The organism is Streptomyces sp. ISL-87 (assembly GCF_018614095.1).
Classification (GTDB): Bacteria; Actinomycetota; Actinomycetes; order Streptomycetales; family Streptomycetaceae; genus Streptomyces.
Genome location: NZ_JAGGOY010000038.1, coordinates 1 through 56,527, shown reverse-complemented (window position 1 = coordinate 56,527; position 56,527 = coordinate 1). Strand labels below are relative to the sequence as shown.

Genomic DNA, 56,527 nt, shown 5'->3' with positions numbered 1-56,527 from the left:
TGCGGGCGGATATCCCTCAGTTGCCCAGCCTGGGCCATTCCGCGTGCTCCGGCATCCGCTGGCGCCGCGGCGGACGTATGGGCCTGCCGGGGGTTTGCCGGGCGGAATTGCGGTCACACGCGAAGCCATCGGGTGGTTGCCGTTCTGAGCGGTGCGGCAACCACCCGGGCTCGGACGCCGCGCGCGGCCACCCCTCCCCGGGCGGCGTGCGGCAACCGGCCGAATCGCCGCCGCGACCGCCGCAGGCCGCCGCCCGATCCCAACCCCAACCATTACCCTGAGTGACGCTTCGAGATGCGAGCGTCACGTCGGGCTGGTTCGCTGATTCCGCCCGCTCTCCCCAGCGATCCAAGGAGTGATCATGAGCGTTTCAGGCGAGTCCCGCGGCCGGTCCCAGCAGCTTCGCGCGAAGGCCCAGGAGATGAACGAGGCGGCCGAGCGTTCGACCGACCCGGAAGAGCGCAAGCGGCTGCGCGACAAGGCCCGCCGCCTCCAGGAGCAGAGCGAGCAGGAGCGCGGCATGGACGACCGGGGTACGGAACCCATGTAGCGCCGTCCCACCGTGCACAACGGCCGGCGGCCCCGCGAGCTCAGCCTCGCGGGGCCGCCGGCTGTCGGCTGTCGGCTGCCGGCTGTCGGCGCCTCAGGTCAGGGGCCGGGGGCCGGGCGGGGGGCCGTGCCGTCGCCGAAGGGGCGGCCCGGCAGTTCCTCCCGGTGGTGCGGGGTCAGCCAGCCGGACGGGTCCGGTCCGGCCGGCACGATCCCGGTCGGGTTGATACCGCTGTGCACCAGGTAGTAGTGCCGCTTGATGTGGTCGAAGTCCACGGTGTCGCCGAATCCGGGCGTCTGGAAGAGGTCCCGCGCGTATGCCCACAGCACCGGGTCCTCAGTCAGCTTCGAGCGGTTGCACTTGAAGTGCCCGTGGTAGACGGCGTCGAACCGCACCAGGGTGGTGAACAGCCGGATGTCGGCCTCGGTGATGTGGTCCCCCACCAGGTAGCGGCGCTCCGCCAGCCGCGCGGACACCTGGTCCAGCCGCCGGAAGAGCGCGCGGTACGCCTCCTCGTACTCGCTCTGGTTCGTCGCGAAACCGGCCTGGTACACCCCGTTGTTGACGTCCTGGTAGATGTCCGCCATGACCGCGTCGATCTCCGCCCGCCACGGCTCGGGGTAGAGATCGGGCGCGCCCTGCCGGTGCAGGGCGCTCCACTCGGTCGCGAAGTCCAGGGTGATCCGCTGGAAGTCGTTGGTGACCAGCCGGCCACTCGGTACGTCCACGACCGCCGGCACGCTGACCCCGCCGGGGTACTCCTTCGCTCGCGCGTCGTACGCCTCGCTGAGGTAGCGGATGCCGAGTAGGGGGTCGCGGCCTCCGGGATCGAGGGTGAACCGCCAGCTGTTGTCGTCCTGGATCGGATCGGCCACGGCCAGCGACAGCGCGTCCTCCAGACCGAGCAGCCGCCGGGAGACGAGGGCGCGGCTCGCCCAGGGGCAGGCCAGGCTGACGACGAGCCGGTAGCGGCCGGCCTCGACGGGCCAGCCGTCCCTGCCGTCAGCCGTGATGCGGTCCGTGAAGAAGGCGTCGGAGCGGGTGAACGTCTCTCTTCCGTAGCTCGCGTTCCCCATGGCGCAGCTCCCTGATGGTCTGCCGCGGCCCCCGCCGGTGGCCTACTTGCCGCGGCCGGTGACGTAGTCCCGGGCGCGGTCGACCAGGCCGACGCCGGGAGCCAGCAGCCGGTTGGCCGGCGGTGTGGCGGGAGCGCCGGGGTGGGGCCGGGTCGGCGCGAACGTCTTGGCGCGGCGCACCTTGTCACCCAGCTCGTTCAGGGCCTCCGGGGAGCAGGCCTGGCGCAGCCGGGGGAAGAGGTTCTCCTCCTCGTCGCGCACATGGGCGCTGACCTCCGCCTTCAGTACGGCGATCCGGCGGTCGAACTCGGGTCCCGCCGCGTCGAGCCCTTCGAGGTCCTTCAGCATCTTCTCGACCCGGGCGTGGTCGGCGATCTCCTTGTCCGCGATGAGATCGCCGTCCGGGAAGCGCTCCCGGATCGCGGGGTAGAGATGTTCCTCCTCCGCGACCGAATGCCGGACGAGTTCGATCGTCAGCCGCTCGGCCGCCGTCTGCCGCTCGTTCGCCGGGGTGGTGTGTTCGATCACGTCGAACATCTCCTCCACCTCGCGGTGGTCGGCGGTCAGTTCCGCGATGACGTCTCCGCCGTGTCCCATGTCGTTGCTCCGTCCCGGTCCATTTCGATGCCGGCAGGTGCGCCGGCCGGTCGCTCAGCGGGTACCCGGGAAGACGCGGCGCTAACGCGGCTCTCAGGACGCGAGCGGCGCGGTGGGCATTCCGGTGTGCTCGCGCAGGCCTTCGAGGAACTGCTCGATGGCCTCGACCGAGGTGTGGCGGGGCTGCCAGTCGAGCTCGGCGTGTGCTCGGGAGGCATCCATCAGCGGCAGCCGCAGCACCGCGTCGAAGAGGTCGGGGGACGCGGGCACGAGGCGCAGCCGCCACGCCGCGGCGAGGGCCGCCCGTACGGGGGCGGCCGGCAGCCGCACGGGCCGCGCGGCGAAGATACTGGCCAGGGCGGGGCCGTCCAACGGCGGGTCGGCGGCGAGGTTGAAGGCCCCGAGCACCGGGCGGGTGACGGCGGCGAGGTAGGCCGCGGCCGCGTCGTCGGTGTGCAGGGCCTGGAAGCGCAGGCCGGGCAGGTCGGGTACGACGGGGATCAGGCCGGGCCGGACGAGACCACCCGGGAGCAGCCGCCCCGCGAAGATCCGGCGCTGCTCGGAGGCGGACTCCCGCTTGAAGAGGAACGCGGGGCGCATCCGCACCACGCGGATGCCGGGATGGGTGCTCTCGTAGGAGTCGAGGACCCGTTCCAGGTACGCCTTCTCCCGGGTATAGGCGGCCTGGGGCCAGCCGTGCGTGGGCCAGGACTCGTCGACCGTACGGTCCTTGGGGCCGGGTGAGTACGCGCCGACCGAGGAGGCGTAAATGAGGGCCGGTACGCCGGCCGCGGCCACGGCCTCGAACACGCGGATGCTGCCGAGGACGTTGGTCCGCCAGGTCTCGGCGGGGCGGTGGGTGGGCTGGAACTTCCAGGCGAGGTGGATCACGGCGTCGGCGCCGGTGAACAGCGGTACGAGGTCGGCGCCGCCGGGTTCGATGTCCATGGCCTGCCATTGGGCCTTGTGCGGCCGCCAGTCGGGGAGCCTGCGAGCCAGCCCCAGCACCGAGCCCACGGCGGGATCGTCCACCAGGGCCCGGACCACACTGGTGCCCACATTGCCGGTGGCACCGACGACGACCACGCGGAGGCCGTCGCCGCCGGCCCCGCCGGAGGCGGGCGTGGGTGTGGGGGTTGGGGTGCGATGCGTCATCGGGCCGGCTCCCTTCCTTGTGCGCGTTCTCCTTGTGCGGGTTCCCGGTCCATGCCCGGCGGCACGTCGGCGAACGGGCTGCTGTCGAGCTGTTCGAGCAGGTCGGCGGGGTGCCGGTACACGGCGCGGGCTCCGGCCTCTTCGAGGTCGCGGCGTGGGATGCCGCCGCAGAGCAGACCCACACAGGCGACCCCGGCCCGGGTGGCGGCCTTCATGTCCCACACGGTGTCGCCGACGAACACCGCGCCGTGGGCGGGCGCGTCGGCGAGGCCGAGGGCGTGGTGCACCGGGTCGGGTGCCGGCTTGCCCTCGCTCACGTCGTCGGAGCTGGCGGTGGCGGTGATGGCGTCGTCGGCCCCGATGGCCCGGCGGAGCGCTTCCAGCTCGGTGCTGCCGGCCGAGGTGACGAGCACGACCCGCCAGCCCCGGCGGTCGAGCTCGCGCAGCAGGCCGGCGGCGGAGTCGAAGCTGGGCAGCCGGTCGAAGTACGTGCCGTACAGGGTGTCGTGCGCGGCGCTCAGCGTGCCGTCCTCACTGGTGTCCCGGTCGTCACCGAGCAGGTGCGCGAGCAGGTCCTCGCCCGGCAGGCCGATCGCGCGGTGGATGTCATGCATCGGCACGTCGTGGCCGGCCTGCCGGAACGCCTCCCACCACGAGGTGACGTGCAGGTGGTTGGTGTCGGCGAGCGTCCCGTCGACGTCGAACAGCGCGGCGCGGTTCATGAGCGCCCTCCTTCGGCCATGGCCGCACGATCCGCGGCCGTCTCGCGCGCCGCGTCGGCTGAGAGCGGCAGGCCTAACCCGTCACAGGAGGCCCAGGGGGCCCAGGAGGCCCAGGAGGCCCTGACGACGACGATAGGGGCCGGGGGCGCGTCGTGCAGCGCGACGGTTTTGCCTGCCTGTGAGCCGGGTCCGGTCCCCGGCGCAGGTCAGCCCGGCATCCGGGCCGCAAGCCGCCCCGGGCTCGGTGCCGTCAGTCACGGGGCAGGTCATGATCGGCGCCTACCCGCCGGACCGCTCCGCACTCCTCGCCGCGCCGAGCGGGTGAGAACCCACGCGTCGGGGCGGCACGGCGGGCGGGCGGCGGAGCGCGGCGCGAAGAATCTGTGTCTGCGGTCCAGGGAGGCGAGTCAGGCAGGTGCGCAGCGCTGTGGTCGAGATGTTCGCGTGGTGGGCGGGGCTGGTGGGCGTGACGGTGGTGTCGATCACCTCGCCTGGGCCCGTCGAACTGGCCGTGGCCTGCGCTGCCGCGTCGGCCGGCGCCTTCATGGCGTACCGGGTGCGGCGGGCCGCCGACGTACGGCTGAGGGGGACGACGGGAGCGCTACGGGCGCTCGCGCTGCTGCCCCTCGCCGCCGTCCGGGGCTGTGGCGTGCTGGTACGGGTACTCGCCCGGCGCCAGGGCCACCCGGAGCACGGGGCGGGTTCCGCCGGGTGCGGCTGCGCGAGGGCGCCGACCCCGGCTGGGCCGGGGTCGCGCTGAGCTGGTCGGCCGACACGTGCGCCGGCGACCTGCGTGAGGGGGGCGCGGACGTCCTCGTACACGGGCTCTCGGAGGGGGGCGGCGGCCGGCTGGAGCGGCTGCTGACCCGTCCCGGCGACGCGCGGTGAACGCCTGGTCGTCGGCCGCCCTGGTCCTCCTCGCGGGGCCGGCTCCGGCGTGCCTGTGGGCTGCGGCTCGGGGCGGTGCGGTGCGCCGGCAGGGCTGATGGACGTGCTGCCGTTCCTGGCCGCCGGATGGGTGCTGCTGATCGCCCTGTACGGCATGGTGACCAGCCGTAACCTCATTCACACGATCGGCTGCCTCGTGGTCGCCCAGTCGTCCACGTACCTGATGCTGCTCGGGATCGGATACCGGCGCGGCGGCACCGCCCCCGTCTACGGAGACCTCGTGCCCGGCAGCCGCCCTGTGGTCGACCCCGTGGTCCAGGCGCTGACCCTGACCGACATCGTGGTCGCGGCCACGGTCACGGCGCTCCTGCTCGCCCTCACCATCCAGCTGCGCAAGCGTCACGGGACGGTCGACCCGCAGGCGCTCACCGCGCTCCGGGGCTGACGGCGTGGCGGTCCTGGACGCCGAGGCCCTGCTGCCGCTGGCCGTTGCGATCCCGCTGATCGGCGCCGCCCTGCTCGCCGTCGCCGGCCGGTGGCTGCCCCGGCTCGGCTGCGACCTCCTCGCGACCGCCACGGCGCTCGCCGACCTCGCCTGCCTGGTCTGCCTCTGGCCGCAGACCGCCGGGCGTGCGACGGCCCGGCCCGGTGGCTGGCCCGCCGAAATCGGCATCGTGCTGGCCGCCGACCCGGTCGGCGCCGGGCTGGCGCTGCTCGCCTCGGCTCTGGTCATCGCGGTGCTGGTCTACTCCTGGCGGTACTTCGACGAGCCGTCCGGGGAACGGTCGGGCGTGTTCCCGGCCCTGCTGCTGCTCTTCGAGGCCGGGATGGTGGGATTCGCCGTCACCGCGGACCTGTTCAACGCGTTCGTCTTCTTCGAGCTCATGAGCGTCGCCGCGTACTCCCTGACCGGCTACCGCATCGAGGACCCGAGGCCGCTCCAGGGCGCGCTCACGTTCGGGATCGTCAACTCCTTCGCCGCCTACTGCACTCTGCTGGGCATCGGGATGCTGTACGCGCGCACCGGGGAGCTCGGTCTCGCCCGGATCGGGGAACGGCTGGGGCAGCAGCGGCACGCGGACGTGCTGGTCGTCGTCGCGTTCGTGCTCGTCGTCACCGCCCTGCTGGTGAAGGCCGCCGCCGCGCCGTTCCACTTCTGGCTGCCCGACGCCCACGCCGTCGCGCCCACCCCGGTGTGCATGCTGATGTCAGGTGTGATGGTGGAGCTCGGCGTGTACGGGGTGGCGCGCGTCTACTGGACGGTCTTCTCCGGGCCCGGCGGAATCCCCCACACCGCGTTCCGGACCACCTTCGCCGCCGTGGGCGTGGTCACGGCTCTGCTCGGTGCGCTGATGTGCTGGCAGCAGCGGCACCTGAAGCGGATGCTGGCCTTCTCCACCGTGGGCCATGTCGGCCTGTTCCTCGTATGCGTGGCGCTCCTCACCCCCGCGGGCATCGCCGGGGCGGCCGTGTACGCCGCCGGGCACGGCTGCGCGAAGGCGGCGCTGTTCGGACTGACCGGGGTGCTGCTCAACCAGTACGGCTCGGCCGACGAGCACGTACTCCACGGCCGGGCCCGGCGACACCGGGCGGTCGGGGTCCTGTTCGTCCTCGGCGGACTGGCGCTGGCCGGCCTGCCGCCCTCGGGGACTGGGCTGGGCAAGGCGCTCGCCGAGGAGGAGGCTGGGCCGGCCCCGGCGGCCGTGTTCGTGCTGACCTCCGCGGTGACGGGCGGCGCGGTTCTACGGGCGGCGGCGCGGGTCTTCTGGGGGGCGGGGCCGCGGCCGCGCGAGCGCCCGGGCGAGGCGGAGACGACGGGCAAGGGCGAGGAGCCGGAGGCCAGGGCGAGCGGGCGGCGGCTGCCCCGGCCCATGGTCACGGTGCCGGCCGTACTCCTGGGCCTGTGCCTGCTGGTCGGCGCGCTGCCGGCGGTGGCCGAGAGCCTGGCGCACGGCGCGGGGCTCTTCACCGACCGGGCCGGTTACGCGGCGGCCGTGGCGGGTCTGCCGTCGGCCGCTCCGGTGGAGACGGCTCCGGCGGCCTGGACGGCGGAGGGCGTCGGTCTGGGGGCCGCCAGCGTGCTTCTGGCCTGCTTGCTGGCCGGTGCCGCCCTGTTCGGCCGGGCCGGCGAGCGGGTGCGCGCGGCGACCGCCGCCGCCCTCGCACCGGTGCGCCGGCTGCATTCGGGGCTGGTCGGGGATTACCTCGCCTGGCTGGCTGTGGGGGTGGCCGCACTGCTGGTCGCCGTGGCCGTGCAGACGTAGCCGGCCGCCCGGGCGGGGCTACAGCCGCTCTTCTATCCGGATCGCCGCCTCCAGGTCCTCGTGGGCCTTGCCGCGCTCGCCCTCCTGCTGTTCCAGCATGGCGGCGGCGATGGCGTCGAGCTTGCGCTGGATGGCGTGCTCGGCGCGGAGCTCCGAGTTCTTCAGCAGGGCCAGCAGGATTAGTGACACCGCCGTCACCGAATCTCCCACCACGTGCTGCCAGCTCATGGACAGGCCGGCCGAGTGGACCACCCCGACGCCGGATATCAGCAGGACGCACAGCAGGAAGAAGACGGGGGAGCTCGTGAAATTGGAGGCCCGTTCGGCGAACCTCTCGAAGGGGCCGATCCGCCCGTCCGTGGCCTTTTCCCCCGGATGCTGGAACGTCATGGTGGGCGACTGCCCACGTTTGCCCGACGCACACACCCACCACTGGTAACGCACCCAGCACTGATCACGCCAGGCCGAAGTAGCAGCGCGTGGTGGTGCCGGCCGCGGTGGTGTGCGTACGGACGAGGTCGGCCACGGCGTTGACCATCAGCAGGCCGCGGCTGCCCGGGTGCTCGGGGCGGGCGGGACGCCGGCCGGCCAGGGGATCGTCGATGTGCCCGCGGTCCTGCACTTCGCACACCAGCAGCCCGCCGTCGACCCAGATCCGCAGGATTCCGGAGCCGCCGCCGTGGATGATGCTGTTGGCGGTGAGCTCGCCCAGGACCATGGCGAGGTCGTCCTGGCGCCGTGCGGTGAGCCCGGCCGCGGCCGCGTGCCCCGCGGCGAAGGCCCGCGCCGCCGCGAGGTGGTCGGCGGCGAATGCGAACGCGGGCGCGGCCGACGGGCGGGGCAGGGGCTGGTTGCAGGCGGCGAGCGCGTGCGCGGGGGAATACGACCTGCTCGTGCGCGTGGTGCCGCCCTCGATGACCAGGGGGTGCGTGGTGCGGGCGTCGTCCAGCGCCCGGCGGCTGAGGCGCGAGGTGTCGTACGGGCACAGGATGGTGGCCGCGCGGCCGGCGAAGGCCTGGTTGATCAGGGCCTCGTGCTGCACGCAGGCGGGGTACTCGGCCTCGCTGCGACCGGCCCACACCGGCTCGCCGATGATCCGAACGCGCGACCGGGGGTGGGTGTCGGCGTGGGCCAGCAGAACGCCGGGAAGGATGTGCCCGGGGTTGCGGCCGGCGCGGGCCATGTCGATGAGACGCACGCGGCCGACGCGTTCGCCGAGGGCGGCGCGCAGCAGGTCGAGGCGGGGTTCGGGCGCGGCCACGGCCACTGGCTCTCCGGCCGCCAGCCCGTCCTCGATGAACGGTACGGCGCCGGCCAGGTACGCGGCGTCGTCGGCGTAGAAGAGCGCCGGGTGGACGAAGGCGGGGGCGTCGGGCGACGCCTTCATCTCCGTCACGCTCGCCACCTCGCCGCCTTGCTGTCTCGTCACCTTGCCGTCTCGCCGTCTCGCCGTCTCGCCGATCTCTCAGGGCCCGCCGTCCCGCCGGGGTCGATTGTCCCCGCACGGGTCGCTCGCTCCCTCGGGCCTGCCGTCGCCTCCTTCCAGGTTGCGTCCGCTCAGGTGTTGAGGAGACGGTTGAAGAAGGAGCGGTAGCGCTGGAGCGCGAGCCGCAGATCCTCCGTCGCGACTTCCTCGCCCCGGCCCCACTGCCCCTCCAGCTCCTGCTTGTGGGCCGAGAACGTCTGGGCGAGGGACTGCATCACCTCGGCGACCAGCGTGTCCGCGGACCTCACCGCGTCCTGCGGGTCGTCAACGAAACGGCCCTGGATCTCGCCCCATTCCTGGCGGAAGCCCTCCGACTGCTCGCCGGCGAGCAGTGGCTCATCCGGCTCGCCACGGCCTCGCTGCGGCTCGTCCGACGGCTCGTTCGGCGCCTGGTCCGGCGCTTCGGTCCGGGCGTCCTCGGTCCGGGCTTCCTCGGTCCGGGCTTCCTCGCCCGCCTCGTCCGGTACGTCGCCGCGTGCGTCCTCGGCTTCGTCCCAGCCGGCGGTGGCGTCGCCCGGGTACACGGCCGGTTCCCCTTCCTTTTCCTTCTCCGGATGGGCCAGGTTCTCCGTGGTCAGACCGCCCTCACCGGGCCGGTCGGCCGTGTCGTCGCGCTCGCGCATGTCATCGGCCTCCTTGGTCGCTGTTTCCTTGGTCGCTGAGCAGTTCCTCGAACAGGGCGCGGTAGTGCACCATCGCCCCGCGGAGCTCCTCCGTCGTCGCCTGTCCCCCGCTGCTGCGCACGTTGACGTCGTGGGCGGCGCGGTAGTGCTCCAGGGTGCGGCCGTGCTCGACCGACAGGTCCTGGAGCTGCTTGCGGTACCCGTTGGTCGGGTAGCCGCGTTCCCTCATCAGCCGCGACACCAGTTCGTCGGCCTGGGCCACCGATCCTTCCGGGCGGTCCACGAAGCGTTCCTGGACGCCGCGCCACTCGTCGGCGTACTGCGCGCGGCGCGCGGCGGGCAGCGCCTTGATGTCGAGCGTGTCGTGGCGCTGTTCGCGCGCCCGGAGTTCGCGGTCGGCCGCCAGCCGGCCGCCTTCGTCCTCCACCGCCCGGTCGTACTCGGGTCCGAACTGCTCCTGGAGGTGCCGTCGGCGCGAGTACATCCACAGCCCGACCGCGAGGGCGATCAGCACCACCGCGGCAGGGACGATGATGGCGATGAGCGTGCTTGTTGACATGGTGGGCCTCCATCCGGGGCCGCGTGCGTCTCGTCGGTTTTGTTGGCGCGTGCCCACAGTCTCGCGATACAAACCCGGTGTGCCTGGCCGCGCGCCGGTTCGGCTTGAAGCGTCGGCGAACGGGTAGGCAGAATTGAGGGGTCCCCCTCGGGTCTCCCTCAAGGAGCCTCATGTCGACCCACGGCAGCACCAGCGCACTGGCGGGTCTCCCCGAGATCACAGAGCCGCGATCCGTGAGCACCGCCGACGCCCGCACCCTCTCCATGGCTCTGTTCCGGCGTCTGCGGGAGCTGGAGGAGGGCACCGCCGAGTACTCGTACGTGCGCAACACGCTGGTCGAGCTGAACCTGAGTCTGGTCACGTACGCGGTGACGCGCTTTCGCCACTCCAGCGAACCGCGGGAGGACATCGTCCAGGTCGGCACGATCGGCCTGATCAAGGCGATCAACCGGTTCGACCCCGATCGCGGGGTCGAGTTCCTGACCTTCGCCCTGCCGACGGTCCTCGGCGAAATCAAGCGGTACTTCCGCGATACGACCTGGGCCGTCCGCGTGCCCCGCCGGCTTCAGGAGCTGCGGATCGACCTGGCCAAGGCGGGCGATGCCCTGGAGCAGGAACTGGGCCACCGGCCGGGGACGGCGGAACTCGCCGAACGGCTGGACATCACGGAGGACGAGGTCTGCGAGGGCCGGCTGGCGGCCAACGGCTTCGCGAGCCGCTCCCTCGACGCCCCCACCGGTGAGGAGGACGACGGCCAGGGAGCGCCGGCCCGGTGCCTGGGCGCCGAGGACGACTCGTTCGAGACGGTCGACAGCCTGGAGTCGCTCAAGCCGCTGCTGGCAGGCTTGTCCGAACGGGAGCGGACGATCATCTCGCTGCGTTTCGGGGACGAGCTGACCCAGTCCGAGATCGGTGAGCGGCTGGGCATTTCGCAGATGCACGTCTCCCGGCTGCTCAGCCGCATGCTGGGCAGGCTCCGCGCGGGCCTGCTGACGGACGAGCCGGACGGGCACGAGTCCGAGGACGGGCCGGGCACGGGATCCGGTCCGACGCCCGCCGACGCGGCCGTGGCGGTCAGCTCCCCCGCGCCGCCTCCGGCGGACCTCCCGCGTACGGACCGCCCGGGGAGTGCCCCGGGTGCGGCGAGGCGGAGCCCACCTGCCCCGCAGCGGCCGGCGCGCGGCGGGCGCCCGCCGGAACCGGAGCCGCCACCTCGAACCAGACGGACTTCCCAGCCTCCCGAGGGGTCACACCCCAGCGCCGGGCCAGCCGGTTCATCACCATCAGACCGTGCCCGCCAGGCAGCTCCGCGGCGCCCCGGGTCCGGAGCTTCGGGAGCTCCTGGCTCCCGTCGCTGACCTCGATGCTGAGGTCCCCGGAGCGGCCGGGTGTGTGCGGGTCGGCGGGGCTGAGCCGTAGCACCAGTTCGGTCGGCCCGCCCGCATGCAGATTCGCGTTGGTCACGGCTTCGGAGACGAGCAGCAGAACGTCATCGACGGCTGCCTCGCGCTCCTCCTCCGTGAGGCCGGTCAGGTCGGACGGGCCCGGCCAGGCCCAGTCCTCCAGGACGCCGCGGCAGAAGTCGCGGCAGCGCCCGACCACAGAGGAGGCGCCGTAGAGGCCGAGCCGCCTGATCTGGCCCCTCGATCGCGCCGACTCGCTCATATCGCGCTCCGGGCGTCTCTCACGGGCGTTCCCGGTCGGTCAGGGCGTCGGGCAGCTCCGAGTGCACCGTGAAGACCGCCTTCGCGCCGGTGATGTCGAACATGCGGGCCACCGCGGGTCGCAGCGCCGCGAGTTCGACCGTGCTGCCGGTCTCCCGGGCTTCCAGCCGGCTTTGCAGCAGGACGTTGAGCCCGGTCGAGTCGCAGAAGGTCATCCTGGCGCAGTCGACGACGATCCGCCGGGCGCCCCGCGCCAAGGCCTCGGCGAGCGCGTCACGGAGCGGTTCCTGGTGGTCGTGGTCAACCTCCCCGGCCACGACGATCACGGCCGCCCCGCCGCTCCAGCGGACATCCGCCGTGCATCGTCGCCGGGCGCTGTCGCCGGACGTCCCGTATGCATTCACTGCCATCCGGTGCTCCGGTTCCCTTCCGACGGACATCAGGTCTGGGACGACGATACGCCGTTGTGGCCGCCGTCGCCGTACGCCTTGTGATCAGCGCATGCCCCGCGGACCGGCCGGTATGCGTGCCGCCGGCCGGAATCCCTCCGGTCAGCGGGGTACTGCGGCTGCCGTGATGAGGTCGACGAGGGCGGGCATGCCCCCGTCCGCGAGAGCCCGGCGCTGGCGGTCCGCGGGGGTGCCCTCTTGCAGGAGCCGGTGTACCAGGGCGCTCACCTCCCGCAGATCCCCGGACTCCTCCAGGGCGGGCGTGATGCGCCGTATCAGCATGCACAGCACGTCGCCGGCACTGCGCCTGCACCCCTGGGGGTCCACCAGGGCGCTGTTCAGCCCGTGCCGGGCCGCGTGCCAGTTCGCGGCTTGCAGCAGTTCGGGCGGGCACAGCACAGGTGCGGATCCCGCCTCCTCCTCGGCGATCGCGGTGGCGACGAGCGCGCGGACGATCCCGGCGAACAGGACCGCGGCGTCGGCCTCCAGCTGGACATCGAGGCACCGCACTTCGACCGTGGGGTAACGCTCGGACAGCCGCGCCTGCCAGTACAGCTGCCCCCGGTCGGCGATCATCCCCGCGGCCAGCAGCGCCTCGACGCGCTCCTCGTAATCGGCGAGCGCACGGAAGTGGGGCGGTGGACCGCTGACGGGCCAGCGGCCGAAGACGATGGTGCGCCAACTCGCGAATCCGGTGTCGCGCCCGTCCCACAGCGGGGAGTTCGCCGACATGGCCAGCAGCGTCGGAAGCCAGACACGCAGCCGGTTGAGCACCGCCACGCCCATCTCGCGGTCGGGTACCCCGACGTGCACGTGCATGCCGTTGATCAGCTGCTCGTCGACCAGCCGCCGGGCCTCCTCCCGCATCTTCAGGTACCGCGGCTGCTGAGTGACCGGCACGGGCACCACGTCCCTGAGCGGCGCCGTGGCGGACATGGCGATACGGCAGCCGTTCTCCTCGGCCGCCGATCCGACGGCGTGGCGCAGCCGCAGGAGGTGTCCCCCTACTTCTGAGAGGTCCGTGCACACAGGGGTGGCGACCTCGACCTGGGCTTGCAGCAGCTCGTTCTGGACCTCGCCCTCCGATACCCAGGATTCGAGGCCTGCTGCGGCACGCACCTCCTCCGCCTGCGGGGTGGGAAGAAATGTGGCGGGGTCCAGCAGTACGTACTCTTCCTCAACCCCAACAGTGATCACGCTTGACGGGTACCCATTCCGCTCAGTGATCACGCGCGGCCAAGTGGCGTCAGGCCCGGTGCGCCGGGCCGCCGTAGTAGCCGCCGAGCAGGCGGTGGTAGTCGGCGTCCTCCAGGTGCTTTTCCCTGTCGAACTCGGGCGCGGCCTTGATCTGGTCCCTGGTGCGGTCGACGTAGATTCTCTGCTCGTCGACGTCTATCCGGGTGACCGTGCCCGCCGGAAGCAGTACTTCCTTGCCGAAGATCCACGGCCCTGTGTCGACGACCAGGTAGGCGGAGTCGACGTCGTCGGAGTGTGCGTCGACCTTGCCGACGGCGCCGTCCGCCGCCTCGACCTTGAACCCGGTCAGGTCGATTCCCTCCAGGCGGCCCGAGGACTCGCGGTAACCCCACATGTTCTCGTTCATGCGTGTGGCTCCTCTCTCCTGCTCCGGCGCCTGCCCTTTCGCCTCCGGTCTACGCCTCCGGTCCACGCAGGGTCGACTCGCGGAACCCGCGAATTGCGGGTTGGTGCGGCCTGGCGCGTTTATGGCGGCTCTTCCGGGTCAGACGCATGAAGCCCAACGTTTCCTACCGCACAGGAGCGACCCTATGTCTGGTGAGCAGAAGGCGAAGGCCAAGGCCGAGCAGGCCAAGGGCAAGGTCAAGGAAGCCGCCGGCCGAGCCACGGGCAAGGAAGGCATGACCGCCGAAGGACGCGCCGAGAAGGCCAAGGGCGACGCCCGTCAGGCCAAGGAGAAGATCAAGGACACCCTGGAGGACTGACTGCTCCCCCGCTTCCCCAGTCCCGTCTCCCCGGCATCCGTGAGGTGCCGGGGAGACCGCTCGTGCTTCAAGGCGAGGCGGGCCGGGGCGCAGGCGCGGGCGCAGGTGGCGGAGCGATCGCCCACCGGATGGTTCTGGTCAGGGCGTGTCCGGACACTCGCACGCACTTCTCCCGCACGACCGACCCGCCCCGCAGCCCCAGCTGGACTCGGGCCCACGGCGGCAGCAGCGAGACCGCGTTCGCGGCGAGGGCGGCGTACGGCGGCCGGGCCACCCAGGGCAACGGCGGGTGGCGCAGGATGAAGCGTGCCGCGTCCAGGGCTTCCGGCGTGGCCCGGAGCTCGGTTCGGTAGTCCGCCAGCCGGGCAGCCAGCGCGGCCCGGTCGCGGGGAGGGTCCAGCACACCGAGTGCGGTGGCCACCCGGGCGGTGTCTGCGATGTACGCGTCACAGCCGGCGGCGTCGAGGGGGTGGGCGCCGAAGCGCTGATGCGCCCGCAGGAAGCTGTCGACCTCCGCCACGTGGACCCAGCCCAGCAGATGCGGGTCGGCGGCTTGGTAGGACTCCCCGGCGGCCGTGATTCCCCGTACGCGCTCGTGCACCGACCGGACGTGGTCGACCGCGCGCTGCGCGTCCTGGGCCGTGCCGTACGTCGTGACGGCGAGGAAGGTGCTGGTGCGCTGGAGCCGCCCCCAGGGGTCCCCGCGGAAGCCGGAGTGGGCCGCGACCGCGGCCATCGCGAGCGGGTGCAGGGACTGGAGCAGGAGGGCGCTGAGGCCTCCGATGAACATCGAGGCGTCCCCGTGCACGGTGCGGATGGGCCGCTCGGGGCCGAACCAGCGGGGTCCGGGGGTGCCGTGGATCCGGGCGCGGTTCTCCGGGCCCGCGGGCCCGGCCACGCGGGCGAACAGGCTGGCGCCGAGCCGCTCCCGCAGGCTCCGGCCCGAAGGCGTGAGCGTGTCCACTCCCCCATCCTCCTCCCCCGGCGGCAACGCGGCCATGCCCCTCACGGGCACACCCTGCTGCGGGCCGCATACCGCTCAACATCCTCTTGATTCCTGGGACTTGGCGCAACAGTCCGGTCGGAGGCCTCGCCTTACTCCGAGCCCAGTACCGCCCGCCAGTCGCTGCTCGCGTGCCAGTGCCCCGGGGGGACTCGAACGGGGATTCCCCGAGGAGCTCGAAGCCGGCCCTGTGACCGCGTGGGCGAGGCGCCTCGCACCGGGCGGGGTGCGGGCCTACGGTCGGGGTATGGACGACAGCAGCATCAATTCTCTGCTCGGCGCGGCCGTCTCGCGGGCGGTGCCCGTGGTGAAGGCGGTACGGGAGGAGCAGCTGGGTGATCCGACGCCCTGCTCCGGTTACGGCGTAGGGGAGTTGCTCGACCACCTCTTCGACATCGTCGTGAACTTCACCCGGCTCGCGCAGAAGAAGCCCAGCGCCTTCGAGGAGGCGCCGGACTACCTGACGACGGACGACTGGCGCGAGCGGTTCGCCGGGGCGGCCGGCCGGCTGGTGGCGGCCTGGGGCGAGCCGGGGGCGGAGGAAGGGACCACGGGCGGGATGCACCAGCCGGCCCGCATGGTCGGGACCATGGTGCTGCTCGACATGACGGTGCACGTGTGGGATCTCGCGCGGGCCACCGGGCAGGATTTCACCCCGGACCCGGCGGGCGTGGAGGTTCTTTCCGGGGTGATCGGGGACCTCGCCCCGGCCGCTCGCGACGCGGGGATGTTCGACGAGCCGAAGCAGGTCGCGGCGGACGCCTCGCGTTTCGAGGCGGTGCTGGCCGCCACCGGCCGGGACCCCGGCTGGCGCCCGTCCGCCTGAAAACCAGTCCCCCGCTTGCACCCGGCGCAGGCCGGGCCGGGCCGGGCCGGGTCCATTGCCCGCCGACCAGCTGAGTAGGCTCCTGGGCGCGGCCGAGGGCTGGCCCCGGAACTGGGCGGCGGGCACGGATGGACCCGTACGGTGTCGCGGGGCCGCTGCTGGCGCTCGTCGTTGCGGGTGCGGCCTGCTACACGGCCCGCGCGGTTCTCCGCGCCCTGGAGGGCCGGGTCGCGCGCCGGCTGATACGTCTTGCGCTGCACCTCTGCTTCACGGCCCTCACCTCGTACGGGCTGACCGCCGCCCTGGTGGCGGCAGGGGTGTGGCCGCTGGTGCCGCCCGTCGTCGCGCCTTGGGCGCTCGCGCTCCTGGCCGCGCGTCTGCGCACCGTACGCCGTGGGCGCCTGCCCGCCCGGTCAGCCGTTCACGCGCGGGTCGACCGCATCGCCGAGACCGCGCAGGCGAACAAGCGGCTCATCTACGTCTACTACGGCAACAAGGAGCAGCTCTTCGACGCCGTGCTCCAGCGGGCCCTGGAGACGGGTTCGGAGTCCGTGCCGTTCAGCGCCGACGACCTGCCGGGGTATGCGGGCGCCGTGTTCGACCACCTGGTCGAGCGGCCCGCCCTGATGCGGCTCGTGCTGTGGAAGCAGCTGGAGCGCCCCGACAGCACCGATACGGAGGCGGAGTCCTACCGCGCCAAGATCGCTGTGGTGGAGCAGGCCCAGCGGGCGGGCCGCATCGACGCCGCCCTGGACCCCGCCGACATCCTCACGCTGGTGATGGGCCTGTCGCAGGCCTGGTTCGGCGCGGTGGGCAGCCCCGCGGCGGGCGACGGGGGCACGGGCTGGCCGCCCGAACGCCTGGCCCGCCACCGCGCGGCGGTGGTGGAGTCCGTACGCCGCATCACCGCGGGGCCGAGGGACGGTTCATAGGGGCACACAGCCGGGAAGGCCAGGGGGGGCACCCCTGACCTTCCCGGCGGGCAAGTGGATCTGCGCACTCAGCCTCCGCGTGACCCGCCGAGCGAGGAAACGGCCTACGGCGTGGGGCACACCTGCCAGGCGAGGTGATAGAGGGTACTGACGCTGGCGTCGGTGGAGTCCATGGCCATGAAGCTCGTGGCTGCCTGGGGATTGGACGTGCCGGCATTCACGCGCAGCTCGGTATTGATGTTGAAATTGCGTTTTTCGCCGCACGGCGCCCAGACCAGGTCGGCGTACTCCGTTTTGTCGGACGCCTGCCAGTTGTCGTTGAACGGCCCGTTGAACTGATGCGTCCGCTGGGATGTCTGCGGCATTCCCTGGAAGTAGTAGTTCGCCCGCTCCTGCCCCCACGCGCCCCGCTGGAGAAATGCGAATCCGCGGTAGTCCGCCTCCACAATCGCGTAGGTGAAGCCCGAGGGAACGTGGACGCGGAGATTGAGCTGGCAGTTCTTGCGGAAAGCCGTCGGCGGCGCGCTGGGGCCGACCTGCGCGAGGTACTCACTGTAGGTGATCGTGAAGGCCGTGTTGTCGGGCGCGACGGCCACCTGGGCGGTGCCTTCCCGGCACCCGGATCCGTTCACCGTGGCGAGTTCGATCACGATCTTGTCGGGCGGTGCGGTGATCAGCGGGCCATGGCCCGCGGCTCCGGCCGGCGTCGCCGTGGCGACCAGGGCGGCCGCCGCGGCTCCGGCGAGCAGGGTGCGAGACAGGGAATGAGACATCGTTGTCACTCCTGACCGTGCGTCGGGTGTCCTGTGCTCACGCGGTGTCAGACCGCGGCGCATTCCTTCCACGCGAAGTGGTAGACCGTGCTGACGCTGCCGTCCGTCGAGTCCATGCTCATGAAGCTCAGGGCCTGCGGGTTCGACGTCCCCGCGTAGACGCGCAGTTCGGTGTTGACGTTGAGGTTGCGCTCCTCGCCGCAGGGCGCCCAGACCAGGTCGGCGTACTCCGTCTGGTCGCTCGCCTGCCAGTTGTCGGTGTGCGGGCCGTTGAACTGGTGGGTCGAGCGGGCCGTCTGCGGTATGCCCTGGAAGTAGTAGTTCGCGCGTTCCTGGCCGAAGGCCCCGCGCTGGAGGTGCGCGAATCCCCGGTAGTCGGCTCGGGCGATGGCGTAGGTGAACCCCTGGGGCACGTGGATCCGCAGGGCGAGCTGGCAGTTCTTGCGGAACTCGGTACCGCCGGAGCCGGCTCCCGCCTGGGCGAGATAGTTGCTGTACGTGACGGTGAACGAGGTGTTGTCGGAGGACGCGGCGACGTCCGCGGTCCCCTGCGGACACCCCGAGCCGTTGACGCCGACCACGTCCACCGTAATTCTCCCGGGCGGCGTGTATGCGGTATCGGCCTGGGCCGGTGCAGCCATCGCCGATAGCACTGCCACCGCCGCGCCGACGGCCAGTCTGCGGAGCAACATCGTTACTTCTCCATTCATTCGGACCGGTTCGGAATTCAGCGTGGACATGCCATCACAGGCGGAGTCGGGCTGGGAAGGATGCGATGTGGACAACGGCCTCCGGCCGCACTCCCTGGCCGGATATCGCGAGGCCGCCGACCCCTCTCCAGCGCGGGCCCATCAGCCCCGCTCCCCCGCCCCGGCCGGGTGGTGAAGGGGTCCCGCCGGGGCGGCAGAATGACCAGAACCCCACAGAGCGGCCCGGCCGAGCCCCGGCGAGCCCCGGCGAGCCCCGGCCGATCAGCGCTACCCGGGAGTTCGTACCGCCTCCAGGGCCTGGGCCACGGCCGGGGCGTGGGTGTTGAACGGGCCCAGGTCGGTGGCGCGGGCGTAGGACGGGTGGTCTCGGTGGTCCGGCAGGCGCTCCAGGGCCCGCAGGCCGTAGTAGGCGGGCCGGCCCTCGGGCCGGGGGGCAGGGGGGAGCGGTGTTCCCGCCGCGATGGCTGGGAGCAGTTCCTCGAAGAGGGTGTGGCAGGCGCGGATCCCGCGGAGCATGACCTGGTGGTAGCGGTCGTCGGGGGCGATCTGGAAGCGCCGCTCCGCCAGCACCCGGCCGGTGTCGATGCCCGCGTCGACCTCGTGGAGCGTGGCGCCGTACTCCGGGTCGTCGTGCAGCAGGGCGAACAGGACGGCGACGGAGGGGAGCCCGCGGTGCTGGGGCAGCAGGCCGTTGTGGATGTTGTAGATCCGGAAGTCCCGGGAGAGCAGGGGCGCGCGGAAGATCCGCTTGTTGTTGACCGACCAGACGATGCCGTCGGTGGAGGCGGCCGCCAGGGTGCCGGCCTCGGCGTTGATGTCGGCGGTGGCGAGGTGTGGGACGCGCGGGGCGTGCCGGGTGTGCACGGCGTCCAGCGGGTTGTCGGAGCAGACGAGGTCCACGGGGTGGCCCTGCGCGGCGGCGTGGGCCACGGCCCGGCGCAGCAGGGAGCCGTCTCCGATGAAGATCACGCGTGGACCTCGTCCCGGGCGGCCTGGACGTGGGCGCAGACCTGGTCGAGCGTCACGTTCCTGACGAGGGATTCGAGACGGCTCATGAAGTGGTCGCCCTGGGCTGCGGTGAGGAGGTCCGAGGAGACGGCGGTGAGCATCTCGATCAGGGCCAGGGAGTCTCCACCCAGCGACTGGAATTCCACGTCGGCCGTCAGGGCCGCCGGGTCCACACCCAGAGTCGCCGACCAGTGGCGGGCGACCCGCGCCTGGAGTGTGGGCGCTGGCGGCGCGGTGTCGCGGACCCGGTCGAAGGGGTCGGGGAGCGCGTCGAGATCGGCTTTGCCGCTGACCGTGCTGGGGATGGCCGCGACGGACGTGATGTGGGCCGGGACCAGGTGGGCGGGCAGGCGGCGCTTCAGTTCGGCGCGGAGCGCGGACGGAAGGTCCGGGTCCGCATCGGCATGTACGGCGGTGCGGGGTACGACGTAGGCGCACAGCACCGCAGTGGTGGCGTCCGGGCGGCTGCGGGCGGCGACCACGGCGCGGCTCACACCGGGATGGGCCTCGAGCGCGGCGATGATCTCGGCGGGCTCCACCCGGTGGCCGGCGATCTTGAGCCGGCCGTCGACGCGCCCCGCGAACTCGACGGCGCCGCCGGGCAGTCGCCGTCCGAGGTCGCCCGTGCGGTAGCGGCGCGTGCCGTCGGGGTCGGTGGTGAACGCAGACGGGCGGCCGTCGGGCGGGCCGAGGTAGCCGCGGGCCACCTGCAGGCCGCTGACGATGATTTCGCCGGTACGGCCGATCGCGTCCTGCCCTGTGCCGAGGGCGGTGCCGTCCTCGGCCACCAGGTCGACCCGGGCGCCGGGGCCGGGGGTGCCGAGGGGGATGGTCGCGGTCGTCTCGGTGCCATCCACCACGTGCGCGAGGCACGCGACGGTGGCCTCGGTCGGCCCGTAGCCGTTGACGATCCGGCAGTCGGGGCCGAAGGCGGCGCGGGCGGTGCGTACGGCGGCGGGGGTCAGCGGCTCGCCGCCGAGGAGCAGGGTGCGCAGCCGCCCGCCTCCGGCGAGCAGGGCCAGGTGGGAGGGGGTGAGTGCGAGGGTGTCGGCGCGGTGCTCCGTGACGAGTCGGCGCATGGCGGCGCGGGAGGGTGCGCCGGGCGCCAGGACCACCGTACCGCCGGCCGTGAGCGGCAGGAACAGGGGGAAGCAGGAGATGTCGAAGGTGTAGGAGGAGGCGAAGCCGAACCGGGTCGCGTCGGTGACCCGGCAGGTGTCGGTCATCCACCGGACGAAGCCCAGCAGGCTGCCGTGCTCGATCTGGACGCCCTTGGGGCGGCCGGTGGAGCCGGAGGTGTGGATGACGTACGCCAGATCGGCCGGGCGGGGGGCGGGCAGCGGCGGCTCGGCCTGGGCATCGGGGATGTCGCGGATATCTGGGATATCTGGGATATCGGGGAAATCAGAGATATCGGGGATATCCTCGGCCACGAGCAGCGGGCAGGGCACGGACGCGGCGATCGTGTCGGCGAGGTGGCGCTGCGTCAGGCAGAGCCGGGCGCCGCACTCCTGTAACACCTCCTTGATCCGCGCGCCGGGATGGGCGGGGTCGAGGGGCACATAGGCGGCGCCCGCCTTGAGGATCCCCCACAGGGCGCAGACCCCGGCGGGCGACCGGTCGACGACCAGCCCGACCAGGTCCTCCCGGCCGGTACCCCGGCGCAGCAGTTCGCGGGCGACGGCGTCGGAACGGCGGTCGAGCTCCGCATACGTGACCGGCCCCTCGGGCCCGTCGAGCGCGACCGCGTCCGGTGTGCGGGTGGCCTGCGCCCGGAACAGCTCCACGACGGTGGCGCCCGCCACCGCCCGTGCGGGGCGTTGGCGGGGCCGCTGCTGCCGCGTCGGGGCATCCGTCAGGCGGGCCAGGGCGCCGTCCAGGAGGCGGGCGGCGCGGTCGGCGAGACCGGGGCCGCCTCGGACACCCATCGTCAGCTCCGTCGCGGTGTGCGTCTCGGCGGCGACCAGGGAGACCGGGACCAGCGGGGCGTGGACGGGCAGGGCGTAGGCGGTGGCGGCGGTGAAGCCGCCTCCGCTGTAGTCGTCGAGGTGCAGGCGGCCCAGGTGCGAGACGACGGCTGAGGCGAGGTGCCGGTCGGCGCGGGTGGCTGCGGCCTGGGCCGTACGCAGCAGCAAGGCGGAAGCGGCCGACGGGAGCGGGGCGAGGGCCGTCTCGAAGCCTCCGGCGAGTTCGCGGCCTTCGGCCAGGGCGGTGAGCAGGCGGGTGTGCGGGTCCGTCCAGTCGTCGCCGGGGCGCAGATCCAGGAACAGGGGCAGGGTCAGGTTGCCGGTCGCGGTGATGCCGGGACGGTGGCGGCGCAGGTCTACGGGGACCATGACCCGGGTGTGCTGTCCCGCGGTGTCGGTGAGGGCCTGGGCCAGGCGGGCGGTGAGGGCCGCGTGGTGGCCCGTCAGGGTCCGGCGTAACCAAAGGGTCTGCTCGGGTCCGTTGCCGGAGCGGCCCAGGGGTGAGGGCCGGTCGGGTGGCAGGGTGGGGCGGCGGTCGGTGGCGCCGAGGCGGCGCAGCAGTCCGTGATCGGTGTCCGGTGCGAGAGCGGGGCGGGCGGGCTCGCCGCGAAGGGCGCGGAAGACCTCCCGTACCCAGGTGAGTGCGCCGTGGCCGTCCATCAGGGCGTGCGAGGCGCTGAAAACCAGCGTGGTCCGCGCACGGTCGCCCGGCCCGCCGTTGCCGCGCACGACCAGAACCTCGCAGCCGGGTGGATCGGCGCGGCGCGCGGGGCCGTTCAGCAGCGCGGCGGTGGCGGGCCGCGAGACATCGAACGCGTCGGCGGTGCCCTGATCGGCGTACCGGACGCGCGGCGGCGGTCCCTCGGCGCACCACACGGCGCCCCTGCGGACCAGCGTGGAGCCGGGGCATGCCTCGGCGGCCTGCGCGAGCGCCGCCTGAAGCGTGGCGGGTTCGGGCACCCCGTGGCCCTCGACGAGGATGCGCAGGGCCATGTGGCCGCGTGCGTGGCCGGCGGCGAGGTAGAGCCGCTCGGTCGGTGACACCGCTCGCCGGTACCGGCGGCCGGCGGTAATCTGCGGGTGGGCGTGGGTCATCGCGAGGTGCCTCTTTGATCGGTACGGACGGGTGCGGCCACGTCGCCGGCTCGGGCAGCCGCGGTCGGCGCGGTGGCCGGGGCAACCGCAGTGGCCGGGGCGGCCGGGGCGGCCGGGGCGAGCGTGGCGGCCGGGGCGAGCGTGGTGGCCGGGGCGGCTGAGGCAGGCGGGGCGAGCGTGGTGGCCGGGGCGGCTGAGGCAGGCGGGGCGAGCGTGGTGGCCGGGGCGGCTGAGGCAGGCGGGGTGGTGGCGGGGTGGGTCCAGGCTTTGATGCCGCCGATGGTCTCCACCCAGCGCCGGAGTTCGCGTACACCGTCGGCCTGGCGGCGCGGTGGTTCGTAGCCGAGGTCGCGGTGGGCGGCGGTGGTGTCGTACGTGGTGGAGCGGGTGAGGAGGGCCATCGTGTAGCGGCTCAGCGGCGGGCCGGTCGGGGTGGGGCCGGGGCGGAGCCGCCATAGGGTTTCGACCGCGCCGGCCAGCGCGCGGCCGGCCGCGAGCGGGACGCGGGGGCCGGGTGGCTCGCAGCCGAAGAGGCCGCCGACGTGGGTGAGGAAGGCCCACAGGTCCGTCTCCTCGCGGTCCGCGATGAAGTACGCCCGGCCGCCCACCCGTTCGGCCGGGGCGGCGGCCGCCTTCAGGCAGGCGTCCACGGCGTTGTCGCTGTGGCACAGCGAGACGAGGACGCGCTTGCCGCCCGAGAGGTCGGGCAACCTCCCCGCGTGCATCGCGGCGACCATGCGCGGCAGGAACCCGGCGTGGTCGCGCGGGCCCCAGATGCCGCGCGGGCGCAGCGCGCAGGTGGTGAACTCGCGGGTGTTCGCGGCGAGTACGTACTGTTCGGCGAGCGCCTTCGTCTCGCAGTAGAGGTTGAACCAGCGGGTCGGGTACGGGGTGCTCTCGTCGATGCCGAGCCGGTCGCCCTCGCGCACGCGCATCAGGGCGCTGGGGCTGGAGACGAAGACGAACCGGGCCGTGCCCGCCGCGCGCGCCGCAGCCAGCAGCCGCTGGGTGCCGGCGACGTTGGCCTGGTGGAACTGGGCACGGCTGCCGTGGTCGACCACCCTGGCGGCGCTGTGCAGCACGGTGTCGCAGCCCTCGGTGGCGGCTCGTAGAGCTTTGTCGCCTTGGTCCGTGAGGTCGGCCACGGCGAGCTCGACGCCGGGCAGGGATCGCAGCCGGGCGGTGTCGCTGCCTGCGCGTACGAGCGCACGGACCTGATGGCCTTCGCGGAGGCAGGCGTCGACGAGGTGGCCGCCGAGAAACCCGGTGGCGCCGGTGATCAGGACGTTCACAGGTTCCGCCACCAGGTCGCGCCGTAGAGCATGGTGAGCGCGGCAGTGGCCGCGGGGCCGTGGCCGGCCGCCCGGGCGCGGGGCAGGGCGAGCGGGATCTGCGCCGCGTGCACACCGATGCTGAGGAACGCGTCGGCCCACCACAGCCGGCGCAGCAGGGGCAACAGCGGAACATCCGGTGCGCCCGCCGTGGCGGTCCACACGGCGCCGCCGAGCAGGTACGCCCAGCCGGCGAGGGGGACCAGCCGCTGCGCACCCGCGCGGGACCACAGGGGCGCGGGAGGCGCGAGGCGGCGCTCGGCCCAGCGGGCGAGCTCCTCCCGGCCGATCTTGGCGTTGTGCCGGATGTCCACGGGGAACGCCGGATGGCGCAGGAACTCCTCCAGTTCGGCCGTCGGGGCGTGGGCGGCGGCCAGGGTGCGCAGCTCGGCGGCGAGGTCCTGCCAGGTGGCGGCGTCGAGGGGGGTGTCGGTCTCCACGCAGACGACGGGCCGCTGCGCCCCGGCCGGGCCGGTGCCGACCAGGGCGCTGCGGCGGACCATCGGATGGGCGTTGAAGACGCCCTCGCAGCGCACGGTGTGCAGGTCCCGGTGGGCGGTGCGCACGCGCTGGGTCGCGCGTCCGCAGAACCAGAGGCGGCCGCTGTCGTCGAGGTAGCCGAGGTCTCCGGTGCGGTGCCAGACGCGCGGGCCGTCGCCGGGCTCGTGACCGGACTGGTGGCCGGACTGGTCGCCGGACTGGTCGCCGGGCTCGTGACCGGACTGGTCGCCGGACTGGGCCTCGTACACCTTGTGCAGCGCGTCGGAGTGCGGCGCGGCGTGGTAGCGGCGGCTGACGGACTCCCCGGCGACGAGGATCTCGCCGACCTGACCGATGGGCAGGGCCAGTCCGGGACCGATGGCGGCGAGCGGGCCGTCGGTGGCCGGGACGATGCGCACGCGGGTTCCCGGTACGGGCCGGCCGACGCAGGTGCCCGCTCCCCGAGCGCTGAGGGCGGAGGTCTCGGTCAGGATCTCGGCGGACTCGATCGAGGTGATCGGCAGGACCTCGGTGGCGCCGTACGTGACATGGACCTGCGCCTTCTCGTCGAGGACGGCGCGCAGTGAGGAGACGACGGAGTCGGGTACGGGCGCCCCGCCGGACACGACGCACCGCAGGTCGGGCAACGGGCGGTGCTGGGCGGTGAGGTGGTCCGCGAGGTTTCGCAGCAGGGCGGGCGAGGCGAACATCGTGGTGACGGCGAATCGTTCCAGCGCGTCGACGAGGAGCGCGGGGTCGGCCTGCGCGACCTTGGCCGGTGCCAGCGGGGCGAGGACGACGGTGGAGCCGTAGACCAGGTCGAGCATGCCGTAGAAGGGCAGCGTGACCAGCGAGGTGTCGTCGCGGGTGCGGCCGTGAGCGGCTTCGATCTGGCGGGCGATCGAGAGCGCCATGCGGTGGGTGTACTCGACTCCCTTGGCGGGGCCGGTACTTCCGGTGGTGAATCCGATCATCAGCAGGTCGTCGCCGCCCACGGCGGGAGGGGCAGTGCGCCGGCCCGGCAGAGAGCGCAGGCGGGCGAGGGTGTGCCCGCCCCCGAGGCGGCGGCTGCCGAGGGTGACCGGGATCCGTACGGCGGCGAAGGTGCGACGGCCCAGGATCCGTACGAGGTGGGCGAGCGGGGGCCCGATGAACGCCTCGGCGCCGACGGCCCGGTAGCAGTGGAGCATCCGGCGCAGGCCCATGCCGGGGTCGACGACGACGGGGACGGCGCCGGTCCGGAAGAGCGCGAAGACCAGGGCGAAGAGCTCCGGGCCGGGCGGCGCCATGAGGACCGTCCTGGTACCCCGGGTGATCCCGGCCCGGGCCAGCCCGTGGGCGAGTTCCTCGACCGTCTCCTGCAACTGCCCGTAGCTGAGGGTGCGGTAGCGGGGGCTTCCGTCGGGCTCGTGGCCGTCGGGGTGGATGACGGCGGCCTTCAGGGGGAAGGCGCGGGCATTGCGCTCCAGGCAGTCGGCCAGGCCCGCGGCGGTGCCGGGGTCGGGCACGGTGCCGGCGTACGTGTGTGCCGTGGCGGCGGCGGTCATGGCGTCACCATCCCTCGGGCCGGTAGCTGGCGCAGGCCGCGCTGGGGCCGGCGCCGGCGGTCACGAAGAGCAGCTGGTCGCAGTCCTTGGGCCGCCCGGCCGCCATGGCGCGGAGATAGCCGAGGACGGGGGCTGCGGTGTGCGGCTCCCCGGCTTCGGCCGGGAGCACGCCGGCCGAGGCCCCCGGCCCGATCACCAGGGTGCGCTCCAGGTCGATGCCGTACGCGTGGGCGTAGTCGGTGACGGCGGTGGCGGCGAGGTCGCTCATCCGGCGGGCGTGGTCCTCGGCGCGCCGGACGGTGATCAGGGAGCGCCCGTCGCTGCCCATCCGGGCGGTGTCGAGGTAGCCCTCGTCGGTGGGCCCGTCCCCGGTGTAGTGCTTCACCGGGCCGAATCCGGCGTCCGGGTCGGCGCTGCGCTCCAGCAGCAGGGCGCCGGCGAGGTCCGCGTACGGATACTCCGGGTCGCGGCGTGCGTCGCCGCCCGGGTGGACGTCGGCGGCGGTGATCAGCAGGCGTTCGGTGCCGGCGGTGTCGAGGAGGGCCTGGCCGACTTGGACGGCGTTCAGTACGCCACAGGCTCCGTTCATGAGGTCGAAGGAGAAGGCCGCGGCGGGGTCGGCCAGGTAGTCCAGGCTGATGCCGGCCTCCTTCTGGACCATGGCGGCGAGGGCGGGTTCGAAGGTGTTGGACTCCCGGTAGACCCCCACGTTGACGAGAACGCCGACGGCGGAGGGGGACAGCTGCGCCTGGGAGAGGCAGTCGCGCGCGGCCCGGCCGGCGAGGGTGACGGTGGACGCCGGCGCGTCGGCCACGGTGCCTGCGGCGGACGGTGCGCCGATGTGCGTGGCGGTGCCCGCGTCGGCGCGAGCGTCGGCTGTACGCGTGGCGGTGCCCGCGGCGGTGATGACCATGCCCATGGCTCAGACCCCCAGGTTCGTGATGGTCGCCGACAGGGCCCCGGTCACCACGCCCGAGGCGGCCGGGACCAGGAGGAAGGTGGAGCCGCGCTCGGCGGTGCCCGCTGCAAGGTGTTCGCGCAGCGTCAGGAAATGGGAGGTGGTGGCGGTGTTGCCGAACCGCTCCACCACCGCGAGGGACGTCGGCATCGGCGTGCCGAACGCCGCTTCTCCCATCTGGTTCACGTACTCGATGAAACGGGTGCCGACCTGGTGCTGGATGATGTAGTCGAATTCCTCGGAGGCGAAATCCCGGCCGGCCTTTGCCAGCAGATCTCCGTGAAAGCTGGGCCAGAGGGCGAGGCGTTCCTTGTTGTGCATCTTCTTGTTGTCCGTGTAGAGGGCGATTCCCTGGGTGTGGTCGCTCGGCATTCCCATGCAGAGATGCGAGTACTCCGAGCAGGTCATGAGGTCGATGTAGTGGATCCGGTCGGCCTCGTCCGTGGACCGGTCCATAATGACCGCGGCCGCGGAGTCGCCGACGGAGAGCGAGGCGAACTGCGGATCGTAGGAGCCGGTGAGCTCGCGGGCAGCCGTGTCGGCGACGCGGGTCGCCTGTTCGCCGCTGACCACCATGCCGTTGCGGACCGCGCCGGACCGGATCATCCGGTCGAGCACGTAGACACCGGTCAGCATGCCGGCGCAGGCGTTGGAGACGTCGAAGTGGATGGCCGAGCGCGAGCCCAGCTCCCTGGAGAGCGAGGCGGCGAAGGACGGCTCGAAGTAGAACCGGCCGCCGTCCTTGAAGCGGGTAATGGACGCAGAGATGACGATGTCCAGGTCAGCGGCCTCGTAGCGGGAGGCCGCCAGGCAGTCGCGGGCGGCGGAGAGGGCCATTGCGAACGAGTCCTCACCGGCCGCGGGATCGGGATCGCAGACCCGGCGCTCGACGACTCCGGTGATCCTCTCGACATCCACGCCGCTCAGGTTGTCCGTCCGGCCAGTCAGTTCCCGGGTGGTCAGCGTGGCCGCCGGTATATGGGCTCCGAGGGCCTCTAATCGGCTGTATCGGTTCGTCGTTCTCAATTTCGATTCTCCGTGGTGGGCGTAACGCGGGCAGCACAAACCGCCCCGTCGAATGCACAAGGTTTTCGCTGGTTACGGACAGCGAAGTTACCGTAGCGTACGGATTTGGTGGAGGGGTTGCGAAGTCAGCTGGAACCGGACCGACGGGGTGAATGTCAGCCAGTGACCCGACAGGTGATATTCCGCCAGAGCTCAGACGCCGTGGCCCTCTCGGGCGTGCCAGAGGTCCCGCCTTCCCAGGCGGCGGGGGCCAGACCGGGCCGGTCCCCGTCTGAACGGGACGGCCGGAAAGGGATCGCGGCCGGGCAAAGCTGTCCGGAATCGCCCCGTCCGCCTTGACCATTTCTTGGATGTGACGGCAAAAGGGCCCGGCGGCCGGATCAGGCCGCCCCGGCGGAAGGGACCGCTTCGAAGATGCGGGGCTCACGCAGGCCCGCCTCGGCGAACGCGCGCCGCACCGCGGCCGAGACCCGCTCCGCCTCATCCGCGTCGACCAGGGCGATCGCCGAGCCCCCGAATCCGCCGCCCGTCATCCGCGCACCGAGCGCGCCGGCGTCCAGGGCGGCCTGCACCGCGAGGTCCAACTCCGAGCAGGAGACGGCGAAGTCGTCCCGTAGCGAGAGGTGTGAGGCGGTGAGGAGCGGGCCGGTGTCCCACAGCCGGTGGGCGTGGACCAGCTCCACGGTGCGCAGCACCCGGGCGTTCTCGGTGACGACATGGCGTGCCCGGGCGCGCAGCACCGGATCGCGCAGCACGTTCAGCTGCGCCACGGACTCGATGTCGCGCAGCGCGTCCGCGCCCATCAGTACGGCGGCCAGCTCGCACTCCCTGCGCCGTGCCGCGTACTCGCCGTCGGCCAGGGCGTGCCTGGCGCGGGTGTCGACGACGAGGAGCCGCAGGCCCGCGCCTGCCAGATCCATCGGCACCTGCGCGAAGGCGAGCGATCGGGTGTCGAGGAGGAGGGCGTGGCCCGGTGTGCAGCACATGGAGGCCATTTGGTCCATCACGCCGCACGGCACGCCGACGAAGAGGTTCTCCGCCCGCTGGGCCAGCAGGGCCGTCTCGAACGCCGTCAGCGCGACTCCGTAAAGTCCGCACAGCGCCTTCCCCACCGCGCATTCGAGGGCGGCCGAGGAGGACAGTCCGGCGCCGACGGGGACGTCACCGTCCAGGAGCAGTTCCGCCCCGCCGACGCGGTGTCCGGCATCGCGCAGCGCCCAGGCCATGGCGGCGGCGTACACGGACCAGCCGCCCCCCACGCCGGGCCGCAGCTTGGCCACGTCGAAGACCTCCGGCAGTGGTTCGGCCGTGGACGCGATGTGCAGCATGCCGTCGTCGCGCCGCCGCGCGTGGACCCTCATCCGGTGTGGAAGCGCGATCGGGAGGACGAACCCGCCGTTGTAGTCGGTGTGTTCGCCGATGAAGTTCACCCGCCCCGGGGCCGACCACACCCCCTCGGCCCGCCCGCCGAAGTTGCGGGCGAAGGAGGACTCCCCCGCGTCCTGTGATGCTGCCGGGTACACGCGCCTCCCCGTCATCTCTCAGACCTCCCGCAAGCGGGCGGCCGCCTGCTCGGGCGTGATGTCGTTGACGAACAGTCCCATTCCGGATTCGGTGCCCGCAAGGTACTTGAGCTTGTCGGCTGCGCGGCGAATCGTGAACAGTTCGAGATGCAGTGCGTACTGGTCGCGGCCGGTGCGCACGGGAGCCTGGTGCCAGGCCGAGATGTAGGGGGCGGGCGAGGGGAAGAGCCTGTCGAAACGGCCCAGCAGGTCGAGGTAGACATGGGCCAGCTCGTCGCGTTCGGCGTCATCGAGGGCGAGCAGGTCGGGAACGCGCCTGTGGGGGTAGAGGTGGACCTCGTACGGCCAGCGGGCGGCGTGCGGGACGAACGCGCTCCAGTGGTCGCCGGCCAGAACCACCCTGCGGCCGTCGGCGAGGGCCGTGTCGCGGACCTCGTCGAAGAGGTTGCGGCCGGTGGCGTCCCAGTGGCGGGCGACGCTCTCCAGGGTGCGACGGGTGCGGGGGGTGAGGACCGGCAGGGCGTAGATCTGACCGTGCGGGTGCGGAAGGGTCACCCCGATCTCCCTGCCGCGGTTCTCGAAACAGTAGACCTGCTCGATGCCGGGGACCTCGGCGAGGTCAAGGGTGCGGTCGGTCCAGGCCGCGATGACCGTGCGGACCTGCGCCGGGCTCAGATCGGCGAAGGAGGCGTCGTGGTCGGGGCTGAAGCAGACCACTTCGCAGCTTCCGGCGCCGGATCCGGACAGGGCGGGAAAGCGGTTCTCGAAGACGGCGACCTGGTAGTCGGGGGCGGGGATCTCGCTGGGCCGGCCGGGGCGTGAGGGGCAGAGGGGGCACTGGTCGGCGGGCGGCAGGTGGGTGCGGCCCTGCCGGTGGGAGGCGACCATCACCCACTCGTCCAGGAGCTGGTCGTAGCGGCGTTCGGAGAGGGTGGTGATGGGCAGCAGCCCTCGCCGGTCGGGATGGTCGCGCACCGGGTCGCGGACATCGGAGCCATCGGCCTCGAAGCCGCCGGCCTCGAAGCCGTCGGCCTCGGAGCCGCCATTGTCCGAGCCGTCGCCAGAGCCGTCGGCGTCGTAGTAGATGAGCGCGCGGCCGTCCGACAGCGTCGTGTACGTCTTCTTCACCACTGCCGCTCCCCGGCGTTGCCGGTGGCGAGCACTACTTCGCCGACCCGTTCGGTGACGGCCGCCGTCTCCTCCTGTGGCAGGGCGTCCGTGACCAGTACGTCGATCTGGTCGAGGGTGGCGAAGGTGGTCAGTCCCACCACGGACCATTTGGTGCGGTCGGCGAGGACCACGGTGCGGCGCGCCGAGCGGAGGAACGTCCGGTTCGTCTCGGCCTCGGCGAGGTTCGGCGTGGTCAGGCCGGTGGTGGTGCCCAGTCCATGGCAGCCGAGGAAGAGCAGGTCTACGTGCAGCGACCGGATTGCCTGGTCGGCGATGGGGCCGACCAGGGCGTCCGAGAGGGTGCGGATCCCGCCGGTGAGCACCACAGTGGTGCCGCCTCCGGTCAGCCGTGCGGCTTCGAAGACCTCGGCCGCGCGAATCGAGTTGGTGACCACGGTGAGGTCGGGGATCTCGGTGAGTTCCTTGGCCAGGGCGTGGGTTGTCGTGCCCGCGGACAGCGCGATGGCCGATCCGGGGGCGACCAGCCCGGCCGCCGCGCGGGCGATGGCGTCCTTCGCCACCGTCTCCCACACGGACTTGGCCTCGAACCCCGGCTCGTGGCTGCTGGGCTCACCCGCGAGGACGGCGCCGCCGTGCACCTTCTGCAGCAGGCCCTCGCGAGCGAGCATGTCCAGATCGCGCCGGACCGTCATGTCCGAGACGTTGAGGGAACGCGTCAGCTCGTTCACTCGTACACCGCCGCGACGGCGGACCTCTTCCAGGATGAGAGCGCGGCGCTGGTGAGCGAGCAGGCTGCCGGTGTCGGCCATCCTTCGGTTCCTCTCTTCGGGAAACGAGCACCCCGGTCACGGCAAGCATCCGGACCTGCCGATCAGAAGTCAACAGATTCCAACAAGCGAACAAGGCCTGCCAAAACAACGCTGTTGGCCTTCTTGACATGCCCACGAAACGGCAGTGTGATGTGGCCGCCCCGTTGAAGTCCGTTGGGTCCTGAGCACTTTCGTGGGTTCGGATCCACCATAGGCACTCACTTCCGCACATGTTTCCTCCCCTCAGGAGCCGTCTGTGCACTCGCTACGACGTACCACCGCCCGCCGCCTGGCCACCGCCCTCGCCTCCCTGCCGCTGCTGGTACCGGCGGTGGGAGCCGCCTCGCTGGCCGGTGCGGCGTTGATGGTCACGGCCCCGCCGGCCGCCGCCCTGGCCGACGGGCAGGCCCTCACCCCGCCCATGGGCTTCAACAACTGGAACTCCACCCACTGCCGGGCCGAGTTCAACGAGGCCATGGTCAAGGGCATCGCTGACCTGTTCGTCGCGAAGGGCCTGAAGGCCGCCGGGTACCAGTACGTCAACCTCGACGACTGCTGGGCCCTGCCCGAACGGGACGCCTCGGGCAACCTCGTACCCGACCCCGTCCGTTTCCCGAACGGGATCAAGGCCCTCGCGGACTACATCCACGGCAAGGGCCTGAAGTTCGGGGTGTACACCAGCGCAGGCACCAAGACCTGCGACACCGCGGGCTTCCCCGGCGGACTGGGGCACGAGCAGCAGGACGCCAACCTCTTCGCCTCGTTCGGCGTCGACTACCTCAAGTACGACAACTGCAACAACCAGGGCGTCGACGCCAAGAAGCGGTACACCGCCATGCGGGACGCCCTGAAGAACACCGGCCGCCCGATCGTCTTCTCGCTGTGCGAATGGGGCGAGAACCAGCCGTGGACCTGGGCTGCCGACGTCGGCCATCTGTGGCGCACCACCGGGGACATCAGCGACAGCTGGTCCTCAATGATCAACATCGCGCACCGGAACCAGCCGCTCGCCGCGTACGCCGGCCCGGGCCACTGGAACGACCCGGACATGCTCGAAGTCGGCAACGGCGGGATGACCGCCACCGAGTACCGGACCCACTTCAGCCTCTGGTCGATGATGTCCGCGCCGCTGCTGATCGGCAGCGATCTGCGCAAGGCGACCCCCGAGACCTTCGACATCCTCTCCAACGCCGATGTCATCGCGCTCGACCAGGATCCACTCGGCAGCCAGGGCGCAGTGGTCTCCAACTCCGGCGGCCTCGTGGTCATGGTGAAGGAGCTCGCGAACGGCGACCGGGCGGTGTCCCTGACCAACGAGACCGGGTCCACCGCCACGATCTCCGCGAAGACCGACGCGCTGGGCATCGGCAACCGCGGCCCGTACAGCCTCAAGGACCTGTGGACCAAGGCCGTCTCGGCCAATACCAGCGGAACGATCAGCGCCTCGGTCGCCGCGCATGCCACGGTGGTCTACCGCATCACGCCGGGGCCCGCGCCGCTCCCGCCGGCCGGCACCTCCCACCTGTCCGACCTGCCCTGGACCGGTGTGAGCAGTGGCTGGGGTCCGGTGGAGAAGGACCGGAGCAACGGCGAGCAGCCGGCCGGTGACGGCAGGACCCTGACCATCAACGGCGCCACCTACGCCAAGGGCCTGGGCGTCCACGCACCCAGCACCGTGACCTACAACCTCGGCGCCCGGTGCACCGGCCTGACCGTGGACGTCGGCGTGGACGACGAGAGCGCCTACACCGGTGCGGTCGCCTTCCGGATCTACCGGGACAGCACGCTGGTGGCCGACAGCGGCGTGGTGACCACTTCGGATCCGGCCAGGAAACTCACCGCCGATCTGACGGGCGGCCAGACCCTGAAGCTGGTCGTCACCGACGGCGGCAACGGCATCGACTACGACCACGCCGACTGGGCCGCTCCCCGGCTCACCTGCGCCTGAACCGGCCGAAGGCCGGCTTCTCCGGCACCGTCCGTCCGTACCACCCGCACCGCCCGCACCACCCGCGCCACCTGAACCGCCTGAACCGCCTGAACCGCCTGAACCGTCCGAAACAGGGAGCCCGCACATGTCCATGCCACCGTCCCCCACCCGGGCCCGCCCCACCGCCGCCCTGCTGACCGGCACCCTCACGCTGGTGCTCGCCCTCGGCGGATGCTCGTCCGGCAAGCCCTCCTCCGCCGGGCCCGCGGACAGCAAGGCGGACGGCCCGATATCCATCGCCTACCTGCAGAAGCAGGGCGACCAGGAGTACTTCGTCTCCGAGGCCGCGGGCGCCAAGAAGAAGGCCGCCGAGCTGGGTATCGAGCTCACGGTCGTCAATCTCGGCAATGACGCGTCCAAGACCATCACCGAGGTCAAGTCGGCGGCGGCGCAGAAGAACAAGGGCATCATCATCGTGGTGCCGGAGTCGGCCGTCGGGCCGCAGGTGGTCGCGGAGGCCAAGAAGGCCGGGATCGCCCTGCTCACCTCCGACGACCAGGTCTGCGTCAGCGGCCCCAAGCCATCGGAGTGCGACAAGGCCGACCTGGTGCCCCGGGTGGGCTTCTCCGGGGTCCAGATGGGCAACGAGGTGGGCAAACGGGCCGCCGCCGAGTTCAAGCAGGCGGGCTGGTCTCCCGCGGACACCCGCATCATCTACGCGTGGAAGCAGGACACCACCGTCTGCACCGACCGCATCGACGGCGCGAAGGCCGCGTGGAAGGAGGCGGGCGCCCCCGAGGTACAGGCCATCGAGGTCGGTACGGACAACACCCCGGCCGGCGCCCAGTCGAAGGTCGAGGCGACCGTGACGGCCCATCAGGACATCAAGCACTGGGTCGTCATGGGCTGCAACGACGAGAACGTCTCCGGCGGCGTTAAGGGGCTGGGCAACGCGGGCGTCAAGGGGGCGGACATCGTCGGTGTGGGCCTCGGCGCCTACCTGGCCTGCAAGGAGTGGCAGGCGGGCGCCGACAACGGGATGAGGGCGGCGCTCCACATCCCCGGCGACGAGGTCGGGAAGCTGGCCGTCCAGGCGATGTACGACAAGTTGAAGAACGGCAAGGACTTCGCCCCTGAGGCCTTCGCCCCGACCCGGATGGTGGACGCGAGCACGTGGAAGGCCGCCGGGTTCGGCTGCAAGTGAGGCGCCGCCCCCGGTCATCCGGCCCCTCCCTCTCCAGGCGAGGGGCCGGAGCCCACCCTCCCCCGCACTTCCAGGCCGCGAGGTAGCACAGATGAACGCCACAGACGGACTGCACGTCACCGGCATCGCCAAGAGCTTCTCCGGGGTCCAGGCGCTGAACGAGATCAGCCTGGCCTTTCCGGCCGGCACCGTCACCGCCCTCATGGGCGAGAACGGCGCGGGCAAGTCCACCCTGCTGAAAATTGTCTGCGGCGATCAGCCGGCCGACTCCGGAACGATCCGGCTCGACGGCACGCCGCTGCACCTGCACTCGCCCGCCGACGCCCGGGCCGCCGGCATCCGGCTCATCCCGCAGGAGCCGGAGATCGTCCCGCACATCAGCGTCGCCGAGAACGTCTACCTCGGCGCCCTGCCGACCCGCGGCGCCCGCCGCTTCGACCGGGCCGGCCTGCGCCGACGGCTGGAGGCCGATCTGGTGCGCATCGGCTTCGACAAGGTCCTCGACGCCGACACCCTCGGTATCGACCTCACCGCCGCGCAGCGCCAACTCGTCGAGATCCTGCGGGCGCTGACGGGCGAGGCGAAGGTGGTCGCCTTCGACGAACCCACCTCCTCCCTCTCCGAGCACGAGGTGGAGGCCCTGTTCGCGCTGATCCGGCGGCTGCGCGAGAGCGGCCTCGCCGTGGTCTACGTATCCCACCGGATGCAGGAGATCTTCCAACTCGCGGACCGGATAGCCGTGTTGCGCGACGGAACCCTGGTCGGCGTCAAGGACGCCGCGGCCACCGACCAGCGCGAGATCGTACGGATGATGGTCGGCCGGGACCTGTCCTCCCTGTTCACCCGCGCCCATGTGGCCACCGACCGGGTCGTCCTCGACGTCCAGGACGTCACCACCGACGACGTCACCGGGATCACCCTCCAGGTCCGGGCCGGTGAAGTGGTGGCCCTGGCCGGTCTCGTCGGCGCCGGACGCTCCGAGCTGGCCCGGGCCCTGGTCGGCGACCTCCCCCTGCGCGGCGGATCGGTCTCCGTCGGCGGACGGGTCCTGCGACTGCGCCGGCCCTCGGACGCGATCCGCGCCGGACTCGGCCTCGCACCCGAGGAACGCAAGGCGCAGGCCCTGTTCCTGAACCGCTCGATCCGCGACAACACCGCACTCGTGGTCCTGCGCGGCCTGCGACGCCTGCGCTTCGTCCGCCGCGGCGCCGAGCGGAAACTCGCCCAGGAGTTCGCCGACCGGCTGCGGGTGCGCGCCCCGTCCATCGAGCACGAGGTACGCACACTCTCGGGCGGAAACCAGCAGAAGGTGGTGCTCGCCCGCTGGCTGGCCCGCAGGCCCAGCGTCCTCATCCTCGACGAACCCACCCGCGGCATCGACGTAGGCGCCAAGGCCGAGATCTACCAGATCATCGCGGACCTCGCCGAGTCCGGGGTGGCCCTGCTGGTGATCTCCTCGGAGTTGCCCGAGGTCCTCGGCCTGGCCGACCGGGTGCTGGTGATGCAGGGCGGCAGGATCACCGGCGAACTCCCCCGGGCCGAAGCCACCGAGGAGGGCATCCTCGCGCTGGCCATGGCCGACGGCCTGGCCACGGCCGGCGCGCACGGCACGTGCCGCAGGGACAGCACGGACAGCACGCACCGCCCGCACCGCCCGCACCGCACGGACAACGGAGGACTGGAGTGAACCCGACGACGGCGTCCACGGAGGACCGCTCACCGCAGGCGCGGACGGGGGCGGCGCCCTCGGGGAAGGACACGGCCGCGCAGGGCACCAGGCGGCAGCGGGGATCGGTACTCAGTGCCGTCGGCGGGCAGAACCTCAGCCTCATCGGCGCCCTGATCCTGGTCCTCGCGCTCTTCGGATCGCTCAACTCCGCCTATCTGACATGGGCCAACATCAAGGTGATCGGCGACGCGGTCACGATCTCCGGCCTCCTCGCCCTGGTGCAGACCGTGGTGATCGTCTGCGGTGCGCTGGACATCTCCGTCGGCTCCCAGGTCGGCGTCGCCTCCGTGGTCTCCGCGATGGTCTTCACCTCCACCGGCTCCAACGCGCTGCTCGGCATCGCCGCCGCGCTCGGGGTGGGCGTGCTGGCCGGACTGCTCAACGGCGCCGTGATCGTCTACGGACGTGTCAACCCGGTCATCGCCACCCTCGCGACCCTGGCCGCCTACAAGGGCGTGGCTCAACTGCTCTCCAAGGGCGCGGCTCAGGGGTACGTCAGCAACGACGACGTCTTCGTCTTCCTGGCCAATGGCGCGATCCTCGGCGTGCCCGTGCTGCTGTGGGTACTCGCCCTGGTGACTCTGGGCATCCATGTGCTGCTCAAGTTCACCGACATCGGCCGCAACATCTACGCGATCGGCGGCAACGACACCGCCGCCCGGCTCTCCGGCATCAACATCAACAAGTACCTGATCGCGGTCTACGGGCTGGCCGGGGTCATCGCGGCGGTCGCCGGCGTGCTGCTGACGGCCCGCACCGGGTTCGGCCACCCCGTCTCCGGCAGCGAGGGCCTGGAGCTCAAGGCGATCACCGCGGCCGCCCTCGGCGGTTGCCTCCTGGCGGGTGGCAGGGGCGGGGTGGGCGGAACGCTGCTCGCCATCACACTGCTCGGGGCCCTGGACAACGGCCTGACCGTACAAGGCGTCAACCCGTTCTGGCAGAACGTCGCCCAGGGCACCCTGCTCGTGGTCGCCGTGGTCATCCAGAAGCGGCGCTCCGGCGAGCGTGCCATGGGGCTGCCGACATAGGGCCTGCCCGGCCGGGGCATTGGCCCGTCCGCGCGGTCATTCGCCGATCCCTTCGGGCGAATGTCGCGCCGGGCCCGCGGGGTTCGCGGTGCGCCGTGATACCCCGTAGAGCAACACACCCGGGAGGTGGGGCACCGCCATGTCCAGGCGATCCGCAGCGCGGTCGGCACGCCGCTCGGCCGGCCGGCCTACGGAGGACCCGCGCACCCGTATCCGTACGGTGGCCCGCCCCGGCCGCCCCGGCCGCGGCCGCCGCCCGGGCAGGACAGCGGTGGGGCGATCCGTGCCGTTCGCGGAATCCGTGTCGCCGCTGCTGCGCACGCTCGCCGGATACGCCTGGCGGATCCTGGCCGTGGGCGCCGTGGTCTACGCGGTCTTCGCGGCGCTGGGGCGGTTCCACGAGATCGGGGTGGCGGTCTTTCTCGGCCTGGTCGTGACGGCGATGCTCCGTCCGGTGGCCGATGTCCTGGACCGGTGGCTTCCGCGCCCGCTCGCGGTGGCCTGCGTCCTGATCGGCAGCATCATCCTGTTTCTCGGCGCGCTGGCGTTCGTGGGCGGGACGGTGGCCGCCGAGTGGAACTCGCTGGTGGCGGAGTTCAGGAGCGGACTGGGCAGGATCCAGACGTGGCTGGAGCAGCCGCCCCTTCGGCTGAGCCCCGATGCGCTGTCCGGTGCGCAGGAGCGGATCGGCGCGTATCTGTCGAGCCATCGCGCGGCACTGCTCAGCACCGCCGTGAGCGAGGCCGGTCGAGTCGTGTCGATTTTCACCGTCGCCGTGCTTTCGCTGTTCTGCTCGGTCTTCTTCATCCACTCGGGCGACCGGCACTGGCGCTGGTTCTGCGCCCAGTTCCCGCCCCGGGCGCGGGACCGGATGGCGGTCGCCGGGGGTGCGGCGTGGCGGACCCTGACGGGGTACACGCACGGGATCGTGCTGGTGGCCGGGACCAACGCCATCCTCGTGGGGTTCGCGCTGTACGCCCTTGGCGTGCCGCTGGCCGTGCCCCTCGCGTTGCTGGAGTTCTTCGCCGCGTTCGTCCCGCTCATCGGCTCCCCCGTCGCCCTGGGCGTGGCCACCGTCGTCGCCCTGGCCGCCAGGGGGCCGCTCGTCGCCGGCCTCGTGCTCGTGCTGATCGTGGTCATCGGGCAGATCGAGGGCCATTTGCTGCACCCGCTCGTGATGAGCTGGGCCGTGCGCCTGCACCCGGTGGTCGTGGCCCTCTCGGTGATCGCGGGAGCCATCGCCGCGGGGGTGGTGGGCGCGGTGGTGGCCGTCCCCCTGGTGTCGGTCGCGTGGGCGGTCCGCCTGGCCCTGGATACCAGGAGAGCCCCCGTGTGAACCCGCGGTGGGCGGGGAGCCTGCCTCATCCGGCGGGGCACACCGCGCGCGGGGGGCGGGCTCGCGTGAAGCTTGGGAGCAGGTCTAGTGCCGTGACCGGCAAGGTTCACCGGGTCGCGACGCCCAGTACGGCACCTCGCCGCGTTGTCGGACCNNAAACCTTTCCGGCCACGGCATAGCCGCCCACGCCCACGCCGACGGAAAGGTTCCGGCCCCATGCCCCTCGCCCATCGCAAGGACCTCGGACTGCTCGCGCTGCGTCTCGGAGCAGGTGGTGTCCTGATCGCCCACGGTTCACAGAAACTCTTCGGCTGGTTCGGCGGAGGCGGCATCGACGGCACGGCGAAGGGCATGGAACACATGGGCTTCACCCCCGGCCGGCAGAGCGCCATCGCGGCCGGACTCGGCGAGGCCGGCGGCGGTGCGCTGCTCGCGCTGGGTCTCGCGACCCCGGCGGCGGGCGCCGCGGCGGCAGGTGCCATGGCGGGGGCCGTCTCCGTGCACGCTCCGGCGGGGTTCTTCGCCCAGAGCGGCGGATTCGAGTACCCGGCCTTCCTCGGCTACGTCGCGGCCGGTCTCGGCCTCGCCGGACCGGGGCGGTACTCGCTCGACCACCTCACCCGGCACAAGCTGGACCGGCCGGCCGTCGTGGTGCTGGCCTTCACGCTCAGCGCGGCCTTGGCGACCGTCGTCGTCAAACGCCGCAACGAGGCCGTTGCCACCGCGGCCGGCCCCGACGAAGCCCCGGAGGCTGCGGGAGCGTGAGGGTACCGGCCGGCCGGGGAGTTCAGCGCCTTGGGGCCGTCTCATTAGGGTGGCCTCCATGAGCGAGTTGACCGGTTACCAGGAAAACGTCCTGCGCGGCAGGAAGGCGTCCGGAGCGCGCGGCCTCCTGCTCGGACTCGCGCTCGGCGAAACCCTCGGTGCGGCGCGGGGCTCGCTACCGCCGGCCGGGCCACTGCGGGCGGGCGTCTGCACCCAACTGGCGTGCTTCACCGTCGAAGGCTCGATCCGGGCGGTGGTCCGCGGCAGCCACCGGGGCATCTGCCATCCGCCCTCCGTCCTCCGTCCTGTGGCACGCGTACTGCCGATGGGCAGCTCTGCAAGGCATCGAGCCCGATCACATCCGCCGCCGCTGGGATCCGTACGAAACAGGGGGTTGGCCTGACGGCTGGCTCGCCGGGGTGCCGGTGCTCGCGGAGCGCCGGGGTTCCGCACCGGCCACGGTGGAGGCGCTGGTGGGTCTGGAGCAGGGGAAGACCGACGAGCCGGTGACCCGTAGCCGCGGATGGCACGCCCTCGGCCGTACGCTGCCGCTGGCCCTCCTCGGCAGGCCCGAGGCCGTGGACGAGTGGAACAGGCACGCCCGCGACGTCGCGGCGCTCACCCACGGAGACCCGGCCGTCCACTCGGCGGCGTCGCTCGCCACCCTCCTCGCCCGCCGCTGCATCGCCGCCGGATCGATCCGCGAGGGCGCCGAGCGCGCACTGTCCGCCCTCGGTTCCGCCGGTGGTCCAGGAGCGGGCGAGGACGACCGCCTCGCCGCCGCCCTCCACGAGGCCCTCGCCCATCCCGCGGACCCGGCCCGGCTGGCCCGCCTCGCCCCGGACCGGACCGCGCCGTCGGCTCTCCTCGGAGGCCTCTACGCCGCCGCCTCGTTCCCCGAACGGACCGACGTGACCTCCGCGTTGCACTTCGCCTCCGGCGCACCCGACGGCGAGTCCGTGGCCTGCGTGGCGGGCGCACTGCTCGGCGCCGCACACGGCGTGGAGGCCCTGTCCGTGGAACTGGTGAGCCGCCACGAACTGACATGGGTCCTCGACACCCTCGCCCGCGACCTGCACTCCGAGCTCACGGAGTCCCCCAGCGGCAGCGAGTACACCGAGGGCTGGGACCCGCACTGGCGGGAGCGCTACCCGGGCTACTGACGCGCGCAGCTCCTTCCGTGAGGCCGCCGGCCTCACGCGTCCCGGCGCCGGACGGCCACCACGGCGACGGTCACCGAGAGGAGCGCCCAGGCCACGAGCGCGATCCAGGAGCCGGTGATCGTTCCCGGGTACTCGCCCAGGTCTGTGTAGGCGTTGGGGTTGAGAGCCAGCCGGGCCTCGGCATGGAGGGGCAGATGGTTGCCGACCTCCTTCAGGAGCCTGTACCGGTCGCCGCCGAAGAGCATCGGCACGATGAACAGCAGCCCCACGACTGCCACGATCGAGGCCGTGGCGTGCCTCAGGACGGCGCCGAACGCCATCCCGATGAGCGCGCAGACCGGAACGATCAGCGCATACGCCGCGACGGCTCGCAGGCAGCCGGGGTCGTTGATCGAGAGCCCGACGTGGCGGGAGGCCAGCATCGCGTTGGTGGTGAAGAACGAGGCCGTGGAGACGATCAGGCCGAGGCCGAGCGTGATCCTCGGCCAGGCGGCGGAACAGCCCGCGCACCCACAGAACCCCTTCGGGGTCCAGCCCGTTCAGCGGCTCATCGAACAGCAGCACGGGAGGTTCGCCGAGCAGCGCACCGGCGATGCCGAGGCGTTGCTTCATGCCGAGGGAGAACCCGCCGATGCGGCGCCGTGCCGCTTTGGCCAGCCCTACCTCCTGGAGGACCTCTTCCACCCGGGTGAGCGGGATGCGGTTGCTGCGGGCGAGGGCGGACAGGTGGGCCCGCGCGCTGCGTCCGCCGTGGACGTCCTGGGCGTCCAGCAGCGCGCCTACGTGCCGCAGTCCGCGCGGGCGGTCCGCGAAGGGAACCCCGTCGACCGTGGCGGATCCACTGGTCGGGGCGTCAAGGCCCAGGATCATCCGCAGCGTCGTGGATTTGCCGGCGCCGTTCGGGCCCAGGAAGCCGGTTACCTTGCCCGGTTCCACGGTGAAGGTCAGGTTGTCGACGGCCACGGTCTCGCCGTAGCGCTTGGTCAGTCGGATGGTTTCGATCACAGGTCAACGGTGCCGGGGAGGGCTCCGTGCCGGCATCGGCTCCGGGGCCACAATGCGGTCGGGTGCCTGTAGCCCAGGGGATTAAGCCTGTGGGCCAATGGCCCGGCAAGCCCGTACACATACGATCGGCCCCATGACCGTCACCCCCCGTCCGCCCCTGTTCAAACGCGTCCCCCTGGGCCTGTGGGTGGCCGCCCTGTGGTCGACGGTCATCCTGGTGCGCACCCTCCAACGGCCTGGCGAACTGCACCATCTGCTCGAATACCACGGCAACGTCGAGGACGCGCCGCTCCTGGTCACCGCCGTCGTCACGACCCTGGGCGCACTGCTGCTGTTCCGAGCGCCACTGGCGGCCGTGGCCGTGGCGCTCGCGGGCACCCTGTTTTCCCTCGGCATGTCGGTACGGGCAACTCCGTTCGTGCTCTTCCTGCTGGCCAACGGGCTCGTCGGGCACACCGCCGCCACGCGCCCAAGGCGGACCTCGATCCTCACCGCCTCGCTGCCGGTCGCCACGCTGACCGGCTACACGGTCTGGCGTCTGGCGAGCCGGTACGCCTTCAACCCCGCCCTGCCGGCCGCCCTCGCATCGACCACCGTCATCGCCTGGCTGATCGGCAATACGATCCGCCAAGACCACGCCCACGCCCATGCGTTGCGCTCCCAGGCCACGCGGCAGGCGGTCACCGCCGAACGGCTGCGGATCGCCCGGGAACTGCACGACATGGTCGCGCACAGCATCGGCATCATCGCCATCCAGGCCGGCGTGGGCAGCCGTGTGATGGACACCCAGCCCGAGGAGACGCGTAACGCGCTGGACGCCATCGAATCCACCAGCAGGGAGACCCTCGCCGGTCTGCGGCGGATGCTCGGCGCGTTGCGGCAGACCGACCCGCAGTCCGCGCCTCTCGGCCCGGCTCCCGGTCTGGCCGACCTCGATCGGCTGGTCGCCCAGACCAAGGCGGCGGGCGTACGGGTTGACGTGCGGTGGCGGGGCGAGCGTCACGATCTGCCCGCGGAGCTCGACCTGGCGGCGTTCCGCATCATCCAGGAGTCGGTCACCAACGTCGTGCGGCATTCGGGCACCAGGGACTGCAGCGTGACCATTGACCACCAGCAGGACGAACTCGTCATCGAGATCACCGACCTCGGCTGCGCCGGCACTACCGCAGGCTTCGGCTACGGCATCGCCGGAATGCGGGAACGCGTCAGTCTGCTGCACGGCCACTTCAGCGCCGGGCCCCGCCCGGAGGGCGGCTTCCAGGTGGCGGTGCGGCTGCCCACACCGCTGGAGGCCGGAGCGTGATCCGCGTCGTTCTGGTCGACGATCAGCCCCTGATCCGTACCGGCCTGCGTGTCCTCATCTCCGACGCTCCCGATCTGACGGTCGTGGGGGAGGCCGGGAACGGCGCCCAGGCGGTGGAACTGGTCAGGGAGACGCGGCCGGACGTAGCCGTCATGGATATCCGGATGCCCGGTATGGACGGCATCGAGGCCACCCGCCGGATCACCGCGGACCAGGAGTCGCAGACGACCCACGTCCTCATCCTGACCACCTTCGACGATGACGACTACGTCTATGGCGCGCTGCGCGCCGGAGCGAGCGGTTTCCTGGTCAAGGACATGCGGCTGGAGACCATTCTCGACGGGATCAGGACCCTCGCCGCCGGGGACGCACTCATCGCTCCGAGCGTCACGCGCCGTCTCATCGAGGAGTTCGCCGCACGGCCCGAACCCTCCCCCAGCCTCCGGCCGGGGGGACCCCCGGCCACGCCGCTGGTAGCGGTCGACGGCATCACCGATCGCGAGCGAGAGGTTCTGACCCTCGTCGGCCGGGGCCTGTCCAACACCGAGATCGCCGCAGAGCTCTTCATCACCGTCGCCACCGCGAAGGCCCACATCGCCCGGCTGTTCACCAAACTCAGCGCACGCGACCGAGTCCACCTCGTCATCCTCGCCTACGAGTTCGGCCTGGTCTCGTCCACGCGGTGAGTTACCCGCACAGGGCCAGGCCGGCGTGCTCAGCGGCTGCGGTCACCGGTCGAGGCCAGGCCGAGCCAGGTGTGCGGGTTGGCCTCCCAGCACCACCCCAGCTTCGGGGCGCCCTTGCTGATCCACAGGGCCGGCACCCGGCGGTCCCCGAGGCGGGTGCCGCCGAGCGAGAAGCATTTGTTCTTCGCCAGCGCCTCGGGGTACTGGGTGATGAACGCGATGCCCTCCTCCATGGTGAGCGGGGTGCGGCCGCGCTCCGCGACCGCCGCCAGGGCGTTCAGGGGGACGGCGTTGCAGAATTCCTCGCCCCGGTCGACGTCGAAGGCGATGTACGCCTCCCCGTCGGGTAGCGCCAGGTCCGGGATCGAAACGAATCGCTCGAGCTCGCCGGGGGCGTAGAAGCGCTCGATGACCCCGGGCTTGGCCTTGCCGGCGAGCGTGGTCAGCGGCAGCGACTCCTCGATGGGGACGAGCGCCCTGGTAACCACCAGCAGGAACGGCACCCGGCCCTCGGTCGGCGGCTCCATCGTGACCGCGCGTGCGAGAACCTGCTCGCGCAGCGGGGTGACGAGAGCGCGGAATGCCGTCTCCCCCATCCTGGCGAGCCCCGGATATCCGCGCTCGGCCAACGTGGCGACCTGGCGGTCGAACTCAGCAGCGGCATCAAAACCGGTCACATGAAGCCTTTCTGGGGCAACGCGGGAATCTTACTATCGACGTAAATTTAGCCTGGGCGCATGAAGTTCGTCAAGGGTAAATTTACGACGGATGTAAGATTCTCTCCATGGGTACTGAACCGCTGGGGCTCCGCGAGTCCAAGAAGCAGGAGACCAGGCAGCTCATCTCCGATCACGCGACCAGGCTGTTCATCGAGAACGGCTTCGAGTCCACGACGATCGCCGAGATCGCGGCAGCCGCCCGGGTGGCCAAGAAGACGGTCACCAACTACTTCGCCCTCAAAGAGGACTTGGCGTTCGACCGCCAGGAGGAGTTCGTCACCGGCCTCGCCCGCACCGTCTCCGGCCGGGCCGTGGGGGAGTCGGCACTCGTGGCGCTGCGCCGCGCCTTCTTCGACTCGGTGGAGCGGCAGGATCCTGTGATCGGGTTCTCCGGGGAGGTATTCGCCCGGATGATCACGGAGAGCCCCACGCTGCTGGCCCGCCTGCGCGAGATGCACGACCAGCGCGAAGGCGCGCTCGCCGAACTCCTCTCGACCGAGACCGGAGCCGGCCCCGAGGACATCACCCCTCGGGCGGCGGCAGCCCAACTGGGCAGCGCCCACAGGGTTCTGTTCCAGCAGACCCTGGAGCTCACGCTCGACGGCCACGACAACGAGCGGATCGCCGAGATGGTGTCCCGGTCGGCCCATCGGGTCTTCGAACTACTGCGGGGCCCGCTTGCCGGCTACGCCGTGAAATGACGGCCGCGGCCCGCGCGCGCTCGCCGCCCGGCTGTGGGCCGGGACGGCGCGCGGGCCGGCAGTCGCCTCGGCGCCATCGCGCCTATCGCCCCGTCGCCATAATTCCGTGGAGGAAAATACCGAGAACTCCATGAAGTTCGTCATGCAGGGAAATGTCCGGATCCGATTCCCGGGACCAGCGGTAAAGCACTCCCAGATAGACATCGCGCAGGACATTTCCCACCCGCTGCGGGTCCAGGTCGGGCGAGATCTCGCCCACGGCACGCCCGGTCTGGAGAATTCCGGCGAAAATCTCGGCGGCGAACGGCTCTTCGAGGAGCGGGCGGCCGGCCTTCACCCATGCGGTGAGCATCGCCCCCGCGATCTCCCGCTCCTCCTCGTTGATATCGGCTAGCGCCGCCATGCATCGTTCGAGCTGGGAGGTCACGCTCCCGCCGCGATGGGGCTCCACCATCTCAAGACGCTCCCGCAGCCTCTGCCGTCGCTGTTCACCCCATGCGGTGATGAGGTCTTCCTTGCGGGAGAAATAGTTGAAGAAAGTCCCACGCGCGACATCCGCGCGCTCGGCGATCTCGTCGATCGTGGTCTTGTCGTAGCCCTGTTCGGCGAACAACGCGAGCGCCGAGGCGTAGACACTCTCCCGGACTTTCTGTTTGTTCCGTTCACGACGCCCCGGGGGGATGCGGGTGGTCGGGGTGGGGAGTGGCTCCATTGCGCTATTCCGTTCAGCAGGTCGGCATGTGCTGCCCGTACATTGACTCCCAATTAACTTTAGATTGCGGTCAACCTTTCTGGCAATGCCCCCGCACCCCCCTGCCACCGTCATCCGGCCGGATCGCGCAGTACCTCCGCCACGCTCGCACCGCCCAGCAGCCGGTCCACCTCGATGTCCACGCCGTGGTCCTCGCGGACCCGTCGGCGCAGCCTCGTCGCCATGAGGGAGTCAAGCCCGAAGTCCCGCAGCGGCCTTCGGGGATCGAGCAGCTCGGCAGGCATCCCGAGCACCACGGCCGCATGGGCGGCGAAGGCCTCGGCCGTGAGTGCGGCAGGGGTCGACAGCGGCAGAGGCCGAGACGCGGGAGGGGGCGATACCCGCGGCGTGACCGCCGGTGTGGCCGCCGACGTGCCCGCACGCGAACCCGCCGAAGCCGAACCCGCCGAACCCGAACCCGGCGACCCCGCCGCCCGCAGCCGGATCCCCTCGAAGGCGGCGATCCCGCGCCCGTCGGCGCCCACCACGTCGACGTCGGCCCGGTCGGCGGCCGCCGTGCGACGGGCGATGCTCCAGAACTCCCCGTCGAGCCGGCCCGAGAGCCGGACCCGGTCGAAGGAGACGGGCAGCCTCAGCTCCGGCGGCAAGGCGGCGATCAATGGCTGGAATACGGACTCCAGCGACGCGGGGTAGGGAACCTCCGGCGTCGCCATCCGGGCGACCGCCTCGCCGGCCCCGGTCCACAGCCGGCCCACGCCGTCGAAGCGGGGGTCGATCGTGTAGCCGCGTTCGGCGGCCAGCTCCCGGAAGGCGGCGGCGCGGTGGAACCGCGTGCACCGCTCCAGTGCAGCGTCGACCCGGGCGGATCCGGCGGCGCCCTCGCCCTCCCCGGCTCCGTCCTCCTGGGTGTCCGCGGCAGCCGGCCTCAGCCGTGCCTGCAGGCATACGGCGCTCGTCCCCGCGCCGAGGGCCTCGACGAGGACTTCCCACTCCCCTGCGCCGGCCGCGGCGGCGACGGTGGTGCGCAGCGAGAGGCCGTCCGCCTCGCCCGCGTCCACGTACGTGTCGCCCAGCCGGGCGTCGACCAGCTCCAGGTCGGCGGTTCCGGTCAGTTCGCGCCCCGCGTCCAGAGCCGCCGCGAGGTAGACCACCGGCGGTACGGGCGTCAGCCCGTGCACGGACACCGCGCTCCCCCACTCCCGCGAGCCCCACGCGGTGAGCGGCGTCTCGCGTACGAAGGGGGTCCGCCGCCCGGTGAGCGCCGCCGGGGCCTGCGGCAGCGGCAGCCGGAACGCCTGGGCGTCCCAGCTGTAGCGGGGCAGCGGCACATGCGCCGCCGGGGCGCCGAACCACCGCTCCCACACCACCTCGCCGCCGTGCCCGTACACCTGGCCGAGGGCCTGGGTCAGCGCGGTCCGCTCGTCCTGTCCGCGGCGCAGCGAGGGTACGGCCGCTCCCGCCGCCCCTGCCTCGCGCTGGGTCTCCTCTACGGCGCCTACGAGCAGGGGGTGCGGGCTGATCTCGACGAACACGGGGGCGTCCGCCTTCAGAACGCCGCGCACGGTGTCGACGAACCGCACCGGCTGGCGGAGGTTGTCCATCCAGTACGCGGGGTCGAGGTCGGGGCCGGTCACCGGGGCGCACCGGGTGGTGGAGGTCATGGCGGTGTGCGTCCTGGTGGGGGCCAGCGAGCGCAGGGCGGCGGGCAGTTCGTCGCGCAGGGCGTCCATGGCCGGTGAGTGCGAGGCGACGTCCACGCGGACCGGGCGGCAGAACACGTCCCGCGTCGCGAGCTCGTCGCCGATCCGCCGCAGGGCCTCGGCGTCGCCGGCCAGGACGGTGCCGAGCGGGGCGTTCTCGGCGGCGACGCAGACCGCGTCCCCGTACGCGGCTGCGGTCTCCCGCGCCTCGTCGGCGGACAGTTCGACCGCGAGCATGGCGCCCTGCCCGGCCAGCCGCTTCATCAGCCTGCTGCGGCGGCAGATGACGGCGGCCGCGTCGGTGAGGGAGAGCGCGCCGACGGCCTGTGCGGCGGCGGCTTCGCCCATGCTGTGGCCGATGCAGAGGTCCGGTGCGACGCCCATGGCCTGCCAGGTCGCGGCGAGCGCCACCTCCATGGACCAGAGCAGCGGCTGGACGACGTCGATGTCCGTGGGCAGTTCGTCGCGCTCCAGCAGGGCGGCCGGGGACCAGCCGAGTTCCGCGCGTACGGCTTCGTCGCAGGCGGTCATGGCGGCCGCGAAGGCCGGCGAGGCGGCCAGGAGGCCGTGGCCCATCCGGGGCCATTGGGAGCCCTGGCCGGGGAAGACGAAGACGGTGCGGCGCGGCGAGAAGCCGGCTTCGGCGACGCCGGCGCCGGGTACCTCGCGGCCGTCGGCGAGCGCGGTCAGGGCGGCGGCGAGTTCGCCGTGCGTGGCGGCCACGGCCCACAGCCGGTACGGGTGCGCGTCCCGGCGCAGGGCCGCCGCCGCGCACAGGTCCCGCAGGGGTACGTCCCGCCCGGGGCCGGTGGGGCCCAGGTGCGCGGCGTACGAGCGGGCCAGCGCGAGCAGGGAGGCGTGCGATCGGGCGGAGAGGACGAGCAACTGCGGGTCGGCCGCCCCGGCTCCGAAGGGCGCCAAGGCCGGACCGGCCGCCGGATCCGTCGCCCCTCCGGTCGTCGGCCCCAACGCCGGACCGGTCGCCGCTTCCGTCGCCCCTCCGGTCGTCGGCCCCGCCGCCGGACCAGTCGCCGGACCGGTCACCGTGCTCGTCGCCACGCCAGTCGCCGGCCCCGCCGCCGGACCAGTCGCCGGACCGGTCACCGTGCTCGTCGCCACGCCAGTCGCCGGCCCCGCCGCCGGACCAGTCGCCGAGCCAATCGCCGAGCCAGTCGCCGGCGCCGCCGCCAGGCCCGTCGCCCCGCCAGTCGCCGTTCCGGCGACGCGCGCATCGCCAACGGCGTCCCGCGCTGCGCCCCGCACGCCGTCCCCGCCCGAGCCCTCGTCCCCGTAAGCGCTCACCACCACATGCGCGTTGGTGCCCGAGATGCCGAAGGAGCTCACGCCGAGCAGCGCCGGCCCGGCGGTCGTGGCCAGTGGGCGGTTGGCGGTGACGACCTCCAGCGGGGCGTCATCGGCCGCGAGGATCTCGTGGGGCGCGGTGACGTGCAGGGAGGCGGGAATGAGGCCGTGCCGGGCGATGAGCACGGCCTTGATGAGGCCGGCGATGCCCGCGGCGGCCTCTGCGTGACCGATGTTGGTCTTCACCGAGCCGATGAGCAGCGGGTCCCCGGGTCGTCTGTGGCCGGTCACCGCTTCGGTGAGCGCGCGGAGTTCGACCCCGTCGCCCGCGACGGTACCGGTGCCGTGCGCCTCTACGTACCGCAGGTCGGCCGGGTCGATTCCGGCGGCCTGCCAGGCGGTACGGGCGGTCTGCACCTGCCCTGCGACGGCGGGCTGGAGCAGCAGGCCGCTGCCGCGCCCGTCGTTGACGACCGCGCTGCCGCGCAGGACGGCGAGGACCGGGTCGCCGTCGCGCCGGGCGTCGGAGAGCCGTTTGAGGACGACGGCTCCGACGCCCTCGCTGCGGACGAACCCGTCGGCCGACGCGTCGCCGAACTTGCAGCGCCCGTCCGGGGCGAGCATGCCGGCCTGGGAGTACGCGATCGCGTCGGCCGGGGACAGGATGAAGCTGACGCCTCCCGCGACGGCCAGGTCGCTCTCGCCGGCCAGCAGGCTCTGCCGCGCGGTGTGCACGGCGACGAGCGAGGAGGAGCAGGCCGTGTCCAGGACGAGGCTGGGACCGCGCAGGTCGAAGGCGTAGGAGACGCGCCCCGCCGTCGTGGCCCGCAGTCGGCTGCCGGCCGCGCTGCGGATGTCCCGGACGGCGTGTTCGGCGCCCACTTCGCCGTACTCGGCGGTGGCCTGGCCGACGAAGACGCCAGTCCGGGAGCCCGCGAGCGCCGAGGGGCGGATCCCGGCGTCCTCGAACGCCTCCCACACGACGTGCAGCAGCAGGCGCTGCTGCGGGTCCATGTCCCGGGCCTCGGCATGGGATATCCCGAAGAACAGGGCGTCGAACGCGAAGGCCTCGGAGAGGAATCCGCCGTGGCGCGAGGCGGTCCGGCCCGGTGGCGCAGGGGCCGGGTGGTAGACGGCGTCGATGTCGAAGCGGTCGGCCGGGACTTCCCCGACGGCGTCCGCGTTGCGGGTCATCAGGTGCCAGAACTCCTCGACGCCGTCCGCGCCTGGGAACCGGCACCCCATGCCGACGACCGCGATCTCGTCACCCTGCTTCTGAACCAACGATGTCATCTCTCCCCCTCATCGCTATGCCCTGACGCGTCCAAGAATAGACGAGGAGTCAAGTTTGCTCTGCCGTTGAGGCACCTTGTGGGGAGGTTTAACACGGTGTTGACACAGCATCGACGTGACTTGGGACACACAAATCTTGACCTGGAGTACAAACATGGTTTCTGATCTAACTCCCCGAAGCGAACGGAGAACGCACCGATGGAGCACACGAAACTCGGCCGGCAGGGACTTGAGGTCTCGCGTATGGGCCTCGGCTGCATGGGGATGAGCCAGTGGTACGGCACCCCCGACGACACCGAGTCGATCGCGACCATCCACCGCGCCCTGGACCTGGGCGTCACCCTCCTCGACACCGCCGAGGCCTACGGCCCCTACGACAACGAGGAGTTGCTGGGCACCGCCCTGAACGGCCGCCGGGAACAGGCCGTCATCGCGACGAAGTTCGGCTTCCCGATGAAGCTGAAGGACGGCACCACGGCGCCGGTGGACAGCCGGCCCGCCCACATCGTCGAGGTGGTCGAGGCCTCGCTGCGGCGGCTGCGCACCGACTACATCGACGTCCTGTACCAGCACCGCGTCGACCCGGACGTCCCCATCGAGGACGTCGTGGGCACGATGGCGGAGCTGGTCTCCCAGGGCAAGGTCCGCTACCTGGGGCTGTGCGAGGCGAGCGAGAACACCATCGCCCGCGCGCACGCCGTGCACCCGCTGTCCGTCGTCCAGAGCGAGTTCTCGGTCTGGGAGCGCAATCTCGAGGACGGCGTCTTGCCGCTGCTGCGTTCGCTCGGCATCGGGCTCGTCGGGTTCTGCCCGCTCGGCCGCGGCTTCCTGACCGGCTCGGTCGACCGCGCCGAGAGCTACCCCGAGTCCGACTTCCGCAGCCACGACCCGCGCCTCCAGGGGTCGAACTACGACCACAACATGGCCATCGCCGGGCGCATCCGCGAACTGGCGGAGCAGCACGGCCTCACGCCGGCGCAGCTCGCCATCGCGTGGGTACTGCATCAGGGCGAGGACATCGTGCCGATCCCGGGCACCAAGCGCCGTACCTACCTGGAGGACAACCTCCAGGCCGCCTCGGTCGTGCTGGACGCGGATCTGCTGGCCCGGATCGAGGAGATCGCGGCCCCCGGCAAGGTCGCCGGCCCCCGCTACAACGACCGGATGATGGCGCTCATCGACCGCTGAGCCCCGCTCCGGCCCTCCCTCACCTCTCCTTACACATCGGAGTGCATCACCACCATGGCCACACACCACGGGTCGCTCTGGCAGGAACACTGGACAGCGCGCCGGGAGCCCTTCGCGGAGGAATGCCGGCGGGCCCGCGCCGACCTCCTCGCCGATCTGCGGGATCCGGCGGCGACGCAGGAGCGCGTCCTGGCCGACATCATCGAATACAGCGCGGGCTCCCTGCACTGGAGGGAGAACGGCTACGACGCCGTCCGCGTCGAGCCGGCGTCCTTCCGCAAGGTCCTGCCGATCATGCGGTACGACGACTTCGCCGAGCCCATCGAGCGCGAGACCCGCACCAAGGGCGGGGTCCTCACCTGCAGCCCCGTACTGCGCTGGCTCAAGACGAGCGGCACCACCGGAACGCCGAAGCGGGTTCCGTACACCCTGCATTGGCTGCTCACCTACCGCATCCCCGCGATGAAGGCGATGTGGGGCACCTACCTGGAGCAGCACCCCGAACTCCTGGCGCACCCGCACGCCACGCTGGACACCCAGACGGTGCGCGAGGACGTGCTCGACTTCGTCCACGGCGTCGAGCACCAGGCGATCAGCAACCGCCACCCGCAGATCAACAGCCAGGACTGGAACCCGCCGTGGTACGACGCGCCGTGGTTCGGGCCGCAGACGCCGACCTCCCACGAGGGCCGGATGTACCACCGCATCAGGCACCTGGCCGGCCGGGACCTGCACTACATCTCCGCGATCAACCCCAGCACCCTGGTGTCGCTGCGGGACCTGATCGCCGTGCACGGCGGCCGGCTGGTGGCGGACCTGCGCGCCGGGACGCTGGAGGGCGCTCCGTACGGGGAGCCCGACGAGGCGGCGGCCGCGCACCTGGAGGCCGTACTGCGCGATCCGTCGTTCAGCCTCAAGGACGTCTGGCCGTCCCTGACCCTCTACAGCTGCTGGCTCTCCGCCTCGGCGGGTCTGTACCGGGGCAAGCTGGACGCCGTACTGCCCGGTGTCGACAAGCTGCCGTTCATGACCTGCGGGACGGAGGGTGTCACCACCATCCCGGTGGACGGGACGACGTACTCCCAGCCCCTCGCGGTCAGTCAGGCGTTCTTCGAGTTCGTGCCAGCCGAAGTGCCGCTCGGGGAGATCCTCGAAAGCGGCGGCACGGTCAGCACCCTGCTCTTCGACGAGGTCGAGGCCGGCCGGGACTACCACCTGATCATGTCCCAGGGGAACGGCCTGTACCGGCTGTGGACCGGGGACATCTACCACGTGGACCGCGTCGACGGCGGCGTGCCGTGGATCCACTTCGTGCGCCGCAGCGGGGTCTTCCATTCCTTCACCGGCGAGAAGATCACCGAAGCGCAGGTCACCGAGGCGATCGAAGGCGGCTTCCGCCTGCTCGGCCTGGACATGGGGCTGTACCTGTGCGGGCCGCGCTGGGCCGAGCCGCCGCACTACGTGGCCGTCGTCGAGACTGACGCGGCCGGCGGGCCCGAGGACGCCGATGGCCGGCTGGCCGCGGCGCTCTCCGCGCGGATCGACGAGCAGCTCAGCCTGATCAACATCGAGTACGCGTCCAAGCGCGACAGCGGCCGGCTGGACCCGATCGACGTCGTACCGGTCGCCCAGGGCGCCGTCGGGGCGTACTTCGAGAGTCGCCGGACCGGCGGCAACACCACGCAGTACAAGTACAAGCCGTTCCAGCAAGACATCGCTTTCGTCTCCGAGATCACCGGAAACTGAGAAGGGGGAACACCGACATGCTCGAACTCACCCGGGCACCGCAGAGCACCCGCAAGGAGATCGTCACCGTCCGGCGGCCCGGCGCGGACCTGGCCCTGCACGTATGGCGGCCCGGCACGCTCAAGGGCGCCGTCTTCTACTTCCACGGCCTGCAGAGCCACGCCGGCTGGCTGTGGGAGGCCGGCCCGCAGTTCGCCGACAACGACATCGCCTTCTACGTACTCGACCGGCGCGGCAGCGGCATCAGCGAGGGCGAGCGCAGCGAGATACCCGACGCCCGGACCCTCCTGGACGACTACGCGGCCGCCATCGCCGCCGTCCGCGCCGAGATCGGCGAGGAGATCCCGCTGACCCTGTTCGGGCACTGCCTCGGCGGGTCGTTCATGGCCGCGCTCATGCACGATCCGGCTTTCCAGGTCCCGTACGACGGGGCGGTGTTCTGCTCCACCTGGCTCGGCAAGCTCCACGCGACCCTCTCGGACGGCGAACGCGCCGCGCTGGCGGCGGACAACAGCACCGAACCGTGGGACGCGGGCCTGGAGTCGGCGGACTTCACCGACGACCCGAAGTACCGGCGCTACATCGACAATGACGACCTCGCCGTCCGCACGCTGACCCGGCGTTCCCGGGCCGTGCTCCTGCGCCTTGAGGAGTACTACATGAACGCCGGGCGTGAACTCCCCGACGTTCCGGCCGCGTTCGTGTCGGGGCTGACCGACCCGATCGTCGATCTCGACGACGCGCACAAGACGTACATCGAGATGACCCGGGGCCGCGGCTCCCTCCACAAGTTCCCCACGGGGAAGCATTACCTGTTCTACACCGGTGTCCGCCGCGGCCTGGTCAACTGGACCTCGGCGTTCACCCTGCTCCCGGGGCTGGAGCACCGTGGCTGAAGCCCTGCTCCACCATGTCACCCTGCCCATGCGGACGGGCTTCGACCACCCGGCGGCCCGCCGCCGGAACTCCGACAGCCTCCTCCTCAGCCTCACGGTCGACGGACACCGCGGACTCGGCGAATGCGCGCCCCGCCCGTACGTCACCGGCGAGAGCAGTGACGGCGTACGGGCCGCCCTTCAGCGCCTCGACCTCGGGCCGCTCTTCAGGCGGCTTCGCTCCATTCCCCCCGCGGACCTGCTCGACGCCCTCCGCTCGGCCGGCTTCGAGGAGACCTTCGGCATCACCGGCGGCAACAACCTGGTGTGCCTGCTGGAGACCGCCGTCATCGATCTGCTCGGCCGACGCCTGGGCACCCCGGTCCGGGACCTGCTCCCCGACGGCCTCGGGGACACACCGCTGCCCGCCGACGAGCCGCTCCCCGTCTCCCAGGTCCTCGACCTGGGCACGGATCCGCAGGAGTTCCTCGACACCCGGGGCCCCTTCCACTTCGTGAAGATCAAGGCCTCCGACGACCCCGCCCGCGACGTCCGGACCGTGGCAGCGATCCGCGACCGGCTGGGCGAGGCCGTCCCGGTCATGGTCGACGCCAACATGAGCTGGAGCCCCGACACCGCGGCCGGCCTGGTCAAACGGCTGCGCGACGCGGGCGCCGACCTCTTCGAGGAGCCCCTGCCAAAGCGGTCCTGGGCCGCCCTGCGGGAGCTGCGCCGGAGCACCGGCGCCACGGTGATGCTCGACGAGTCGCTCAGCGGCCCCGCCGACGCGCACACCGCGGTACGCAGCGGCGCCTGCGACGCCTTCAACGTCCGGGTGTCCAAGTGCGGCGGCCTGTTCCACTCGGCCCGGGTCATCGAGTTCTCCCGCGCGCACGGCATCGCCTTCCAGATCGGCGTGCAGGTCGCCGAGGTCGGGCCGCTGATCAACGCCGGCCGGGCACTGGCCTTCCGCAACCCCGACGCGCTGACCGTCGAGGCCGGCCAGAGCGACCGGTTCTTCGACCGCATGGTCGTCTCCCCCCGGCCGGCGGTCGACCGCGGCACCAACACCATCTCCCCCGTCGACGCCGCCGGGTTCGGCCTGGAGCTCGACGCGAGCGCCGGACCCTACGCGGTACTCGCATTCACCGAAGGCAAGGAACTGTGGCATCCCCCGACTCCGGACCCGCTGACGAAGGCCCGGGCATGACGACGTACTTCTCCGACCTGGTCGTGGCCTTCCTGCGGCAGCAGGACATCGACCTGGTGGCCTTCAACCCCGGCGCCTCCTTCCGCGGGGTGCACGACTCGCTGGTGCACGAGGGCAACGCCGGTATCGCGCCGGGCATCGTGATGGCCTGCCACGAGGAGATCGCGGTCGCCGTCGCCCACGGCTATCACAAGGCGAGCAACCGGCACATGGCCGTCTTCGTACACGCCAACGTCGGTCTGCTGCACGCCTCGATGGCCATCTTCAACGCCTGGTGCGACCGGGTGCCGCTGCTGGTCGTGGGTGGCAACGGCCCGATCGACGCCGCCAAGCGCCGACCGTGGATCGACTGGATCCACACCTCGCAGAACATCGAATCCGTGGTCAAGGACTACGTGAAGTGGTGCGACCAGCCCACGAGCCAGCGCGCCACCATCGAATCCCTCTACCGCGCCTTCCGGCTCACCCGCACCGAGGCCCAGGCGCCCGTGTTCGTGGCGCTCGACTTCGACGTGCAGGAACAGCCGGTCGAGGAGGGCGTACGGCTGCTGCCCGCGCACGCGACCCGCCCCGCGGCCCTGCCCGGACCCGCGCCCGAGACCGTACGGGATCTCACACGGCGCCTGCTCGACGCCGAACTCCCCGTACTGATCACCGACTTCTCCGGACGGGAGCCGCGGACCGTTGCCGAAGTGATCGCGCTCGCCGAGGCCCTGGGACTCGCGGTCGTCGACCGCGGCAACCGGATGAACTTCCCCACGACGCACGAACTGAACGTGAGCGGGGCGACGGACACGGGGCTCCTGCGGGAGGCCGACCTCGTCATCGCGCTGGAGGTACAGGATCTGGTCGGCGCCCTCGGCTCGTTCCTGGAGCTGACCGACCAGGGCACGCCGGAGAACGGCGCCCACGTCGTCACCATCGGCACGGGGGACCTGCTGACCAGCAAGTGGGCCGCCGACTACCAGCAGTTCGTCCCCGTCGCCGACGCGGTCGTCGCGGACAGCCTGCGTACCCTCACCGCGCTGCGCTCGGCCGCCGAGGACCCCGACGGCCCGTTCGCCGCCCCCTCGTTCACCGAGCGCCGCGATACGCGGGCCAAGGCGCTCGCCGCTGCCCACACCCGGGCGCGTACCGGGTGGGCGGAGCAGGCCGCGGCAGCGAAGGGGCGCGATGTCATCAACGTCGCGGCCGCCGTCGACGAGATCCACCGTGCGGTGCGGGACGAGCCGTGGGTCCTCACCAACACCGGCAGCCTGACCATCGACGGCTGGGTGAAGAAGCTCTGGCCCGTCGAGCGGCCGCAGAGCTACCTCGGCCTCAACGGCGGCGGCGGCCTCGGCTACGGCCTCGGGGCCTCGGTCGGCGCCGCGCTGGCCCTCAAGGACGAGGACCGGCTGTGCGTCAACCTCCAGGCCGACGGCGACCTGCTCTACACGCCCAGCGCGCTGTGGACGTTGTCCGCGTACGACGTCCCGCTCCTGGTCATCGTCATGAACAACCGGCTCTACCTGAACTCCACCCAGCACGCCGCGCGCGTCGCCGGGAACCGGGACCGCGACATCGACCGCGCCCACATCGCGACGAGCTTCTACGACAACCCCGTCGACTTCGTCGGCCTCGCGCGGTCGTACGGGATCCACGCGCTGCCCCGGGTCGAGGCCGTCGCCGGCATCGCACCGGCGGTCGCGGAGGCCGTCGCGTACATCAAGGAGCACGGGAAGCCGGCGCTCGTCGAAATCCTCATGGAGTGAGCGCGTGAGCGGGGGCGGGCGGGCGGCCCGGCCTGTCGCCGGCCGCCCGCCCCCGCCCCCGCCCC

51 protein-coding genes and 2 pseudogenes are annotated in these 56,527 nt (G+C 72.0%); 24 read left to right on the top strand and 29 right to left on the bottom strand.

Annotated elements, in window-relative coordinates:
- Positions 1 to 361: 361 nt before the first annotated feature.
- Complete coding sequence (locus J7I97_RS14955; protein WP_214934976.1) at positions 362 to 550, top strand: DUF6381 family protein; 189 nt, start codon at positions 362 to 364, stop codon at positions 548 to 550.
- A 98-nt stretch (positions 551 to 648) separates the two neighbouring features.
- Here the strand turns inward: J7I97_RS14955 and J7I97_RS14950 are convergent, their stop codons facing one another.
- From J7I97_RS14950 to J7I97_RS14935, 4 genes are all read right to left on the bottom strand, one after another.
- Positions 649 to 1,626: a glutathione S-transferase family protein gene (locus tag J7I97_RS14950; protein WP_214934974.1), complete on the bottom strand. Its 978-nt coding sequence runs from the start codon at positions 1,624 to 1,626 to the stop codon at positions 649 to 651.
- Between the two features lie 42 nt (positions 1,627 to 1,668).
- Positions 1,669 to 2,223: a hemerythrin domain-containing protein gene (locus J7I97_RS14945; protein WP_214934973.1), complete on the bottom strand. Its 555-nt coding sequence runs from the start codon at positions 2,221 to 2,223 to the stop codon at positions 1,669 to 1,671.
- Between the two features lie 93 nt (positions 2,224 to 2,316).
- Positions 2,317 to 3,378 (bottom strand): NAD-dependent epimerase/dehydratase family protein, encoded by a 1,062-nt coding sequence (locus J7I97_RS14940; RefSeq protein ID WP_214934971.1) that lies wholly within the window; start codon positions 3,376 to 3,378, stop codon positions 2,317 to 2,319.
- Positions 3,375 to 4,100 (bottom strand): HAD family hydrolase, encoded by a 726-nt coding sequence (locus J7I97_RS14935; RefSeq protein WP_214934970.1) that lies wholly within the window; start codon positions 4,098 to 4,100, stop codon positions 3,375 to 3,377. Before J7I97_RS14935 ends, J7I97_RS14940 begins: the two co-directional genes overlap by 4 nt.
- A gap of 415 nt (positions 4,101 to 4,515) precedes the next feature.
- Here J7I97_RS14935 and J7I97_RS14930 point away from each other — a divergent pair, with 415 nt between their 5' ends.
- From J7I97_RS14930 to J7I97_RS14920, 3 genes are all read left to right on the top strand, one after another.
- Positions 4,516 to 4,860 carry a hypothetical protein gene (locus J7I97_RS14930; RefSeq protein WP_214934968.1) on the top strand — a complete coding sequence of 115 codons (345 nt, stop codon included), beginning with the start codon at positions 4,516 to 4,518 and terminating at the stop codon, positions 4,858 to 4,860.
- A gap of 225 nt (positions 4,861 to 5,085) precedes the next feature.
- On the top strand, positions 5,086 to 5,433 hold the full coding sequence (locus tag J7I97_RS14925) for a sodium:proton antiporter (protein WP_214934967.1): 348 nt from the start codon (positions 5,086 to 5,088) through the stop codon (positions 5,431 to 5,433).
- A gap of 13 nt (positions 5,434 to 5,446) precedes the next feature.
- Complete coding sequence (locus J7I97_RS14920) at positions 5,447 to 7,252, top strand: complex I subunit 5 family protein (protein ID WP_214935048.1); 1,806 nt, start codon at positions 5,447 to 5,449, stop codon at positions 7,250 to 7,252.
- A gap of 18 nt (positions 7,253 to 7,270) precedes the next feature.
- Here J7I97_RS14920 and J7I97_RS14915 read toward each other — a convergent pair whose 3' ends face one another.
- The 4 genes from J7I97_RS14915 to J7I97_RS14900 form a co-directional block, all read right to left on the bottom strand.
- Positions 7,271 to 7,642, bottom strand: coding sequence for a low affinity iron permease family protein (locus tag J7I97_RS14915; protein WP_214934965.1), 372 nt, complete (start codon positions 7,640 to 7,642; stop codon positions 7,271 to 7,273).
- Between the two features lie 64 nt (positions 7,643 to 7,706).
- Positions 7,707 to 8,639 (bottom strand): anti-sigma factor RsbA family regulatory protein, encoded by a 933-nt coding sequence (locus J7I97_RS14910; RefSeq protein ID WP_214935046.1) that lies wholly within the window; start codon positions 8,637 to 8,639, stop codon positions 7,707 to 7,709.
- A gap of 170 nt (positions 8,640 to 8,809) precedes the next feature.
- Positions 8,810 to 9,361, bottom strand: a complete 552-nt coding sequence (locus J7I97_RS38500; protein WP_251049898.1) for a hypothetical protein — start codon at positions 9,359 to 9,361, stop codon at positions 8,810 to 8,812.
- Between the two features lies 1 nt (position 9,362).
- On the bottom strand, positions 9,363 to 9,920 hold the full coding sequence (locus J7I97_RS14900) for a hypothetical protein (RefSeq protein WP_214934964.1): 558 nt from the start codon (positions 9,918 to 9,920) through the stop codon (positions 9,363 to 9,365).
- A 170-nt stretch (positions 9,921 to 10,090) separates the two neighbouring features.
- On the opposite strand from J7I97_RS14900, the pseudogene J7I97_RS14895 reads away from it, so the two are divergent.
- A pseudogene (locus J7I97_RS14895) lies at positions 10,091 to 10,921 on the top strand (SigB/SigF/SigG family RNA polymerase sigma factor); the annotation flags it as partial.
- A 73-nt stretch (positions 10,922 to 10,994) separates the two neighbouring features.
- On the opposite strand, the gene J7I97_RS40300 reads toward J7I97_RS14895, so the two are convergent.
- The 4 genes from J7I97_RS40300 to J7I97_RS14880 form a co-directional block, all read right to left on the bottom strand.
- A complete protein-coding gene (locus J7I97_RS40300; RefSeq protein ID WP_374103594.1) occupies positions 10,995 to 11,585 on the bottom strand; it encodes an ATP-binding protein in 591 nt (196 codons plus the stop codon).
- A 19-nt stretch (positions 11,586 to 11,604) separates the two neighbouring features.
- On the bottom strand, positions 11,605 to 11,994 hold the full coding sequence (locus tag J7I97_RS14890) for an STAS domain-containing protein (protein WP_214934962.1): 390 nt from the start codon (positions 11,992 to 11,994) through the stop codon (positions 11,605 to 11,607).
- Positions 11,995 to 12,135: 141 nt separating this feature from the next.
- Complete coding sequence (locus J7I97_RS14885) at positions 12,136 to 13,230, bottom strand: glutamate--cysteine ligase (RefSeq protein WP_214934961.1); 1,095 nt, start codon at positions 13,228 to 13,230, stop codon at positions 12,136 to 12,138.
- A 49-nt stretch (positions 13,231 to 13,279) separates the two neighbouring features.
- Positions 13,280 to 13,636 (bottom strand): PRC-barrel domain-containing protein, encoded by a 357-nt coding sequence (locus J7I97_RS14880; RefSeq protein ID WP_214934959.1) that lies wholly within the window; start codon positions 13,634 to 13,636, stop codon positions 13,280 to 13,282.
- A 184-nt stretch (positions 13,637 to 13,820) separates the two neighbouring features.
- Here J7I97_RS14880 and J7I97_RS14875 point away from each other — a divergent pair, with 184 nt between their 5' ends.
- A complete protein-coding gene (locus J7I97_RS14875; protein WP_214934957.1) occupies positions 13,821 to 13,994 on the top strand; it encodes a CsbD family protein in 174 nt (57 codons plus the stop codon).
- A gap of 67 nt (positions 13,995 to 14,061) precedes the next feature.
- On the opposite strand, the gene J7I97_RS14870 is transcribed toward J7I97_RS14875, so the two are convergent.
- Positions 14,062 to 14,958, bottom strand: coding sequence for an oxygenase MpaB family protein (locus tag J7I97_RS14870; RefSeq protein WP_308363903.1), 897 nt, complete (start codon positions 14,956 to 14,958; stop codon positions 14,062 to 14,064).
- Positions 14,959 to 15,244: 286 nt separating this feature from the next.
- On the opposite strand from J7I97_RS14870, the gene J7I97_RS14865 reads away from it, so the two are divergent.
- Entirely contained in the window at positions 15,245 to 15,823 is a 579-nt protein-coding gene (locus J7I97_RS14865) for a TIGR03086 family metal-binding protein (protein ID WP_214934953.1), read from the top strand.
- A 128-nt stretch (positions 15,824 to 15,951) separates the two neighbouring features.
- Positions 15,952 to 16,755: a TetR family transcriptional regulator gene (locus J7I97_RS14860; RefSeq protein WP_251049897.1), complete on the top strand. Its 804-nt coding sequence runs from the start codon at positions 15,952 to 15,954 to the stop codon at positions 16,753 to 16,755.
- A gap of 104 nt (positions 16,756 to 16,859) precedes the next feature.
- Here J7I97_RS14860 and J7I97_RS14855 read toward each other — a convergent pair whose 3' ends face one another.
- The 11 genes from J7I97_RS14855 to J7I97_RS14805 all read right to left on the bottom strand — a co-directional run bounded on the left by J7I97_RS14855 (position 16,860) and on the right by J7I97_RS14805 (position 31,113).
- The gene (locus tag J7I97_RS14855; protein WP_214935042.1) at positions 16,860 to 17,516 is read right to left on the bottom strand and encodes a DUF4360 domain-containing protein; all 657 of its coding nucleotides are present in this window, start codon (positions 17,514 to 17,516) and stop codon (positions 16,860 to 16,862) included.
- A 59-nt stretch (positions 17,517 to 17,575) separates the two neighbouring features.
- Positions 17,576 to 18,220 (bottom strand): DUF4360 domain-containing protein, encoded by a 645-nt coding sequence (locus tag J7I97_RS14850; protein ID WP_214934951.1) that lies wholly within the window; start codon positions 18,218 to 18,220, stop codon positions 17,576 to 17,578.
- Positions 18,221 to 18,505: 285 nt separating this feature from the next.
- Positions 18,506 to 19,207, bottom strand: coding sequence for a formyltransferase family protein (locus J7I97_RS14845; protein ID WP_214934949.1), 702 nt, complete (start codon positions 19,205 to 19,207; stop codon positions 18,506 to 18,508).
- Complete coding sequence (locus J7I97_RS14840) at positions 19,204 to 22,308, bottom strand: non-ribosomal peptide synthetase (protein ID WP_214934947.1); 3,105 nt, start codon at positions 22,306 to 22,308, stop codon at positions 19,204 to 19,206. Before J7I97_RS14840 ends, J7I97_RS14845 begins: the two co-directional genes overlap by 4 nt.
- A complete protein-coding gene (locus tag J7I97_RS14835) occupies positions 22,305 to 23,612 on the bottom strand; it encodes an NAD-dependent epimerase/dehydratase family protein (RefSeq protein ID WP_308378350.1) in 1,308 nt (435 codons plus the stop codon). The genes J7I97_RS14840 and J7I97_RS14835 overlap by 4 nt, the downstream gene beginning before the upstream one ends.
- Positions 23,597 to 25,666: a fatty acid CoA ligase family protein gene (locus J7I97_RS14830; protein ID WP_214934945.1), complete on the bottom strand. Its 2,070-nt coding sequence runs from the start codon at positions 25,664 to 25,666 to the stop codon at positions 23,597 to 23,599. The genes J7I97_RS14835 and J7I97_RS14830 overlap by 16 nt, the downstream gene beginning before the upstream one ends.
- 4 nt (positions 25,667 to 25,670) lie before the next feature.
- Complete coding sequence (locus J7I97_RS14825; protein ID WP_214934943.1) at positions 25,671 to 26,585, bottom strand: hypothetical protein; 915 nt, start codon at positions 26,583 to 26,585, stop codon at positions 25,671 to 25,673.
- Positions 26,586 to 26,588: 3 nt separating this feature from the next.
- Entirely contained in the window at positions 26,589 to 27,542 is a 954-nt protein-coding gene (locus J7I97_RS14820) for a 3-oxoacyl-[acyl-carrier-protein] synthase III C-terminal domain-containing protein (RefSeq protein WP_308365608.1), read from the bottom strand.
- A 488-nt stretch (positions 27,543 to 28,030) separates the two neighbouring features.
- The gene (gene galK / locus J7I97_RS14815; RefSeq protein ID WP_214934940.1) at positions 28,031 to 29,188 is read right to left on the bottom strand and encodes a galactokinase; all 1,158 of its coding nucleotides are present in this window, start codon (positions 29,186 to 29,188) and stop codon (positions 28,031 to 28,033) included.
- A gap of 3 nt (positions 29,189 to 29,191) precedes the next feature.
- Entirely contained in the window at positions 29,192 to 30,301 is a 1,110-nt protein-coding gene (galT, locus tag J7I97_RS14810; protein WP_214935036.1) for a galactose-1-phosphate uridylyltransferase, read from the bottom strand.
- Positions 30,298 to 31,113 carry a DeoR/GlpR family DNA-binding transcription regulator gene (locus J7I97_RS14805; protein WP_214934937.1) on the bottom strand — a complete coding sequence of 272 codons (816 nt, stop codon included), beginning with the start codon at positions 31,111 to 31,113 and terminating at the stop codon, positions 30,298 to 30,300. The genes galT and J7I97_RS14805 overlap by 4 nt, the downstream gene beginning before the upstream one ends.
- 364 nt (positions 31,114 to 31,477) lie before the next feature.
- On the opposite strand from J7I97_RS14805, the gene J7I97_RS14800 reads away from it, so the two are divergent.
- The 8 genes from J7I97_RS14800 (at position 31,478) to J7I97_RS14770 (ending at position 40,268) form a co-directional block, all read left to right on the top strand.
- Positions 31,478 to 33,061, top strand: coding sequence for an NPCBM/NEW2 domain-containing protein (locus tag J7I97_RS14800; protein ID WP_214935032.1), 1,584 nt, complete (start codon positions 31,478 to 31,480; stop codon positions 33,059 to 33,061).
- Positions 33,062 to 33,188: 127 nt separating this feature from the next.
- Entirely contained in the window at positions 33,189 to 34,247 is a 1,059-nt protein-coding gene (locus J7I97_RS14795) for a substrate-binding domain-containing protein (protein ID WP_251058818.1), read from the top strand.
- A 91-nt stretch (positions 34,248 to 34,338) separates the two neighbouring features.
- A complete protein-coding gene (locus tag J7I97_RS14790) occupies positions 34,339 to 35,934 on the top strand; it encodes a sugar ABC transporter ATP-binding protein (RefSeq protein WP_214934935.1) in 1,596 nt (531 codons plus the stop codon).
- Positions 35,931 to 37,004 carry an ABC transporter permease gene (locus J7I97_RS14785; protein ID WP_214934933.1) on the top strand — a complete coding sequence of 358 codons (1,074 nt, stop codon included), beginning with the start codon at positions 35,931 to 35,933 and terminating at the stop codon, positions 37,002 to 37,004. The genes J7I97_RS14790 and J7I97_RS14785 overlap by 4 nt, the downstream gene beginning before the upstream one ends.
- Positions 37,005 to 37,143: 139 nt before the next feature.
- Positions 37,144 to 38,340 (top strand): AI-2E family transporter, encoded by a 1,197-nt coding sequence (locus tag J7I97_RS14780; protein WP_214934931.1) that lies wholly within the window; start codon positions 37,144 to 37,146, stop codon positions 38,338 to 38,340.
- Between the two features lie 216 nt (positions 38,341 to 38,556).
- Positions 38,557 to 39,105, top strand: a complete 549-nt coding sequence (locus J7I97_RS14775) for a DoxX family protein (RefSeq protein WP_214934929.1) — start codon at positions 38,557 to 38,559, stop codon at positions 39,103 to 39,105.
- A 58-nt stretch (positions 39,106 to 39,163) separates the two neighbouring features.
- Positions 39,164 to 39,508: a hypothetical protein gene (locus tag J7I97_RS38495; RefSeq protein ID WP_251058828.1), complete on the top strand. Its 345-nt coding sequence runs from the start codon at positions 39,164 to 39,166 to the stop codon at positions 39,506 to 39,508.
- Positions 39,509 to 39,524: 16 nt separating this feature from the next.
- Positions 39,525 to 40,268, top strand: coding sequence for an ADP-ribosylglycohydrolase family protein (locus J7I97_RS14770; protein WP_374195472.1), 744 nt, complete (start codon positions 39,525 to 39,527; stop codon positions 40,266 to 40,268).
- Between the two features lie 32 nt (positions 40,269 to 40,300).
- Here J7I97_RS14770 and J7I97_RS14765 read toward each other — a convergent pair whose 3' ends face one another.
- Positions 40,301 to 40,690 (bottom strand): hypothetical protein, encoded by a 390-nt coding sequence (locus J7I97_RS14765; protein ID WP_214934927.1) that lies wholly within the window; start codon positions 40,688 to 40,690, stop codon positions 40,301 to 40,303.
- A 55-nt stretch (positions 40,691 to 40,745) separates the two neighbouring features.
- Positions 40,746 to 41,273, bottom strand: a pseudogene (locus J7I97_RS14760) (ABC transporter ATP-binding protein); the annotation flags it as partial.
- A gap of 133 nt (positions 41,274 to 41,406) precedes the next feature.
- Between J7I97_RS14760 and J7I97_RS14755 the strand changes: the two are divergent.
- A complete protein-coding gene (locus tag J7I97_RS14755; RefSeq protein ID WP_214934925.1) occupies positions 41,407 to 42,576 on the top strand; it encodes a sensor histidine kinase in 1,170 nt (389 codons plus the stop codon).
- Positions 42,573 to 43,262: a response regulator transcription factor gene (locus J7I97_RS14750; protein ID WP_214934923.1), complete on the top strand. Its 690-nt coding sequence runs from the start codon at positions 42,573 to 42,575 to the stop codon at positions 43,260 to 43,262. The genes J7I97_RS14755 and J7I97_RS14750 overlap by 4 nt, the downstream gene beginning before the upstream one ends.
- 29 nt (positions 43,263 to 43,291) lie before the next feature.
- Here J7I97_RS14750 and J7I97_RS14745 read toward each other — a convergent pair whose 3' ends face one another.
- Positions 43,292 to 43,939: a DUF5701 family protein gene (locus J7I97_RS14745; protein WP_214934921.1), complete on the bottom strand. Its 648-nt coding sequence runs from the start codon at positions 43,937 to 43,939 to the stop codon at positions 43,292 to 43,294.
- Positions 43,940 to 44,046: 107 nt separating this feature from the next.
- On the opposite strand from J7I97_RS14745, the gene J7I97_RS14740 reads away from it, so the two are divergent.
- Positions 44,047 to 44,682 carry a TetR/AcrR family transcriptional regulator gene (locus J7I97_RS14740; protein WP_214934919.1) on the top strand — a complete coding sequence of 212 codons (636 nt, stop codon included), beginning with the start codon at positions 44,047 to 44,049 and terminating at the stop codon, positions 44,680 to 44,682.
- Between the two features lie 82 nt (positions 44,683 to 44,764).
- Here J7I97_RS14740 and J7I97_RS14735 read toward each other — a convergent pair whose 3' ends face one another.
- Positions 44,765 to 45,394: a TetR/AcrR family transcriptional regulator gene (locus J7I97_RS14735; RefSeq protein WP_214934916.1), complete on the bottom strand. Its 630-nt coding sequence runs from the start codon at positions 45,392 to 45,394 to the stop codon at positions 44,765 to 44,767.
- Between the two features lie 110 nt (positions 45,395 to 45,504).
- On the bottom strand, positions 45,505 to 49,689 hold the full coding sequence (locus J7I97_RS39585) for a type I polyketide synthase (protein ID WP_214934914.1): 4,185 nt from the start codon (positions 49,687 to 49,689) through the stop codon (positions 45,505 to 45,507).
- Positions 49,690 to 49,887: 198 nt separating this feature from the next.
- On the opposite strand from J7I97_RS39585, the gene J7I97_RS14725 reads away from it, so the two are divergent.
- The 5 genes from J7I97_RS14725 to J7I97_RS14705 are packed head-to-tail and all read left to right on the top strand — an operon-like array spanning position 49,888 to position 56,462.
- Complete coding sequence (locus tag J7I97_RS14725; protein ID WP_214934912.1) at positions 49,888 to 50,877, top strand: aldo/keto reductase; 990 nt, start codon at positions 49,888 to 49,890, stop codon at positions 50,875 to 50,877.
- 54 nt (positions 50,878 to 50,931) lie between these two features.
- Positions 50,932 to 52,623, top strand: a complete 1,692-nt coding sequence (locus tag J7I97_RS14720) for a GH3 auxin-responsive promoter family protein (protein ID WP_214934910.1) — start codon at positions 50,932 to 50,934, stop codon at positions 52,621 to 52,623.
- 17 nt (positions 52,624 to 52,640) lie between these two features.
- Entirely contained in the window at positions 52,641 to 53,519 is an 879-nt protein-coding gene (locus J7I97_RS14715; protein WP_214934908.1) for an alpha/beta fold hydrolase, read from the top strand.
- Positions 53,512 to 54,708: an enolase C-terminal domain-like protein gene (locus J7I97_RS14710; RefSeq protein WP_308365625.1), complete on the top strand. Its 1,197-nt coding sequence runs from the start codon at positions 53,512 to 53,514 to the stop codon at positions 54,706 to 54,708. The genes J7I97_RS14715 and J7I97_RS14710 overlap by 8 nt, the downstream gene beginning before the upstream one ends.
- A complete protein-coding gene (locus tag J7I97_RS14705; RefSeq protein ID WP_214934906.1) occupies positions 54,705 to 56,462 on the top strand; it encodes a thiamine pyrophosphate-binding protein in 1,758 nt (585 codons plus the stop codon). The genes J7I97_RS14710 and J7I97_RS14705 overlap by 4 nt, the downstream gene beginning before the upstream one ends.
- Positions 56,463 to 56,527: the final 65 nt, after the last annotated feature.

Coding starts and splice junctions, on each gene's coding strand:
- J7I97_RS14955 (WP_214934976.1), top strand. CDS start 362: ATGAGCGTTTCAGGCGAGTCCCGCGGCCGGTCCCAGCAGCTTCGCGCG.
- J7I97_RS14950 (WP_214934974.1), bottom strand. CDS start 1,626: ATGGGGAACGCGAGCTACGGAAGAGAGACGTTCACCCGCTCCGACGCC.
- J7I97_RS14945 (WP_214934973.1), bottom strand. CDS start 2,223: ATGGGACACGGCGGAGACGTCATCGCGGAACTGACCGCCGACCACCGC.
- J7I97_RS14940 (WP_214934971.1), bottom strand. CDS start 3,378: ATGACGCATCGCACCCCAACCCCCACACCCACGCCCGCCTCCGGCGGG.
- J7I97_RS14935 (WP_214934970.1), bottom strand. CDS start 4,100: ATGAACCGCGCCGCGCTGTTCGACGTCGACGGGACGCTCGCCGACACC.
- J7I97_RS14925 (WP_214934967.1), top strand. CDS start 5,086: ATGGACGTGCTGCCGTTCCTGGCCGCCGGATGGGTGCTGCTGATCGCC.
- J7I97_RS14915 (WP_214934965.1), bottom strand. CDS start 7,642: ATGACGTTCCAGCATCCGGGGGAAAAGGCCACGGACGGGCGGATCGGC.
- J7I97_RS14910 (WP_214935046.1), bottom strand. CDS start 8,639: ATGAAGGCGTCGCCCGACGCCCCCGCCTTCGTCCACCCGGCGCTCTTC.
- J7I97_RS38500 (WP_251049898.1), bottom strand. CDS start 9,361: ATGCGCGAGCGCGACGACACGGCCGACCGGCCCGGTGAGGGCGGTCTG.
- J7I97_RS14900 (WP_214934964.1), bottom strand. CDS start 9,920: ATGTCAACAAGCACGCTCATCGCCATCATCGTCCCTGCCGCGGTGGTG.
- J7I97_RS40300 (WP_374103594.1), bottom strand. CDS start 11,585: ATGAGCGAGTCGGCGCGATCGAGGGGCCAGATCAGGCGGCTCGGCCTC.
- J7I97_RS14890 (WP_214934962.1), bottom strand. CDS start 11,994: ATGGCAGTGAATGCATACGGGACGTCCGGCGACAGCGCCCGGCGACGA.
- J7I97_RS14880 (WP_214934959.1), bottom strand. CDS start 13,636: ATGAACGAGAACATGTGGGGTTACCGCGAGTCCTCGGGCCGCCTGGAG.
- J7I97_RS14875 (WP_214934957.1), top strand. CDS start 13,821: ATGTCTGGTGAGCAGAAGGCGAAGGCCAAGGCCGAGCAGGCCAAGGGC.
- J7I97_RS14865 (WP_214934953.1), top strand. CDS start 15,245: ATGGACGACAGCAGCATCAATTCTCTGCTCGGCGCGGCCGTCTCGCGG.
- J7I97_RS14860 (WP_251049897.1), top strand. CDS start 15,952: ATGGACCCGTACGGTGTCGCGGGGCCGCTGCTGGCGCTCGTCGTTGCG.
- J7I97_RS14850 (WP_214934951.1), bottom strand. CDS start 18,220: ATGTTGCTCCGCAGACTGGCCGTCGGCGCGGCGGTGGCAGTGCTATCG.
- J7I97_RS14840 (WP_214934947.1), bottom strand. CDS start 22,308: ATGACCCACGCCCACCCGCAGATTACCGCCGGCCGCCGGTACCGGCGA.
- J7I97_RS14830 (WP_214934945.1), bottom strand. CDS start 25,666: ATGACCGCCGCCGCCACGGCACACACGTACGCCGGCACCGTGCCCGAC.
- J7I97_RS14825 (WP_214934943.1), bottom strand. CDS start 26,585: ATGGGCATGGTCATCACCGCCGCGGGCACCGCCACGCGTACAGCCGAC.
- galK (WP_214934940.1), bottom strand. CDS start 29,188: ATGACGGGGAGGCGCGTGTACCCGGCAGCATCACAGGACGCGGGGGAG.
- J7I97_RS14805 (WP_214934937.1), bottom strand. CDS start 31,113: ATGGCCGACACCGGCAGCCTGCTCGCTCACCAGCGCCGCGCTCTCATC.
- J7I97_RS14800 (WP_214935032.1), top strand. CDS start 31,478: ATGGTCACGGCCCCGCCGGCCGCCGCCCTGGCCGACGGGCAGGCCCTC.
- J7I97_RS14795 (WP_251058818.1), top strand. CDS start 33,189: ATGTCCATGCCACCGTCCCCCACCCGGGCCCGCCCCACCGCCGCCCTG.
- J7I97_RS14790 (WP_214934935.1), top strand. CDS start 34,339: ATGAACGCCACAGACGGACTGCACGTCACCGGCATCGCCAAGAGCTTC.
- J7I97_RS14780 (WP_214934931.1), top strand. CDS start 37,144: ATGTCCAGGCGATCCGCAGCGCGGTCGGCACGCCGCTCGGCCGGCCGG.
- J7I97_RS14775 (WP_214934929.1), top strand. CDS start 38,557: ATGCCCCTCGCCCATCGCAAGGACCTCGGACTGCTCGCGCTGCGTCTC.
- J7I97_RS38495 (WP_251058828.1), top strand. CDS start 39,164: ATGAGCGAGTTGACCGGTTACCAGGAAAACGTCCTGCGCGGCAGGAAG.
- J7I97_RS14765 (WP_214934927.1), bottom strand. CDS start 40,690: ATGCTGGCCTCCCGCCACGTCGGGCTCTCGATCAACGACCCCGGCTGC.
- J7I97_RS14755 (WP_214934925.1), top strand. CDS start 41,407: ATGACCGTCACCCCCCGTCCGCCCCTGTTCAAACGCGTCCCCCTGGGC.
- J7I97_RS14740 (WP_214934919.1), top strand. CDS start 44,047: ATGGGTACTGAACCGCTGGGGCTCCGCGAGTCCAAGAAGCAGGAGACC.
- J7I97_RS14735 (WP_214934916.1), bottom strand. CDS start 45,394: ATGGAGCCACTCCCCACCCCGACCACCCGCATCCCCCCGGGGCGTCGT.
- J7I97_RS39585 (WP_214934914.1), bottom strand. CDS start 49,689: ATGACATCGTTGGTTCAGAAGCAGGGTGACGAGATCGCGGTCGTCGGC.
- J7I97_RS14725 (WP_214934912.1), top strand. CDS start 49,888: ATGGAGCACACGAAACTCGGCCGGCAGGGACTTGAGGTCTCGCGTATG.
- J7I97_RS14720 (WP_214934910.1), top strand. CDS start 50,932: ATGGCCACACACCACGGGTCGCTCTGGCAGGAACACTGGACAGCGCGC.
- J7I97_RS14715 (WP_214934908.1), top strand. CDS start 52,641: ATGCTCGAACTCACCCGGGCACCGCAGAGCACCCGCAAGGAGATCGTC.
- J7I97_RS14705 (WP_214934906.1), top strand. CDS start 54,705: ATGACGACGTACTTCTCCGACCTGGTCGTGGCCTTCCTGCGGCAGCAG.